Raw genomic sequence first — 55,738 nt, 5'->3', positions numbered from 1 at the left:
GAGGGCAGTCCCTTCACCGCGACCGGCGACCCATTGGCCCGCGACGTAGTTTTCCAGCAAGACAGGCGTACTCATGGCAAAGACTCGGTGAGCAAGCGCGCGTGCGCCGGGTGGCCGCGTTGTCACGCAGCCACCGCAGAATCGGGCGTCAGGCGCTGCGGGTAAATTCGATGGCCCCTTGGGGCAGGAGATACAGCACCAGCGCGCGACCCTGTGCCACGGTCGGGCGATGCGCCGTGCCGGGGCCGTAGACGCACCAGCCGGCCGGATGCCCGTCGAAGGTCGCGCCGGGCGTGAGCGGCATGATCAGATCGATTTCGCCATTCGGATGCGTATGGTGCGGACCGGCCAGATCGGCCATGTCGACCACATCGACGGAAAAACCATGGGTATCGGGGGTGGGCTTGATCACACGGCCATAACGGATGCCGCCGCCTTCGCGATTGCACAGCCAGCCGTCGGCAACGCCGGTCTGGCAGGCAGCGGTGAGGGCCGCGAAGCCTTCGGAATCGGCACCGTAATGGGTGTTGAGCCAGTCGGCGAGGCCGGCGTCGAGCGCACGGCCGTCGAGCTGTCGCGTAAGGTCGGCGATCAGCGCCTGAAATTGGGGCACATCCATCCATGTCTCCTGGGGATGACGCAATGGCAAGCTGACCGCTTTTTCGCTTCGGCGAACACCATCGGGCGATGGCATGGCGGCGGCTCGCACTGTCTTGTTCTGACGATCTTCCGTACACCGGGTTTGACGCCGATCAGGCCGGGCGACGGCCCGTGTTTGCTTTTTTATCGACGCATGGTGAAAATTAGAGCATGCAATTTTCGCTGTCAAGCAATATATTACATGTTACCTGTTCTGAGGATCTCGCCCAATGAATAAGAGTGCGCCTGCCGATGGGGTGTTGACGGCGCGTGCCGCCGTAGAGAAAGACCCGTTTCTGGTTGCGCTGGGCGAGCGCGTGCGCACGCTGCGCGCCCGTCGCGGCTTGACGCGTAAGGCGCTGGCGCTCGACGCCGATGTGTCCGAGCGCCATGTCGCCAATCTGGAGTCGGGCGTGGGCAACGCGTCCGTGCTGTTTCTGCGTCAGCTCGCACAGGCACTAAATTGCACATTGGCGGAAATCGTCGGCGATGAGACCACGTCTTCCGCCGAGTGGCTGCTGATTCGCGAAATCCTGCACGGTCGCGATGGCGAGGCGCTTACGCGGGCCCGTCAGGCACTCAGCGAGTTGTTTGCGGGCAGCGAGCGTGACCCGGACCGGCGCGGGCGTATTGCCCTCATCGGGCTGCGTGGCGCGGGCAAGTCCACGCTGGGCCGGATGCTGGCCGACGACATGCACGTGCCGTTTGTCGAACTCAACCGCGTGATCGAACAACTGGCCGGCTGCCCGCCGTCGGAAATATATTCGCTCTACGGCGCCACCGCCTACCGCCGCTATGAGCTGCGGGCGCTGGAAGCCGTAGTCGCCGAGCATCCGCGCGCAGTGATCGCGTCGCCGGGCGGCATCGTGAGCGACGCGTCCACCTTCAATTTCCTGCTCACCCATTGCTATGCCGTCTGGCTGCAAGCCTCACCGGAAGAGCACATGAAACGGGTGGTAGCGCAGGGCGACTTGCGGCCGATGTCGGGCAACGCGGAAGCGATGGACGACCTGAAGCGCATTCTCGCCGGCCGGCAGGACTTCTACGCCAAGGCGGACATGAGCTTCGATACCGGCGGGAAGGCGCTGGCAGACGCTTATCTGCAACTGCGAGGGCGCTTGGCAGTGCAGTTATCGTCCGACTGAACGTCTCGTATCTGCAAAATAATTCATTTTTATTCAAGTTAACCGTTGACGGTGGGTTTGTGCTGCACTATATTGCAATTCAACAAGATCATTATTCGAGTTGGAGGCAATCATGTTCGGCAAACCCCACGTCGACTACCGTACGGACCCTACGCAGTACAAGCACTGGAAGCTGAGTTTCGAAGGTCAGGTCGCCACGCTGACGATCGATATCGCAGAAGACGGCGGCATTCGCGAGGGCTACAAGCTCAAGCTCAATTCGTACGATCTGGGTGTGGATATCGAACTGCACGATGCCGTTCAGCGCATCCGCTTCGAGCACCCTGAAGTCAAGACCGTGGTGGTGACGAGCGCGAAGGACCGCGTGTTCTGCTCGGGTGCCAACATCTTCATGCTGGGCGTGTCCTCGCATGCGTGGAAGGTCAACTTCTGCAAATTCACCAACGAAACGCGCAACGGTCTGGAGGACTCCAGCCGCTACTCGGGTCTGAAATTCCTCGCTGCCGTGAACGGCGCCTGCGCAGGCGGCGGCTACGAGCTGGCACTGGCCTGCGACGAAATCTATCTGGTCGACGACCGCTCGTCGTCGGTGTCGCTGCCGGAAGTGCCGCTGCTTGGTGTGCTGCCGGGCACCGGCGGTCTCACCCGCCTGACCGACAAGCGCCACGTGCGCAACGACCGCGCCGATATTTTCTGCACCATCGTGGAAGGCATTCGCGGCGAGCGCGCCAAGCAATGGCGTCTGGTCGATGAAGTGGTCAAGCCCGCGCAGTTCGCGCAAACCATCTCGGCACGCGCGCTGGAACTGGCGCAACAAAGCGACCGCCCGGGCGGCAAGGGCGTGACGCTCACGCGCATCGAACGCACCGACGAACCCGATGCCATCCGTTACGAATTCGTCGACGTCGAAATCGACCGCACCAATCGCACGGCCAGCCTGACCGTCAAGGCACCGAAGTCGGCGCCGCCGCAGGACATCGCCGGCATCGAGGCCGCCGGCGTGCGCTGGTGGCCGTTGCAGATGGCGCGCGAACTCGACGACGCCATTCTCAATCTGCGCACCAACGAACTCGACATCGGCACGTGGCTGCTGCGTACCGAAGGCGAGGCCCAACACGTGCTGGCGGCCGACGCTTCGCTGATGGCGCATCAAAGCCACTGGCTCGTGCGCGAAACCATCGGCATGCTGCGCCGCACGCTGGCCCGCATCGACGTGTCGTCGCGCTCGCTGTTCGCGCTCATCGAGCCGGACTCGTGCTTCACGGGCACGCTCGCCGAATTCGCCTTCGCGGCCGACCGCACTTATATGGCCGCGCTGCCCGCCAGCGAGGAAGACGAGCCGGCGATCACGCTCTCGGAAGTGAACTTCGGCTTGCTGCCGATGGTGACCGACCAGTCGCGTCTGGCCCGCCGCTTTTACGAAGACAAAGCAGAACTCGACGCCGTGCGCGAGACCATCGGGCGCCGCGTGCGTCCGGACGAGGCCGAGCGTCTGGGGCTGGTTACCGCAGCGGTGGACGATCTGGATTGGCCGGACGAGATTCGCATCGCCATCGAAGAGCGCGCGGCCATGTCGCCCGATGCGCTCACCGGTCTGGAGGCCAACCTGCGCTTCAATGGCAAAGAGACGATGAACACGCGCATCTTCGGGCGTCTGTCGGCTTGGCAGAACTGGATCTTCACCCGCCCGAACGCCGTCGGCGAGAAGGGCGCGCTGAAGGTCTACGGCAAGGGCAACAAGGCGCAGTTCGACCTGACCCGCGTCTGATACCCCCCACGACGAGACGTTTCCACAGATACGCACGAGACACGAGGAACCCCACGATGGCTTCGATCAACTACAGCGAGAAGATCCCCAACAACGTCAACCTGTCCGACGACCGCACGCTGCAACGTGCGCTCGAACAATGGCAGCCGAACTTCCTGTCATGGTGGGGCGACATGGGCCCGGAAGGCTCGCACGGTTTCGACGTCTATCTGCGCACGGCCGTGAGCGTGGACCCGAGCGGCTGGGCGCACTTCGATCATGTGAAGATGCCGGACTATCGCTGGGGCATTTTCCTCACGCCGGGCGACACTGACCGCAAGATTCATTTCGGCGAACACAAGGGCGAAGCCGTGTGGCAGGACGTGCCGGGCGAGCATCGTGCCAACCTGCGCCGCATCATCGTCACGCAAGGCGATACGGAACCGGCGTCGGTGGAACAACAGCGCCATCTGGGCCTGACCGCGCCGTCGATGTACGACCTGCGCAACCTGTTTCAGGTGAACGTGGAAGAAGGGCGCCACCTGTGGGCGATGGTCTATCTGCTGCATCGCTACTTCGGCCGCGATGGCCGCGAAGAAGCCGAAGCGCTGCTCGGCCGCCGATCGGGTGACGAAGACAACCCCCGCATTCTCGGCGCGTTCAACGAGAAGACGCCGGACTGGCTGGCGTTCTACATGTTCACGTATTTCACCGACCGCGACGGCAAGTTCCAGCTCTCGGCACTGGCGGAATCGGGTTTCGATCCGCTCGCGCGCACCACCAAGTTCATGCTGACCGAAGAGGCGCACCACATGTTCGTGGGCGAGTCGGGCGTGTCGCGTGTGATCTCGCGCACAGCGCAGGTGATGAACGAACTGGGCACCGACGACGTCTCGAAGCTGCGGGCGGCAGGCGTGATCGATCTGCCGACGATTCAGCGCTACATCAACTTCCATTACTCGGTGACGATCGATCTGTTCGGTGCCGACCAGTCGTCGAATGCGGCCATCTTCTACAGCTCGGGTCTGAAGGGCCGCTATGAAGAGGGCAAGCGCGACGACGACCATCAACTCAATGGTCAGATGTATCGCCTGCTGGGCGTGGACAACGGCAAGCTCGTGGAGCGCGACGTGCCGATGCTCAACGCGATGAACGAAGTGCTGCGCGACGACTACATCAAGGATTCGGTGGCCGGTGTGAACCGCTGGAACAAGGTGCTGGAGAAGGCGGGTATCGACTTCCGCCTCACCGTGCCGCACAAAGCATTCAATCGCCAGATCGGCACCTTTGCGGGCGTGCGTGTATCGCCGGATGGCCGCGTCGTGAGCGAGACCGAATGGGCCGCACATGAACGTGAATGGCTGGCCACGGCGGAAGACCGTGCCTATGTCGCATCGCTCATGGGCCGTGTGATCGAGCCGGGCAAGTTTGCCAACTGGATTGCGCCGCCCCCGCTGGGCATCAACCGCCAGCCGATCGACTTCGAATACGTGCGGTTCAACTGAAGCTAAAGCTAAAGATAAAGCGGGCCAGTCGAGCCCGCAGCGCAACCCCACAAGGAGACAGCATCATGAACGGCCCCGTTCCGGTCGAAGTCCTGAAGCAGCATCTGATCGATCCGGAGATCTGCATTCGCTGCAATACCTGCGAGGAGACGTGTCCGATCGACGCGATCACGCATGACGAGAACAACTACGTCGTGCGCGCGGACACGTGCAACGGTTGCATGGCGTGTATTTCGCCGTGCCCGACGGGGGCCATCGACAACTGGCGCGATGTGCTCAAGGCCGAGTCGTACTCGGTCGACGCGCAGCTCACGTGGGACGAACTGCCGGTGCAGGACGACGCGCTGGCCGGTCAGGGCGCGATTGGCGAGGCAGCGGAAGGGGCTGCCGCCGGGACAACTGCGGGAGATGCCGAGTTCGCCGAGCCGGCGATTGGCGGCTCCGATCTCGTGCGCGGTTCGGTCGTGCCGCCGTGGTCCGCCGCCAAGCCGTACGTCAATCTGTATAACCACAAGGCGCCGGTGCAGGCTACCGTCGTCGGCAACTATCGCGTTACCGACGCGAGCACGGAAAGCGATATTCATCACATCGTGCTCGACTTCGGTAAGCAGCCGTTTCCGGTGCTCGAAGGCCAGTCGATCGGCATCATCCCGCCGGGCACGACGGCGGATGGACGCGCCCATCACGCGCGCCAATATTCGATTGCTTCGCCGCGCGACGGCGAGCGTGCCGGGTACAACAATCTGGCGCTGACCGTGAAGCGCGTGACGAAGGATCACCACGAGCAGGCGGTCGGCGGCGTTTGCTCGAACTATCTGTGCGATCTGAAGAAGGGCGATGTGGTGAACGTGATGGGCCCGTTCGGCAGCACGTTCCTGATGCCCAATCACGCCGACTCGCATCTGTTGATGATCTGCACGGGCACGGGGGCTGCGCCGATGCGCGCGATGACCGAGTACCGGCGTCGCCGCCGTCTAAAAGGGGCGACGGGCAAGCTCATGCTGTTCTTCGGCGCCCGCACGCAGGGCGAACTGCCGTACTTCGGCCCGCTGCTGAATCTGCCGAAGGATTTCATCGACACCAATCTGGCCTTCTCGCGCACGCCGGGGCAAGCCAAGCGCTATGTGCAGGACGCCATGCGCGAGCGCGCGGCCGACGTGGCGGCGCTACTGCGCCATGAGCACACCTACATCTATGTGTGCGGCCTGAAGGGGATGGAAGACGGCGTGTTGCAGGCACTGCAAGCGATTGCCGGTGAAGCGGGACTCGACTGGCAGGCGTTGTGGCAACGGATGAAGACGGAAGGGCGCCTGCATCTGGAAACGTATTGAATCGTCAGGCGTCTGTGCGGCTGCGCCAACGTGGCCGCACAGGCACTCACCATTGACCGACGGCGCCTTGCGCCGGCTTGACACCGCGTGCTTCGGCGCGCGGTTTTTTTTGTCCCGTCGATTGTCGACGTGGATGTGCCGCGATGGCGTCACTTGCCGGCGTTACTTGGCCGGCTTCGCGATGGGTGACAGCATCCGCAGGCACGCGTCCGAGAGGCTTTGCGCAAACTTGGCACTGTCTTGTGCACGCTTAGGTTTGGCCGCGATGAGGTCGTCTGTCGCACCGTGAACACCCGAGTAAATCAGCAGCGCTACGACGCGGGGTTCTTCCGGCGCCCACGCGCCCGCCGCTTTGCCGCGCACGATGATTTCCGTCAACTGGTCGAGGATGGCGTTCTTGTCCCGGTTGGTGCGGTCGTGATGGTGGTGATGGGTATAAACGATGTCGTGCGTGCGGTAAGTCTTCACATACGTTTCGACATTCGTCTGAATCCACACGCGAAGCCGTTGCACCCAGTCGTCTGCTGCGCAGGCATCGACGGCGTCCTGCAACGTCGCCATGAACTGCTCGGTATAGCGCTTGCCCAGCGCGTCGAGCATCTCGTTCTTGGAAGCGAAGTAGTGATAGAAGGTGCCCTTGGCCACCTGCGCCTTCTCGACGATTTCATTGATCGTGGTGGCTTCCACGCCCTGCGCCAGAAACAATGCCTCTGCCGCCCCCATCAATTCTTCAAGACGAACCTCCGCCGGTTTGGTGCGGGGGCGCGTGGGTGCGGTCTCCGGCAGCTTCGCTTTGAGGGGTCTCACAGGCATCGGGTCAATTCACGAGAGTCAGGAATAGGGCAGCGGCGTCAGTTTAAGGGAAGTCTGCAAGCGCTGTCCCCGGGGCGTCACCGGAATTGGGTAACATGGGCGTGCTGTTTCCTTCCATTTTTTCTCTGAACGGAGAGTCTCATGGGCAAGAAGCGGATTCTGGTACTGGCTGGCGACTACGTCGAAGACTACGAACTGATGGTGCCCGTGCAGGCACTGATGGCCGTGGGGCATCGCGTGGAAGTGGTGTGTCCGGGCAAGAAGGCGGGCGACAAGGTGCGCACGGCGATTCACGATTTCGAAGGCGATCAGACGTACAGCGAGAAGCGCGGTCACGACTTCACGCTCAACGCGACGTTCGATGGTCTGTCACCGGCCGATTTCGATGCGCTGGTCATTCCCGGCGGCCGCGCGCCGGAGTATCTGCGTCTGAACGAGCAGGTGCTCGCCGCCGTGCGGCATTTTGCCGAGAACGACAAGCCGATCGCGGCGATCTGTCACGGCGCGCAATTGCTGGCGGCTGCCGGTGTGATCGAAGGGCGCGAGTGTTCGGCGTATCCGGCGTGTGCGCCGGAAGTACGGCTCGCGGGCGGCAAATACATGGAGATCGAGATCGACGCGGCGCACACCGACGGCAAACTCGTCACGGCACCGGCATGGCCCGCGCATCCCGCATGGATTGCGCAGTTCCTCGCGGTACTGGGGACGAAGATCGAGCTTTGAGATTGGGTGGTGCGGTAAGCAGCGGGGGCCAGTGACGGCCCCCGTTTTTTATTGCCGTCACGGGCATTGCAGACCTTGGGACGCGTCAGACGTCCCGCTCGTCTAACGCACGCAAACGGGCGTCTGCGGCGGCGAGCGTGTGTTCGCTGAAGACTTCAATGCCGTGCTCGCGCAACAACGCAGCGGCCACGCCGCGCCCGGCGATCTTCGCGCCGGTAAATGTCCCGTCGTACACGAACGTGCTGCCGCACGACGGGCTCCCTTCCTTCAATACCGCAATCCGGATGCCGTGACGCTGGGCGATGGCCAGTGCGCGCTGGGCGCCGTCGATGAATTCGGCCGTGACATCGGCGCCGGTGTCGTCGATCACGCGCGCCACCTGTTGCCAGACGCGCTCGCCACCCGCCGCCGCGCTGATTTCGGCAGGCGGGCGCGGTGTAGGCAAACCGCCAGCAACCTCCGGACAGACGGCGGCAATGAGGCCCGCCTTGCGCCAACGTTCGAGGATGTCGGCGGCGGCGGCTTCGCAAGGCGCCGCGCGTCCGTGATAGCGAACCGGCTGACCGAGCAGGCAACTGCTGACAAGAATGCGAGGCGTGCGCGCGCCGGCTGTCGCGAGGGGAGAAGTGGGCTGCGTAGACATGCGCCGGAGCCTATCACGGGGTGCGCATATGTGTCAGGTTTGTCCGAATGCAGCGCGTTTTCGAAAGCCTTTCGCCGGGCGGCGCAGCAGAATCCGCCGATTCTGGCCTCGGCTGTTGGTGCGCAGAACGGCGCGCGGCGGTGGCCTCTTCAAACGATCACATGATGATGGAGGATCGCCATGCAGCGCGTTGACCTTGCCCGTCCCTACCGCATCCCGGAAAGCAATCACCTGTCGCCCGTGCCGGAAACGTTGCCGCAGCCGGATGCGGCTTGCCCAGCGCTGCCGGAGATGGGGCCGCACGGCATGTACGGCGCCGTCGTCGGACACGATGGCAGCACGGCGGCGCTGCCGGCGATCGGCCCCTACGATTTCTCGTCGGCAGAGCGCGTGCGCGACGCACTGCCGATGGGCGCGACAGGGGCCGCAGTGCGCATGACACTCGCGTCTCACGCGAATGCCACGCAGTACGTGGTCAAGCGCTGCCCCGACGCGTGGCACACGACGCAGGCATGGCTCACGTCGCGTCTTTTCGGCGCACTGGGGTTGCCGACCCCGACGACGTTTCTTGTGCGCGGGTGCGACGAGGCGTTCGATGGTACGCGGGAGTCCGGCAGGTTGCATCTCGCGAGTGTCTATCTGGCGTCGTATGAAGACTTCGGCCTCTGGCTGGTCGGCGAAGAAGCGCGGCGGGCAGTCGTGGGGCAGGCGCAAGACCGTGAGCGCACGACGATCTGCGATGGCGCACGCATCGGCGCCCACATGGCGGGCCGCGTCATGGAGAAGTTGTGCAAGCAGGAGCGGGTGGCGTTCTGGGAGCTCTCGCCGCAATGCGCGCGGATCTACGCGGGCGAGGTCAAGAGCCGCAACGCCATGCTCGGTCTGCTCTGCGAGATGTTGCCCGACGTCTACCAATGCGAGCTGGAGCGGCACTACATTGCCGCGCTCTGGCTGGGCAACTGGGACTTGTGCAATGTGTTCATGGAAAACGTGGGTGTGTGGCGTGACAAGGAGGATTTGCCGCGCATGATGACGGTGGACTTCGGTGCGTGTCTGGAGATGGGGTTTCAGGGCACCTGCAAAGACTCCGGTTATGCAGTCGCCGTAAATCAACGGGAAGGGTTGCCGGCACTGCCGCCACTGACCGAGACGTTCCGGCCCGATGCCGCCTGTTTCGCGTCGGCACTACCGGCCGATGCGCTGACCGATCTCTCGCAATTCCCCTATGGCGAACAGTACGCGCCGTTCGTGCGCCGATTGAAGGGGTTCACGCCGGACGCCAGCGAGGACGTTGTCGTCGAAGAACTGAAAGACCCGACCGGCACGCGCGCCGTGGCCGCCGAAATGGCGTACCGGCTCGGCAGAATTCATCAGGAAGCGCTCTTGCCATGGGCGAACACCGCCAACGAACTTGCCTGTGCAGAGATGGGCGGTGCGCCACCGCAGGGGCGATGCGATGCGCCGGCGCAAGTGCACCATCTGCTGTCCCGGCGCGACAGTCTCGTGCGGCTGCTGGGCGGCGAGTGGGGGGCGCAGGCATGGGCGCTCGCGCATCCGACGCGGGCTGCGGCGATCATGGCGCAGCAGTCACCTTTCATGAGTCTTTGAACTCGGGCATGAGCGCCGACATCAGCGCGTCGATGGCGGCGCGCAGCTTCGGCGACGGATGGCGCGTATCGGGCCAGACGAGATGCAGCGGGGTGCCGGCCGAGCGGGTGTCGGGCATCAGTCGAACCAAGGTGCCGTGGCTCAGGGGCACGGCGGCGAGCCAGTGTGGAATGCAGGCGACGCCCAGCCCTTGTTCCGCTGCCGTGACCAGCGCCACGAGGTCGTCGAGCACGAAACGCGCCGTGCGCCCCCGGCGAAAACCGGCGGACGCGCGGCTTGTGGGCGGCGGTGGATTCGCTTCGGCATCGGAACGCGTATCGGAATGTGTATCGGATGTATCGACGCGGCCATCGGGGCGTGAGGCGTCCGGCACCGCGCATGGCACGAACGTCGGCCATTCGTAGAGATTGCCGCCCCGGCCGTACATCAGGCGTTCATGATCGGCCAGCTCCGCGAAGGTGCGCGGGGTGCCGTATTCGGCCAGATACTCGGGCGACGCGCACAGAATCATCGTCTGCTCGCCGAGCGAGCGTGCCTTGAGGCCGGGCGTATCGTCGAGCCGCCCGCTGCGCACGGCCAAGTCGTAACCTTCCTCGATCAGGTCGACGCGCCGGTCGCTGAACGCCATTTCCAGACGCAGTTGCGGATGTGCCTTGGCCATCGCCAACAGCACCGGGGCAATGCACTGCCGCCCGATCTGTACCGGCATCGTCACGCGGAGCTTGCCCATGGGCGATTGTGTTCCTGCGCTCAGTTCGTCTTCCGCCTCCGACAACTCGGACAACACCTTGATACAGCGCTGATAGAACGTCTCGCCTTCGTCGGTCAGATGCTGGCTACGTGTCGTGCGGTGAAAGAGCCGCACGCCCAGCCGCGCTTCGAGCCGGGCGATGCGTTTGGCCACGGCCGAGCGCGTCAGATGCAGCCGCTCGGCGGCACCGGCAAAGCTGCCTGCGTCTACCGCCGCCACAAACGCGGAGATGCCCGAAAGCCGGTCGGGCGTATAGCCGTCAGTTAATCCCATTAATTGATTCCAATATGTCGCCAATAAGTGGATAAATTGCCATCACTGCTTCGAAGTATTCTCCAATAAGCTGATGCTTGTCTACCCAACGCGCTTTCGGTGCGGCGGGGCTCCCCAAGATAAGGATCTAGCGATGACGACGATGAATACGATGAAACAGTGGCAAATGGCGACGCTGGGCGAAACCGCACTGGAACTCGCCACGGTCGATATTCCGCAGCCCGGCCCGGGCGAAGTGCTGGTGAAGGTGAAGGCGGTGTCGCTCAACTTCCGCGATGCGTTGATGATCGATACCGGCATGGGCTTGCCGGTGACGTTCCCGTTCGTGCCGGGCTCGGACATGGCGGGTGAGGTCGTCGCCGTCGGCGAGGGCGTGACGCGTGTGGCGACGGGCGACCGGGTGATCAACACGTTCTGGGACCGCTGGCTCGACGGCGAAGCGGCGCCGGCCGGGCTCAAGGTCTTCGGCGGCACCTTGCAGGGCGTGCTGCGCGAATATGCCGTGTTTGCCGAAGACACGCTGCTGGCGGCACCGGCCACGCTCGACGACGTGGCCGCGTCGACGCTGACGTGCGCCGGGCTGACGGCATGGTTCGCGCTGTTCGAGGCAGGCCACAAGTTGCAGCCGGGCCAGACGGTGCTGTCGACCGGCACCGGCGGAGTTGCCTTGTTCGGCGCGCAGTTGGCGCTCGCCCACGGCGCGAAGGCGATTGTGACCAGCGGCAGCCCGGACAAGCTGGCGCGCGCGGCGGCGCTGGGGGTGACGCACGGGGTGCAGCGCCGCGAAGGCTGGGCCGACGAGGTGCTCGCGCTGACCGGCGGACGCGGTGTCGAACAGGTGCTGGAACTGGCCGGGGGCGACATGGCCGGGACGATGCGGGCGCTGGCGCCGAACGGGAAGGTCTCCGTCATCGGCATGCTCGACGGCGAGACCCTGCGCGCGCCGGTCTACGGCGTGCTGGGCAAGCGGGCCCAGATTCAGGGCATCGGCGTGGGCCATCGCCGGGCGCTGGCCGCGCTGGTCGCCGCCGTGGACCGCCATGAAATCGTGCCGGTGGTCGACGCCGTGTATGACTTCGCCGAGTTCGGTCAGGCCTTGGCACACCTGCGCCGGGGGGCGTTCGGCAAGGTTGTTGTGCGCGTGTAACGGGCGTGGAGGGGGCGTAGAGGGGCGTAAGAGGGGCGTGGGAGGGGCGCGCGCAGCGGGCGGCATGGGCGGTTGCCTAACGCCCAAAGCTCGCATACACTATCGACGCCACAAACCCCGCGTGACTGGCGATTAGGGCGCACAGCCTTGTGTGCCCGAGGTGGAGCAACCCACCGGGAAGCGCTGGGGTCTTATTTGCCGTTCGCCTGGGCAGCCGTGATGGTTGGTGCTGCCCTGTCTATCGTCTTCCAAAGCACAAAGGAAGATGCGCTGCGCCATCCCCTCCCGGAAAACCTGTTCAATTCAACGCAAACGCCATGTTCGATAAATCGAAATCCACTGTTGCCGCCGTCGATCCCGAAGTCTGGGCCGCGATTCAGAAGGAAGATCAGCGTCAGGAAGACCACATTGAGCTGATCGCGTCGGAAAACTACACCAGCCCGGCCGTGATGGAAGCGCAGGGCTCGCAACTGACCAACAAGTACGCGGAAGGCTATCCGGGCAAGCGCTATTACGGCGGTTGCGAATATGTCGACGTCGTCGAGCAACTGGCGATCGACCGTGTGAAGGCGCTGTTCGGGGCAGAAGCCGCGAACGTGCAGCCGAACTCGGGCTCGCAGGCTAACCAGGGCGTGTATTTCGCCATGCTCAAGCCGGGCGACACGATCATGGGCATGAGCCTCGCGCACGGCGGTCACCTGACGCACGGTTCGCCGGTGAACATGTCGGGCAAGTGGTTCAACGTGGTGAGCTACGGCCTGAACGAGAACGAAGACATCGATTACGACGCTGCCGAGAAGCTCGCGCAGCAACACAAGCCGAAGCTGATCGTGGCCGGCGCCTCGGCCTTCTCGCTGAAGATCGATTTCGAGCGTATGTCGCAGATCGCCAAGTCGGTCGGCGCGTACTTCATGGTCGACATGGCGCACTACGCCGGTCTGATCGCTGCCGGTGTGTACCCGAACCCGGTGCCGCACGCCGACTTCGTGACCACCACGACGCACAAGAGCCTGCGTGGCCCGCGCGGCGGCGTGATCCTGATGAAGGCCGAGTTCGAGAAGCCGATCAATTCGGCCATCTTCCCGGGTATTCAGGGTGGTCCGCTGATGCACGTGATCGCCGGTAAGGCCGTCGCGTTCAAGGAAGCCGCCACGCCGGAATTCAAGGCTTACCAAGCGCAAGTCGTGAAGAACGCACGCGTGCTGGCCGAGACGCTGGTCGCGCGCGGTCTGCGCATCGTGTCGGGCAAGACCGAATCGCACGTGATGCTGGTCGATCTGCGCGCCAAGAACATCACCGGCAAGGCTGCGGAAGCCGCGCTGGGTGCTGCGCACATCACCGTGAACAAGAACGCGATCCCGAACGATCCGGAAAAGCCGTTCGTCACGAGCGGTGTGCGTCTGGGTTCGCCGGCAATGACCACGCGCGGCTTCAAGGAAGACGAAGCCAAGCTGGTCGGCAACCTGATCGCCGACGTGCTCGACAACCCGGAAAACGAGGAAAACCTGGCCAAGGTGCGTGCACAAGTGGCCGAGTTGACCAAGCGTTTCCCGGTCTACGGCTAAGCGGACGGCCCCGCACGCATGCGTTGCCCGTTCTGCCGGCATGACGACACGCAAGTCATCGACTCGCGTGAAGCGGAAGACGGCGCTGCCATTCGGCGGCGCCGGCGCTGTCCGTCGTGCGACAAGCGATTCACCACCTATGAGCGCGTCGAGCTGACGATGCCGGCCGTCGTCAAGAAAGACGGCAGCCGCGCGGAGTACGACCGTGCGAAGGTGCGCGCCAGCATGCAGTTGGCGATTCGCAAGCGTCCTGTGAGTGCCGAAGCGATGGATGCCGCGATTGCGCGCATCGAGTACAAGCTGCTGGCCGGCGCGGAGCGCGAAGTGGTGAGCCAGCGCATCGGCGAACTGGTGATGCGCGAGCTCAAGCGTCTGGACAAGATTGCGTACATCCGGTTTGCGTCGGTGTATCGCAGCTTCGAAGACATTGCCGAATTCCGCGATGTGCTCGAAGAGATCGACACTCCCGACGTCAAGCCCAAGCGCAAACCTGTGGCCTGAGCGCGAACGCTGCGAATGCAAGACGGAAAACCCGTCGTGCCCGAAAGGGGACGGCGGTTTTTTTATTGGTTATTCATTTCGTGAATTTAATGTCGAACATTTACATTTTTGGGAAATTATTCAATTAAGGACTGGGTGATGTATTAAAAGAACGTAGCGGTGACCGGCTTTCCATAAGCCGCCTCATAGAATTCGCGAGCCTTGACGGATGGCGATCTGCCGTCGTCTGGCGCGTGATGAAGCCATTCATCATGTCTCGCGAATTCAATGAGAGGTTGTCAAATGAAAGCAGTGAGTTATCCATCGTTCGCGCTCCGCGTCACCGGAATGTTCACGGCGGCGGTTGTGCTTTTTTCGATGGCGGTGTCACCGGTGAAGGCTGACGAAGCGGCTGAAATGCGCAACACGCTCATCGTGCTGTCGGGCGCGGCGCTGTTGAACAACGCCGTCACGGCCCAATCGGCGGCCAGTGCCTTCCAGCGGGCCATGCAAACGCGCACGATGAGCGGCGGCGTAACGTTCGATGACACCACCGGCAAGGGCCTTGCACCCGGCAACGGCGATCTCGTCGGTTGGGCCTCGTTCACGGGCGAGCGCTCGCATCAGAACGGCGAAACGCGGTTGTTCGACGTGCGTGGCGTGAACGGTGCCATCGGTGTGGACTCGCGAATCGACGCGAACACCATCGTCGGTGGCTCACTGGGCGTCGGGAATCACAACTCCGAGATCGACGGGCATCTGGGCGAGGCCGGCGTCAACAGCGTCAGTCTGGGCGTGTACGCGTCGCATCTGAGCGACCAGCAATGGTTCGTCAACGGTGGCGCGACGTACACCAACCACAGCGTAAAGACCGATCGCAATGTCGACACGAGCGATGCTTCACCACGCGTTAAAGGTAATACGCGAGGCAACACCTTCGGTGCGTTCGGTGAAATGGGCCGGCGCAATGCACTCGGCGCCGTCCATCTGGATTCGACACTGGGCATGCGCTTTTTGTCCACGCGCCTGAACGCCTTCGACGAAGCCGGTGGCGGCGACGCCAGCGCACCGAATGCCCTAAAGGTCGGCTCGCAGTCGCGAACGTCGACCCGTGGCATTGTCGGCGTCCGCCTGTGGCACGAATTGGTCAACGTGGCAGGCGGCAAGGCGATTCCCTCGCTACGCGTGGCCTATGAGTACGAGTTCGGCGACAAGCGCAGCAGCCTGACCAATGCGTTCTACGGCGCCACGCGTTCGTTCACGGTGCAGGGCGCAAAACTCGGGGCCCATATCGTCACGGCCGAGCTTGGCGTTGACGTTCAGTTCGATAACCAGCTCGAAGTGCATGTCGGGGGCAATATGAGCGCACGCCGCGGCGAAACCACTGTGGGCGGTGGTATTGGGGCGAAGTACCGCTTCTAAGCCTCTTTTAAGCCGCTTTTAAGCCACCGCTCCTCCGGCATAGGTGAAGGCAGCGCGTCACGACGACCGCGTACACAAAGCAAAACCCGCCGCAGCCCAAAGGGCCCGGCGGGTTTTTTGTGACGTGACCGGTGTGCCGGTCGTGTGCGGCTATGTGACGGCAGCGGCTTCAGAAGGAGTGCGAGATCCCGATATACGCGCCGGTCTGGCCTTTTCCGGGCGGTGGGTTGTCGAGCGAATCACTCGGAATCGCGGCGACCGAGAAGCTCTGGTTGGCGCTGTTCAACACGTAGGCGACGGTGCCATACAGGAAGGTGCGCTTCGAGAGGTTGTACGTCGTGCCCAATTCGAACATGGTCGCGTGACCGAAGCTCGGCACGTTGACGTGATACACGGCGGCATTCGCGGCCCACACTTGCGTCGCCTGATACTTCACGCCGGCCCAGTAGTGGTCGGCACGCGTGGCGAAGTTCGGGGTCGGCGCGTCCGGTGCCGACATGTGGGTGTAGCCCAGCGACACGGTGAAGCGGTTCAGGAAGATGTTGGCACCGGCGAAGTACTCGCGCGACGATGCGAACACGTCGGTGAACCGCCCGTTGGAATCCCGAATTTCGTCGTACAACGCGCGCAACTGGAACCGGTCGTGCGTGTACGTCAACTGGGCGCCCAATCCCCGGCCGCTCGTGAACTGCCCGACGACGTTCGAGAAAGCGTACTGGCTGGCGATATCGAAGCCATACCAGTTCGGGCTCTGATAATTGACGGTGTTACTCGCTTGCGGCCAGTTACGTCCGCGTACCAGCGACGCCGACGAGAAGGCCTGCTGCTGGAACGGATCGAAGTCCCATACCCCGTTACTGATGAACAGGTTGCGCCCGATCGTGAACTGCCCCCAGCTCTGCGAGACGAAGCCCACCAACGCGCGACGGTCGAAGATCGAGCCCGAGCCGTTGTTGTTGTAGCCGTTCATCAACTGGAAGCCGCCTTCCAGATTGAATACCGCATGCAATCCCTGCCCGAGATCCTCGTACCCCCGCAGGCCGAACAGGCTCGTGCCGTAGTCACCGCCCTGCGCACTCCAGCGCGAGGTGGTGCCGCCGTTGCCGTCCTGCAAGTTGCTCATGTATTGAAAGCCGCCATCGAGACGGCCATACAGTTGCACGCTGGATTGCGCGTGCGCGATCGTTCCGATGCTGCAAAGCAGGCTAGCTGCGATGAGCTTCTTTTTCATGGTCTGCTCCCCAGGTTGCGTTTGCCCCGCACCTTCGACTTGCGTGGTTATGACCGTCGTCGCGCGTCGTCCATGCGGAGACAACGCATTACGCCTTCGGTAAAGCCTGAAAAATCGTCACGAGTGGTGAGACATCGGCATGCAGGAACGCCGGGGCAACGCGGGCCGCGTGAGGGGACGCGGGCGCTTGCGAGTGATGCCGTCACGCTCTGGTCGTCAGAGTTCGTAGTCATGGCAGTCCACTGGCGTTGGGGATGCAGCGGGCGCGGTATTAACGCGGGCCGTGCAACCGGGATCGGTGGCGAAGGCGGTGGGTGGCAACCGTTAGCGGTGCTGTCACGCAGAAGAGACTTTTGCTGTCACGCAAAGCGCACCTTCGCTCGAATGGCTCATTTATATCCGAATTCGATGCCCCGCAACATCGGGTAAAGGCTTAGTACCCCGACTGTTGCGCGGCTACAACCTGGTGGCGCTATTCCAAACTGCGGTATTGCCAACGGCGGGCAATGAAGTGGACAACAAACCAGACAACGACGCCGCCTGCGCGGGGATCAGTCCGGCGCGCCGAACGCCTCCATCTTGCTGGCCAGATGCGTGAGCAGCCGATTGGCCGCGCCGGAAAGCCGCCGCCCTGCGCGGGTAATGAGATGGGCTTCGGCGCTCGCCAGAATCGGATGGTCGACGGGCAGCGCGCTCAGCACGCCGGCCTCGATCTCCTGCGAGACGGCAAACGTCGGCAGGAAGGTCGCGCCGAGCCCCGCGCGGACGAAGTGCTTGAGCACCGAGATCGAGTTGGTCGTCACGGTCGCGTTCAGGCGGTGCTTCTCGGCTTGCTCGGCCAATTCCATCAGTTGGCGGGTGCCGTACGCGCCGTGCATGAGCGCGAGCGGGGTGTCGTAAAGGTCGTCGAGTTTGAGCGCCGAACCCGGCGGTTGCTGCGCGAGCCGGGCGCGCAACGGCGAGTCGGGCGCCACGATGGCGTGCACGGGCTGGCGCATCTGGGCGCGCGAGACGATCTTGGGCTCGGCGGGCGGGTTGTACACCAGCCCGATATCGGCGTCGTCCTCGGCCACGGCGCGCATGACCTCGTTCGTGCCCGCGAGATCCAGCGTGAGCGTGATGTCCGGGTAGCGCTTGCAGAAAAACCGCAACGGCGCGCCCATCAGGTCGCTCACGAAACCTTCTCCGACGGCGAGCCGGATGTGGCCGCGCCGCAGCCCTCTCACTTCTTGTAGCTTCGCCAGCAGGTCTTCCTGATGCGCGCGCTGCTCGCGGTAGTACTCCATGAGCAGGCGGCCGGCCTGCGTCAGGTGCACCCCGCGCTTGTGGCGCTCGATGAGCGGCAATGCCAGTTCTGCCTCCAGCAGCGCAATCTGACGGCTGACGGCGGAGGGAGCGATGTCGAGCCGGTCGGCAGCGGCGCGGATGGTGCCGCACTGCACGGCTTCGAACAGATAGGGCAGGCGGTTTTCGTTGATGGCGGGTGTCATGCCCTAAAGACTAATAATTAGAACAAAAATCTTCAAGCGTTGTCATTGAGCGTCGTTTTTTTTCACTCCACACTGCGAAGCATGCGGATCGGCCCCATCGACGGGCAACGAACCCAGGCGAGGCCTGACGACGGCGGCCCGATTCCGCGCCAGATTTCACGTGAGGTGCCGTAGATGATTCCTCCGGGCAATACCCGATTCGGTATCGATCATCCGCTGGTGACGGTGCATGACCATCCGCGGCGTCTTTCGCATTACCAGCGCATGGGCTTCACGCCGTCCCCGGTGTCGTATCACCCGTGGGGCACGGTGACCTCGCTGATGATGTTCGGCAACAACTTCATCGAGCTGATCGGTGTAGACGACGCCCGGAAGTTCGGCACGAACGCGCAGGGCGACTTCTGTTTTGGCCGGTTTCTTGGCCGCTTTCTGGCTCGCGAGGAAGGCGTATCGCTGGTCGCGCTGCATAGCAAGGACGCGCGCGCCGACCATAGCCGGCTGACGCAGGCGGGCATCGAAACACAGGGGTTCATCGATTTTCGACGGCCGATGACCAAACCCGACGGCACGCGCGACGAAGCCGTGGTCTCTCTCGGGTTGTTTATCGACGACCGGCTTGGCGATGCGTCGAATTTCATCTGTCACCAGCATCGGCCCGAGCTGATCTGGGTGCCGGCGTGGCAGCAGCATCCCAACGGGGTGACCGGCATCGTGGGCGTGACCTACGTGACCCCCGACCCGGAGGCGCTGCGCCAACTGGCCACGCGCTGGCAACGGATCTACGGCGCGCGCCATGTCGACCTGTATCAGGGCGGCGCGATGGCCGATACCGGATGCGGGCATTTGCGGGCGCTTTCGCCGCAACGCGCCGAGGCCCGCTTTGCCGCCGTGGGGTTGCCGATGGCACAGGCCACACGCACCCACGCCGTGGCGCTCACGCTGCACGCGCCGGACCTCGCGCACATCGAGGCGTTATGGCGCGAGAACGGCGTGCCGTACGGCTACAACGAGCATGGCCTCGTTGTCGAACCGGAGTTCGCGGGTAATGTGGTGCTGGAGTTCGTGAATCACCATCACTGATGTCTCCCTGAATATTCCGTAGTATTCCAAAATAATAGCGTGTTATGAATCAACAACCCGCCGGTGCAGACCGGGGGGCGGAACAACGCGGCATCGCCCGTGGGGGCGGCGCCATTCTCGCAGTGAAACTGGAGTCAACATGAAAATCATCGGAGTGGTCGGTCTGGGCAATATGGGGCGTGGCATGGCGCTGTCGTTACAGCGCGGCGGCTTCACGGTGCTCGGTTTCGATCCGTCGCCGGCCGCCGGGGCGGCGCTGGCGGAGGCGGGTATCGGCTTGCGCAATTCGGTCGCGGAACTGACCCGCGAAGCCGACGCGCTCGTGCTCTCGCTGCCGACCTCGCAGGTTGTCGAAGCCGTGGTGAACGGTGCCGACGGCATTGCCGCCAACGGCCGCGAAGGGCTGATCGTGATCGACACGTCCACGGCCGATCCGCAAAGCACGCGGGCGCTGGCGGTGACGCTGCGCGAGAAAGGTATCGCGCTGGTCGATGCACCGGTCTCGGGTGGCCCGAAGGGCGCGCTGAACGGCACGCTCACGATGGTGCTGGGCGGCTCGGTCGACGACATCGCCCGCATCGAGCCGGTGCTGGCAACGATGTCGGCCAAGCGCGTGCACATCGGCGATGTGGGTGCGGGCCATGTGACCAAGCTCATCAACAACCTGATGTGCGCCGCGCATCTGATCGTGGCGGGTGAAGCGATGCGTCTGGCCACGGCGGCGGGTGTGGAGCCCGCGCAGGTGCTCGAAGGCCTGAACGCCGGCTCGGGCCGCAGCGGCATTACGCAGACCAATTACCCGACGTGGATTCTGAACGACGCGTTCGACTCGGGCTTCACGATGAAGCTCATGCGCAAGGACGTGCGCTTGGCCATCGCGCTCGCCGAGCAGACCGGCACGCTGGATACCGGGCCGCTGTCGGCCGAAGTCGGCCGCTTGTGGGCCGCCAGCGCAGCCTCGGTCGGTGACGACGAAGACTTCAACCGCATCGTGCAGTTCATCGAAGCCGGTCGCGCGTAATTTCACCCATTCATTGACACTCCGAGGGGCTGTAACTGCCGCCTCGGGGTGTATCACGTATCACGTACCACGTATCGCACGGAGTTATTTTCATGGCAGACAACCAAGCCGCCGCTTTGCTTGGCGCATTCGCAAAGTTCTTCCCCAACGCCACGACCATCGGTTCGTACGTCAACGGTGAGCTGGTCACGGGCACCGGCGAGAGCACGATCGACATCGTGAACCCGGCTACCGGTCAGACGGTACTGGCTTACCGCGACGCGGGCGCCGACGTGGTGGCGCAGGCCGCCGAGGCGGCGCAAGCCGCACAAAAGACCTGGTGGGCCCTGACGCACGCCGCACGCGGCCGTGTCATGCAAGCCATTGGCGCGAAGGTTCGTGAGAACGCCGAAGCGCTGGCGCAGCTCGAGTCGATCGGCGCGGGCAAGCCGATTCGCGATTGCCGTGGCGAAGTCGGCAAGGTCGCCGAAATGTTCGAGTACTACGCCGGCTGGACCGACAAGTTCTTCGGCGACGTGATTCCCGTGCCGAGCACGCACCTGAACTACACGCGCCGCGAAGCGATGGGCGTGGTGTTGCAGATCACGCCGTGGAATGCGCCGGTGTTTACCTGCGGCTGGCAACTCGCCCCGGCAATCGCCATGGGCAACGGCGTGCTGCTCAAGCCGTCGGAACTGACCCCGGCCAGCTCGCTGGCGGTGGCAGCACTGGCCGAACAAGCCGGCCTGCCGCGCGGCCTGATCAACGTGCTCGCGGGCTTCGGTCACACGACCGGGCAAGCCGCGATCTCGCATCCGGTCATCAAGAAAGTGGTGTTCGTGGGTTCGCCCGCAACCGGCAGCAAGATCGCTACGGCAGCGGCGCAGCGCCTGTTGCCGAGCGTGCTGGAACTGGGCGGCAAGTCGGCCAATATCGTGTTTAACGATGCCGACCTCAAGCGTGCTTGCCTTGGCGCGCAGGCGGCCATCTTCTCGAGCGCCGGCCAGAGCTGCGTGGCGGGTTCGCGCCTGCTGGTGCAGCGCGGCGTGTATGACGAGATGATCGAGATGCTGGCGCGCGGTGCTGAAAAGATTCGTGTGGGCGAGCCGTTGGACGACGCGACCGAAGTCGGCCCGATCTGCAACCGCAACCAGTATCAGCATGTGATGAACATGATCGACGCTGGGGTGGCGGGCGGGGCGCGTCTCGCGGCCGGTTCGCAGCAGCGCAGCGACGGCGGCTTCTTCGTGCGCCCGACGGTGCTGGCCGACGCGAACAATCAGATGGGCGTGGCGCGCACCGAAATCTTCGGGCCGGTGGTGGTCGCCATTCCGTTCGACACGGAAGAAGAGGCGCTGGCGATCGCCAACGACAGCGAGTTCGGTCTGGCCGGTGCCGTCTGGACGCAGGACGTCGCCCGCGCGCATCGCGTGGCCGCGCAGGTCAACGCCGGTACGTTCTGGATCAACGGCTACAAGACGATCAACGTGGCGTCGCCGTTTGGTGGCTACGGCCACAGTGGCTACGGCCGCTCCAGCGGCGTGGAAGCGCTGTACGAATACACGCAGACCAAGAGCGTGTGGGTCGAGACGGCCGCCAACCCGGCCACGCCGTTCGGTTACGTCTGATCGTTTGATGGTCTGATGGCTTGACGCGCAGGGCGTGCGGCTTCCGGCCGCGCGCCCGCTGGTTTCCCGCCGCTTTCCCGTTGTACGGGAGCCGCGCCCAAGCCATGAGAATGTGCTGTCTTCTTGTCGGTAGTTGTTTGGAAAGTGAGGTTAACGTGTCAGGCGCCGGCCGTGAGGCCCCGTTTGTCGCGTCGCCGTTTCAGCCTGCGAGATTCGTGGCCTGAAGGGGTTTTTTACCCGCGTATAATGCCGCCCTTCGGGTGGTTCTGCGCGGGGCGCTGTTACTGTCACCGAGGCGTGCCAACATGTCGCTGCGAGGCGCTGTGGGGGAAGTCCGCAGCAGTCGGGCGGACGGCGCGTCGAATTACCTCGACCACCGGTTGATCCAGCATTGACCAGCGGTTACTTACAACGTTAATCACCGAATTGTTCGTACCCCGTCCGGTCGACCGGATGGCACCGGACCGGTTCAACAGCAAGTGCAGTGGAGACCCAGATGGCAGTCATGGAACAAAACGCGGCCAAGCCGCAAGGGGGCGCCTTCAGTGATGGCGTGCGCCTGTACGTATGGGCGATCGTGATTCTCGTGATCGCAGAGCTGATTGGCGCAATCAGTATCAAGGCCGGTCACGGCAAGATCGTGCTGTTGCCGATGGTCTGGGCGTTGTTGCTCGGCGCCGCGCTCGGTTTGTCGTCGGCACGTCTGCCGCGCTTCGCGCAGATCGATCTGCCGATGCAACATAAGGCTGCCGCCATTCTGCAACCGGCGCTGCTGCTCTTCGTCGCCAAGCTCGGCCTGCTCGTGGGCGGCTCGCTGCCCAAGCTCGTGGCCGCCGGTTGGGCACTGGTGTTCCAGGAGTTCGGCCACTTCGTCGGCACGATCATCCTCGGCCTGCCGGTCGCCCTGATGCTCGGCATCAAGCGCGAAGCCATCGGCGCGACCTTCTCGGTCGGCCGTGAGCCGAGCCTCGCGATCATCGGCGAAAAGTACGGCTTCGATTCGCCGGAAGGCCGTGGCGTGCTGGCCGAGTACCTGACCGGTACGATCTTCGGTGCCGTGTTCATCTCGCTGTTCGCCGGCTTTATCGCCAGCCTGAACATCTTCAATCCGCACGCGCTCGCGATGGGTGCCGGTGTGGGTTCGGGCTCGATGATGGCCGCTGCTGCCGGCGCCATCGCGGCACAGCAGACGCCGGAAGTCGCCAAGGAAGTCGCCACGTTTGCCGCGGCGTCGAACCTGATCACGACGACCATCGGTACGTACTTCACGCTGTTCATCTCGCTGCCGCTCGCCGTCTGGGGCTATCGCGTGATGGAGCCGGTGCTGGGCCGCATGACCAAGCGTGGCCGTGCCAACGCCGAAGCCGCTGCCGTGGCCGACGCCGAAGCCGCACAGGAACTCAAGCAAGCCAGCAAGGCGCACACCGTCGACATGAACTTCGGCGCGCGTCTGTTCGCCTGGGTGTTCTCGGGCGCGCTGGCGCTGCTGGGTAACAGCATGGCCTTCAAGACGTCGTTCATCGACGGTGTGCCGGGCATGCTCGTCATCATCGGCGCCGTGCTCGTGGGCGAAGCGCTGTACTACATCACGCGCCGCAAGGTGCCGGCCGTGTGCTGGGTGTCGTTGGTCGCCATGTTCCTGACGTCGCCGGCCTTCCCGTACGCGCCGATCGTCGAGCAGTTCACCGGCAAGATCAACTTCCTGTCGCTGGTGACGCCGATGCTGACCTTCGCCGGTCTGTCGGTTGCCAAGGATGTGCCTGCTTTCCGCAAGCTGGGCTGGCGCATCGTGGTCGTGTCGTTCCTCGCGAACGCCGGCACCTTTATGGGTGCAGCGGTGATCGCGCAGTTCTTCACGCATCCGTAATGTGTGTCATGGGGTGTGTCATGGGCGCTTGAAACGAGCGCCCGTGATGTGAAGCCTCCGGTGGTCGACCGCCGGGGGCCGAAGTCTGAATAGAAAACGCCACGGCAATCGGTTGCCGTGGCGTTTTTTTATTCACCGGAGCGAGGCGGTTTGTACTTGCCGCCTGACCCGGTTCAGGGCTTCGTTGTGGCTGCGTCGGCCTGAGAGCGCTCGTGATAGTAGCGGCGGAAGTAGGCGCGAATCTCGGCGGGTGAGAGTTTGCCGTCGTGATTGACGTCGATCTCGTCGAAATGCTGGTACAGGAATGGCTCGGTGGCGGCGACCTCGTCACGGCTCAGATAGCCGTCGCCATCCTTGTCGGCCGCCTTGAAGTAGCGCTCGAAGGTGGCGCGCCGGGCTTCCAGTTGACTGCGTTGATAGGCCGCCCATTCATTGCGGTCGATCTTGCCGTCGTGATTGGTATCGATAGCGTCGAACGAGCGCTGCAAATACAGGCCGAGCGCGGCGTTCTGGTCGGCGGCATCGCCGAAGTCGGGGCCGGCGGCGGGCGGCGGCGGTGCCGTCGGTGTTGTCGGCACCACGCCGTTGATCGGTGCGCGCGTCTGCGCGTAGCTCGGCAGCGCGGCCAGCGAGAGCGCCGCGGCACCGGCACAGAGCGTGATCGCGGCTAACGTCGCGCGGCCGATACGGCGCGTGCGCAGGGTTTCAATCGTTCTCAGCGAACGTTGGCGTTTGGTTTCGGAAGTGGTCATGTCGCACTTTCTCCTGAATGTCATGAGGTAGGGCGGGGCGCAACGTCGGGCGCCGATCAGCGGCGGCGGTCGCCCGTCACGACGTTACCGATCACGCCACCGACCACGGCACCCCCGACGGTCGTGCCGAGGTCGCCGCCGGAGATCAGTGCGCCGCCAAGCGCGCCGACACCGGCACCCACGGCGGTGTTACGTGACTCACGCGGCGTCATGCCGCCGCATCCTGCCAGCGAGCCGATCAGCGCAGCCCCGAGAAGCAGGGTGCCGGCAGTGCGCGAGATCCGTTGTTGAGTCGTTTTCATGAAGCATGGCTCCTTCAAAGGGGCACGGTGCCCCGGGTCTTGCAGGCCACACCCGATTCGATCGTGCGGGCCTGCTGTTCGTGGAATGCATCAGTGGGCCGTGTCAGACCCGTTCTCCGGTGCGCCCATACCATTGGCCGGGTTGCTCTCCTGATACGCAGGAGGCGGGGGCGGCGGCGGATACGGACGCCCTTGAGCATCGGACGGATACGGTCGGCCATAGCCATCGGTCGGCGGGTACGGACGCCCGTAAGCGTCGGTCGCCGGTGCCACTGGTACCGGCGGTGCAGCGTACGGGCTGCACGGTGACCCGGCCGGATAAGGCGGCGGCCCACAGTTCGGCTGATACGCCGGGTTGGTCGACTCGTTGCCGCGATACGGCAGACGAGGTTGCGGCGGCGCTTGGTACGCGCAGCCCGCGATGGTGAGCAGCACCGCGGCGAAACCCGTCGCGGTCACCGCGGAAGCCACGCGTCGCGTAGATGGACGCAGCGGACGCGGCGCACTCGATGCGCGTGTTGCGCCCTGTTGCGTATTGGTAGCGACGCCGGAATTAGCGTCAGTTCGGTTAGTTCGCATCATGACCTCCTTGCGAGGGTAGTGTTCATCCCACCCGTCGTCATCATGGATAGACAAGGGTTCGACGCTCGATGCGTGAATTAGATCGCGCGATCTTGTAAGTCTTTGTAATGGCCCCGCGGGGGCCACTTCGCGAACGCAATCGTCTCGAACTACGCAAGCAGCGTTAGTTAACTTTAGTACATGGGTTTGCGTATGTGATGCACTCCGAACTATGTAGGAAGGCGCTGACACGCGCTGAAGGACGGCGATGTAGGACACGCGGACGAGGCCGCGTGAAAAGCGATTGCATGCCGCTTTAGTGCCGCTTCAGTGCCGCTCTTGGCGCATCACAAGAAGCGTGCGCTGCGCGTCCCTGAAGCATGCACGGCGCAGGCGAGCAGGGCGGCCACCAGCCCGAATGCACAGACGCCGTCCCAGCCCCACGCACTCCATGCCATCACGCCCAGTGCGGAGCCCAGCGCACCCATCAGAAAATACACACTCATGTAGAGCGTATTCAGGCGGCTGGTGGCTTCGGCATCGAGCGCGTAGATACGCGTCTGGTTGGCGATCTGCCCGGTCTGCACGCCGAGGTCGAGCACGATCACGCCGAGCGCGAGGCCCGCGAGACTCGCCTGCCCGATCCAGAGCGCGGCGAACGAAAGCACCACGGCGCCGATACCCACCCACAGCACGCGCCGCGGTCCGCCGCGATCGGTGAGGCGTCCGGCAAGCGGGGCCGCAAGCGCGCCCACGATACCGATGACACCGAAGGTGCCCGCCACGCCGGCATGCTGCCCATGCACCGGACTCGCGAGCCAGAGCGTGAGCGTCGACCAGAACGCGCTGAACGCCGCAAACAGCAGGCCGCCGATGAGCGCCGACTGCCGGAGCGCACGGTGCCGCCGAAAGAGCGTGATCATCGAGCGGAGCAACGCGGGGTACGTCATCGACGTAGTTGGTGGTGCGTAGGGCAAGCGTCGGCCGAGCAGGGCCGCGAGGCACAGCATGGCAAGGGCGGCCATGCCGAACATGGCGCGCCAGTGCCACCACGTTGCCACCCAGCCCGCGAGCGTGCGCGCACCGAGAATGCCGATGAGCAGACCGCTGACGACTGTGCCCACCACGGCACCGCGCCGCTCGGGCGGGGCCAGTTGCGCGGCGAGGGGCAGGATGTGCTGCGCGACGGTTCCCGTTACGCCGATTGCAAAGCTCGCAATGACGAGTACCGCGAAGTGGGGGGCCGACGCGGCGAGCAGCAGCGACGCACACAGGCCGAGCATCTGCCACACGATCAAACGCCGGCGGTCGGCGACACGGTCGCCCAGCGGGGTGAGCAGCAGCAGACCCGCTGCGTAGCCCAGTTGCGCGGCGGCGGGCACCAGCGAGAGTTGCCAGCCCGATGTGTCGAAGCGCGTGCCGATGTGGCCGAGCATCGGGTGACAGTAGTTGAGATTGGCGACCGCCAGCCCGCAGGCCATGGCCATTAGCCAGATATCGGCGCGGCGTAATGGGGCAGCGTGCGGTGCCGGGGAAGGAGATGCGTTGGAACGGAACATGATGAGCGGCGCGCGGGCTCATCCGGGGACTTGGCTTCGTGTCAGACGGAAAAATGCGATGCGCCATGATCCGGCGTGGTGCATGGCATCGCGTATCACGTCGTATATGACGATGACTGTTTCCCGTCAGTTAACTGACAGCCTATCGACAGCAGGCGGTCAGTCATTTGTCGGCGAGCGATCGCTGGGTACGCCGCGAAGCCAAAGTCTCGCTCACAGCTCCCTGATTCACGCTCGGAAAATGCCGATTGAAAAATGAGAATGCCGAACTGGTGACGGCTGACACGAAGGGTTCCCGGAGGCACGGCGGCAAGCGGAAAGTCCTCATGCTAAGGACGATGCCGCGGGCTGCGGGCATGCACGCTAAAACATCAGATAAGTCCCACGGCAACATCGCCGCCGTGGCTTGCAGATAAAGGCGTGCTGCCGTTGATGCCACACGCGGCGCAGCGCTTTTTTCGTCGGAAATGAGGCGAGCCGGCCATCGCATAGCGGCCCGTTTTCTGTCGATTTTCGAGGGGATGGGGTATGCGCGTAATACGCGGTAATCCGGCGCATAACGCGATGTCTGTCATCGCAAACCGCGTTGTATGCGTTGGAATACCGGGAAAGTCCGGGGGAGTGTTTGCGCTTAGTTTTCGCCGCAAGCTGCGTTGGCGCTGGCATACTACCCCCGCTGACGTTCGGTATTGACCTCAGCGTGAGGTTGAGAAATTTCGATTGAGGTGCGTGGCCTACCCGCGCAGGCTTACTCATGCCACAAGTCAAGAAAGAAGACATTCGTCTGGCCATCCTCGAAGCGTCGCACGCCCTTTTTCTCGAGAAGGGGTACGTCGAAACGACGATGGTGCAGATCGCCAAGCGCGCGGGTATTTCGCACGCGAACATTTACAGCTACTTCACCGCGAAGCTGCAAGTGTTCTTCTGCGTCTACGAGCGCTGGTTCAAGGCACGCATTGCCACGCTCGAAGCCGAAGTGCTTGCCGCCCACGGCGCCCACGCGCGCATGCGCAGCCTGCTCAGCGGCCTGCTGGTGGAGACGCCGCGGCTCGACAACGGTTTCTCGCACAACCTGGTGCAGGCACTGGCCACGGTGACGCCGGGCGACCCGTACGACCCGACACTGTTGCAGTGGTTTCGCGAGCGGCTCTCGGCCATGCTCGCTGCCAGTGCGCCGAGTCTCGCGCGCGACAGCGTACGGCGTGCGCGTCTGGTCGACATGCTGGTGCTGATGTTCGACGGCTGTCTCGTGAATCATCACGTCAACCCGTCATCCCTGCCGGATGTGGCGATGCTCGAAGAGTTCGTCACCGCCTTCCTGTCGGCCGAGCCTGCCGACCCGACGCCTGTGCCGCAGGGGGCCGGGCCGGGTTCGCCGCCCTCCGCGGCAGCGGCCTGAACAGGATCCCGATGCGTTCATTGCCCTGGACTGCCCTCAACCTCGGGCGCAAGCTCAAGTTCCATCAACTTCAGGTATTCGATCGTGTGCTCGAGACGGGCTCGCTGGTGCGCGCTGCCAACGAGACGGGGCTTACGCAACCTGCGGTGAGCAAGATCGTGCATGAGCTGGAGGCTTGTTTCGAAGGGCCCCTGTTCGTGCGCAGCAACCGGGGCATGCAGCCGACCGAGCTGGGCGAACTGCTCGGCCACCGCGTCAAGTCGCTGATGGCCGAGTTGCGCTACCTGACCGATGAGGTCAACGCGTTCAGTGCGGGCACCAGCGGGCATGTGATCGTCGGCACGCTGATTTCGGCATCGGCCGACTTGCTGCCGCGCACGATCGCCATGCTCAAGTCGCGGGCGCCCGGCGTGCTGGTGACGGTGCGTGAGGCCACCACGGCACAGTTGTTCCCGGCGTTGGCCAGCGGCGATCTCGACATCGTCGTCGGCCGCTTGCCCGAGCGCGCGCTGCCGGTCGCCAATGCCTTTGCGTTGACCCACGAAATTCTCTTCAACGAATCGCTCTGCGTGGTCGGAGGCATTCGTCACTGGGCCGATTCGGCGGCGCGAGTGCCGCTGGCGCAATTGCGCGAAGGGTCATGGATTCTGCCGGTGCCCGAGTCGCCGTCGCGACTGGCTGCCGAGCGCCTCTTTCACGATGCGGGGCTGTTGCTGCCCGAGGATGTCGTGGAGTCGCTGTCGATCCTGACCAATATCGGTTTGATGCTCGAATCGCCCCGCGTGGCGCTCATGCCGCGTGCGGCCGCCAAGCCGTTTGTCGACTCGGGTCTGTTGCGGGTATTGGCCGATACGGTATCGGGCAGCTTTGGCGACGTGGGCTACTCGCTGCGCTCGGACAAACAGCCGAGCCCGGCCTGCGAGCGCTTTGTGGCGTGTCTGCGCGAGGCGTGCGGTCTGAAGCCCTGAGCATGCGAGGGAAGGGTGAGGAAGGCGGCGGAGGGGAAAGAGACAGCGGGCGGCGCATCGACGGTCGCTGACCGCTGACCGCCGCCCCCGGCATCTGCATGGACGCAGACGCTACACATCCACTACACAGCCACTACAGCGAAGCTACCCGCCCTCAGAGGCCGGCGAGCGCCGAGACGAGTCCCGGATTCTGTTGCACGAGCCGGATCAGGCACGCCGCCTGAGCATTCGGCCGCGCACGGCCTTGTTCCCAGTTTTCCAGCGTACGCGGGTTGGTCCGCAGGTAATGCGCAAAGACATTGCGCGACATGCCCAGATGCTTGCGCAAGGCGAGCAATTCTTCGGGAAACACTTCCAGCTTAGGTAGCGGGGTACGCGGTAATTCCTTGATGTTGAGCGGCAAGTCCGCAGGGAGTCCGCTATTGACGTGCGCCGGCTCGGTGGGCGGTGGCGCACCGGTGTCCTGCGTGAGCAGCCAGCGGAACGGATTGGAAGGCGTATTCGAGTAAGCCATAGTCCTGCCCGGTGTCAGTGGGTGAAAGTTAAGGGGAGCGCGTGCGCGGATGAGGTGAGTCGCGTCAGGCTTGTGAAGTCAATCAAGCGGGACTGATTGCAACACAACGTCTGCCCGGGCGCTTTCACAAAACTCTCGTGGTTTTCGCGTCTGACACCTATCGAGTACTACGCACTCAGGTGATGCCTGAGTGCCGCAGAGTGGGTGTGCGGGTGCAGCGCGAGGCTGCGGCCCGCCACTTCCGGCCCGGTTCACACGCCGAGATAGGCCTGCAATTGCGCCATATCGCGGCGCAGTCCGGCGGAGTCTCCCTGCCACGCCACACGGCCCTTGTCGACGATGTAGTGACGGTCGCCCAGCTCCAGCATCGGCGCCAGATTCTTATCGATACAGAGAATCGACAGGCCGCTGCCTTTGAGTTGCTTGAGGCATTGCCAGATTTCACCGCGAATGAGCGGCGCGAGGCCTTCCGTCGCTTCGTCGAGAATGAGCAATTTCGGATTCGTCATCAGCGCGCGCCCAATCGCGAGCATCTGTTGCTCGCCGCCCGAGAGATTGCTGCCGAGATTTTTCTCACGCTCGCGCAGGCGAGGGAACAGTTCGTAGATGCGCGCGAGCGTCCACGGCGAACCGGCCCCGTGACGATTGCCTGCCGTCGCTACGAGATTCTCGCGCACGGTCAACGTCGGGAAGATCTGGCGGCCTTCGGGCACCAGCCCTATACCGGCGCGGGCAATGCGATGCGAGGGGCTGGCGTGAATCGGCTGACCGTCGAAGACGATCTCGCCACGCGCCGGGCGCATGAGTCCGGTGATCGACTTCACCGTGGTCGACTTGCCCATGCCGTTGCGCCCGAGCAGCGTGACGAACGCGCCGCGCTCGATCTCGAGCTGCATGCCGAACAGCGCCTGACTCGCCCCGTAATACGACTCGACGCCGGCCAAAGACAACAGAGTGCTCATGCCGTCGCTCCCAGCATTTCGTTGCGGGTTTCGTCCCCGAGATAGGCTTCGCGCACGCCCGCATCGTTGCGGATCGTGTCGGCGTCGCCGCAGGCAATTGCGCGGCCGTAGACTAGCACCGTGATGCGGTCAGCCAGTGCGAAGACAGCGTCCATATCGTGTTCGACGAGCACGATGCCGTAGTCGCCCTTGAGTTCGGCGAGCAAGTGCGTCATCTGCTCCGATTCGGCTTGCGACATCCCCGCCATCGGTTCGTCCAGCAGCAGCAATCGCGGCTGCCCGGCCAGCGCCATGGCGAGTTCGAGTTGCCGATGCTCGCCGTGGGCGAGGGCGGACGCGGGAACGTTCATGCGTGCCGCCAGCCCGGTGCGCGCCAGAATCTCGCGCGCCGGTTCGACGAGCGACGCCTGACGAATGGCCGGCCGCCAGAACCCGAAGCTGTGCCCCTGCATCGCCTGCACGGCGACCAGCACGTTCTCGAGCGCAGTGAATTCGCGAAACACCGAGGTGATCTGATACGAGCGGGCGAGGCCGGCGCGCGCGCGTTGCTCGATCGGCATGCCGGTGATGTCGCGTCCGTCGAAATGGATCGATCCTTCGTCGGAGCGCAACTCTCCGGCCAACTGGCCGATGAGCGTGCTTTTGCCGGCACCGTTCGGTCCGATGATGGCGTGCAGCTCGCCCGGGGCAACGTCCAGACAGAAATGATCGGTGGCGGTGAGTCCGCCGTAGCGTTTGACCAGTTGGTCGACTTTGAGCAGGCTCATGCTTTGCCCTCCACCGCGCGCGTGCGGCGTGCGAGGCGCACTTGCAGGTCGCCGAGCAGGCCGTACAGGCCGCGTCGCGAGACCAGCACCGAGATCACGATCAGCGGGCCGAAGATGATCATCCAGTGCTCGGTCAGTCCTTTCAGGCCTTCTTCGATGAGCAGCATCGCGGTGCTGCCGAGCACCGGGCCGAAGAACGAGCCGAGTCCGCCCAGCACGACCATCACGATCAGTTCGCCCGACGCCGTCCACGCCATGTAGGCGGGCGAGACGAAGTGGGTGAGGTTGGCGTAAAGCATGCCGGCCACGCCGCACACCATGGCGCTGATGACGTAAGCCACGAGCTTGTAGCGCAGCGTCGGGTAGCCCAGCGCGCGCATGCGGCGGTCGTTCTGGCGGCTGCCGCGAATCACCATGCCGAAGCGCGCGTCGACCAGCCGGCGGCCTGCCCATACGCACAGGCAGAGCACGGCAAAGGCCACGTAATAGAGCACGGTCGGGTTATCGAGCGACACATTGCCGAAGCGGCTGGCTGCGGCCACCGGCAGGCCGTCGTCGCCGCCGTACTGCTTCAGGCCTACGGCCAAGAAGTAGAACATCTGCGCGAAGGCGAGCGTGATCATGATGAACGCGATACCGGTCGTGCGCAGCGAGAGCAGGCCGGTGAGGGCGCCGACGAGGGCGCACACCAGCAGCGTCACGCCCAGATGCACGAAGCCGTTATCGATGCCGTGAAAGCTCAGAATGCCGACCACATAAGCGCCCAGCCCCAGATAGAGCGCATGGCCGAAGCTGACCATGCCGCCGTAGCCAAGAATCAGATCGAGCGAGACGGCGGCGATGGCGAACACCACGATGCGGCCGAAGAGGGTGAGATAGAACGGCTGTTGCACGGCCGTCGCGTAAATGGGCACCAGTGCCAGAAAGGCCAGCAACAGCAGCGGCACGGCGGTGCGAAGATTCAGTTTCATTTCCATCGTCAACCGTGTTTGACCGGGAACAGGCCTTGCGGACGAACCGCGAGTACCGCGGCCATGACAAGGTAGATGAGCATCGAAGCGAGCGCGGGGCCGGCGGTGTCCGCCGTGCTGCGCTCCATCAGACTGCGAAGCAGCGTGGGCAATGCCGTGCGGCCGACCGTATCGACCACCCCGACGATGAGCGCCGCGAGAAACGCGCCGCGCACCGACCCGATGCCGCCGATCACGATCACCACCATCGTGAGAATCAGGATGGGTTCGCCCATGCCCGGCTGCACCGAGAGAATCGGGCCCGCCATCAGGCCGGCAATCCCCGCGAGAATCGCCCCCAGCCCGAACAGCAGCGAGTTGAGCAGCACGATATTCACGCCGAGCGCGCCGACCATCTGACGGTGCGTCGCGCCGGCACGAATCAGCATGCCGATGCGCGTGCGGTGAATCAGCAGATAGCAGCCGAGGGCAACGGCCAGCCCCACGAGAATGATGAGGAAGCGATACGCCGGGTATTGCAGGCCGAACAGATCGACGGTGCCGCCCAGCCACTCGGGCACTTCCATGTAGTAGGGCGACGGGCCCCAGATCATACGCGCCAGTTCGTTGAAGAACAGGATGAGGCCGAACGTGGCGAGCACCTGATCGAGGTGATCGCGGTCATACAGCGTTTTGAGCGCCACGAATTCGACGATCAGGCCGATGATCAGCATGGCCGGAATGATCGCGATGGCAGCCAGCGCGAACGACCCCGTATGGTTGTAGACGGTGGCCGCGATAAACGCGCCCATCATGTACAGCGAGCCGTGCGCGAGGTTCACGAAGTTCATGATGCCGAACACGAGCGTGAGCCCGGCCGCCATCAGGAACAGCAGCACCCCGAGTTGCAGCCCGTTCAGGCACTGCATGATGAAGAGGGTGAGGCTCATTTGGCCTCCTCGCGGTTCGCGGCAGCGGCCGTGCCGGCAAGCAACCCCATCTGACGGAAGATGGCCTGCGTGAGCGGGCTGGCCGGGTCGTTCAGCGTCAGCACGATATCGAAGTGATTGGTGCCGGGCATCGGTACGTACTCGCCGGTGAAGCCGCGCTCACGCCATGCCGCGAGGTAGTCCACGCTCTGGCGTTTGAACTCGGCCGTCTCGGTCTCGCCGTACGACACGACGATCGGGCAGCCGTGGGCGGGCAAGTGAAACTGCGGGCTGTTGCGCGTGGCATCGTCCGCGCTGAGCTTCATCCATTCGTTGATATGCGTGAACGGAATCGGCGTGAGATCGAACAGGCCCGAGAGCGGTGCGGCACCGGCAATCACATCTTCCGGCACGCCGTATTTGGCATGCCAGCCCTGCGCGAGCAACATGCCGGCGAGATGTCCGCCAGCGGAGCTGCCGCACACGTGAATGCGTTTCGGGTCGCCGTGATGCGCCCCGATATGGCGATGCACCCACGCGAGCGCGCGGCGGGTCTGGTCGACGATAGTGTCGAGCGACGCGCCGGGGGCCAGCGTGTAGTTGATGGTGACGACAGTCGCCCCGGCCTGCGTGAACGCGGGCGCCATGTTGCTGGAGTCGCTCTTGTTCAGGGCGCGCCAGTAGCCGCCATGGACGAAGAAGAACACGGGCGCACCGGGCGTGGGGGCGGGAAAAATGTCGAGCGTCTCGTCGGGATGATCGCCGTAGGCGACGTCGAGGACGCAGGGAACCGTGGCGCGTGCGTGCGCGCTATCGGCGGCGTATTGCTTCAGGATGTCGAGGACGTTGGGCGTGGTGGCGCGGGCGTTGTACTCAACGTCCAGCTCGGCCTCGTCGAAATTGCGGTAGCGCTTCATAAACCCTCGTAGTGCTCAGGTAATGCTCAGCTGGTCCAGCGGATACGGATCGTTCAGATGTGCGGGTCGTGCAGGAACAGTGCCGCCGGTGCAACGGCACCGGGGCACTTGCGGCCGCCCGTCATCGACACGGGCGGTGCGCGGCTTACGAAAAAGACGGATGCAGACTTACGACTTGATCTTGCACTGCGCGGCCAGGTCGGCACGCGTCTGGATCTTGATCTGGCCCTTGGTCGCGAAGGCGGCACCTGCGCTGTCTTTGACGACATCTACGCGATAGAACTGCGCGATCGGGAACTGGTTGCTGGCAAACTTGAACGGGCCACGCACGGACGAGAAGTCGGCTTGCTTGAGTGCCGCGCGCAGCGCTTCGCGATCGGCCACGCTGCCCTTGGTCTTGGTGAGCGCCGAGTCGATCAGGTTGGCTGCGTCATACGACTGCGCGGCGTACATCGACGGCACGCGGTTGTATTTCTTCTGGAAGGCCGTGACGAACTGCTTGTTCTGCGCGTTGTCGAGGTCGGGCGAGTAGGGCGCGCTGGTGATGGCGCCTACGGCGAGTTCTTTCAGTGCGGGCAGGGTCGAGCCATCGATGGTCGACACGGAGATCAGCGGAATCTTGCCGAGCAGCCCGGCCTGACGGTATTGCTTGACGAAGTTCACGCCCATGCCGCCCGGGTAGAAGACATAGACGGCATCGGGTTTGGCCGCCTGCAACTGGGCGATTTCTGCCGAGTAGTCAGGCTGGTTGACCTGCGTGTACACCTCGTCGACGATCTGGCCCTTGTAGTCGCGCTTGAAGCCGTTCACCGCGTCGCGTCCGGCCTGATAGTTCGGCGCCATGACGTACATCTTCTTGTAGCCCAGATCGCTCGAGAGCTGGCCGCCGGCCTCATGCAACTCGTCGTTGTCCCACGAGGTGGAGAAGAAGTTCGGCGAGCATTGCGCGCCGGCAATCGGGGTCGGGCCGGCGTTCGAGCCGACCATGACCACACCCGCGTTGGTCACGTTCTTGTGGATGGCCATCATCACGTTCGAGAACGTCACGCCGGTGATGATCGACACTTTGTCGCGCTCTACGAGCTTCTGCGCGGCCTGCACGCCCACGTCGGGCTTGAGCTGGTCGTCTTCCTTGATCACCTGCACCGGCACGCCGCCCAGCTTGCCGCCCTTTTGCTCGACGGCGAGCATGAAGGCGTCGTACTGGTCCTGACCGAGCGCACCGCCCGGGCCGGAGAGCGTGCCGATGAAGCCGATCTTGACCTCGGCATGCGCACCGCCGGCGGTGAGCAGTGCTGCGGCGGCGGCAATAGCGCCCAGGACTGCGATCGTTTTGCGTTGCGTGGTCTTCGTTCCCGTCATCATGGTCTCCAAACTAAGTTCCGGAACTGGCAAACACTGTGAGCAGAGGGTTCGTGCCGGGCAGCCTGAGCGCTTCTTTATGGCGGTCATCGTCAGCCGGGCACGTCGGTCATACGTAGGCGTTATTTCGATGGCTTAATTTAAATTGTTTAAGCATCAAATATTTCAGTGCCCAGCCTAAACGACGCCTATTACGTAGGCAAGCAATTTCAAAAACACCTCGGGAAAGCACCAGTTACAGCCCGAAGAACTCCCGGGCGTTGCCGGCCAGAATGCGCTCGCGGGCGTGGGCGTCCAGACCCGGCTGATCGGCCACCAGCTTGCCGATCTCCTGTTCGCCGAGCGGGAACGGGTGGTCCGAGCCGAGCATGATGCGATCGACGCCCATCGTGTCGACCAGCAGGCGCAGGGCGCGCGGGTCGAACACCGCGCTGTCGACGTAAAAACGGTCCAGATAATGAGACGGCGGGTGCGGGCTGTCGGCGCGCACGATGTCGCGGCAATGCCACGCATTCTCGGCGCGGCCCAGCAGGTAAGGGAAGCCGCCGCCGCCGTGGGCGAAGCACAGCTTGAGCGAGCGCGGCAGGCGCTCGAAGGCCCCTGAGAGAATCAGCGACAGGATGGAGAGTTGCGTCTCGGCCGGCATCGCCACCAGCCACGGCATCATCCACTTCTTCATGCGGCCGTCGGTCATCATGTCCCACGGGTGCACCAGCACGGGGATGTGTTCGTTGCCGCAGTGCCGCAAAAACGCCACCAGATGCTCGTCGTCGAGATCTTTCGGTCCGAGGTGATTGCCGATCTGCACGCCGACGTGGCCGGTGGCTTTGGCGCGCGACGCTTCGGCGCAGGCGAGATCGAGGTCTTGCAAGGGCACCTGCGCCATCGCCTTCAGGCGCGTGGGTGCGTACGCGCAGTGCTCCAGCGCGAGATCGTTCATGCGCTGCACCCAGTCCATCACGGCATGGCCGTCGTAGCGATAGCCGAACATGATCGGCGTCGCGCAGACCACTTGCAGGTCGATCCCGTGACGGTCGAGTTCTTCGATGCGCAGCGCGGGGTCCCACAGCGCGCGATAGACGGGGCGGAAGGCCTTGTCGGCGAGCATGATGTTGCCGGTCTCGCCATTCTCGTCAATGCGCAGCCACGGCGCGGTGGCGGCGTCCAGTCGTGCCGCTTCTTCCTGCGTGATACGCGGGAAGAAGTGGGCGTGCATGTCGATTTTCTTCATGAAGTGACTTGTTCTGTCGGGTAGTGGGCTGGGGCCGAGGGCCGAGGGCAAATTGCGCCGCGTCAGGCAGCCGCCGGGGCCGATGCAGCGCGCCCCGGGTGGATCTCGCCGCAGCTCGGGCAACGGCGCAACGTTTCGCTGCCGTAGAACGCGTCGAACAGCGGCGGCAGGTCGGTCACGATGCTTTTCAACTGCACTTCGACGCGATGCACCTGCGTGCCGCACTTCAGGCAATACCACTCGAAACCGTCGAGCAGACCCGCCGGACGCTGGCGCTCGATGACCAGACACAGGCTGTCGGCCTCGGGGCGTTGCGGCGAATGACGCACGTGCGGCGGCAGCAGGAAGATGTCGCCTTCCTTGAGATCGACGCGTTCTTCACGGCCATCGATCCAGAGCTTCAGCCACGCGTTGCCCTTGAACTGATAAAAGAATTCTTCGAGCGGATCGTCGTGATAGTCGGTGCGGTGGTTGGGGCCACCGACCACGGTCACGATGAAATCGCTGTCCTGCCAGACTTGCTGGTTGCCGACCGGTGGCTTGAGCAGATGGGCATGCTCGTCGATCCAGCGCTGGAAATTGAAGGGTTTGCCGTACGTCAACATGCTGTCTCCCGAATCATGTCGCGTTGAATTTATTTTGCGTCTGGCTCAGCGGGCGCGCGGCGAGTACGCCACGCACTTGATCTCGATGAGCAGCAGCGGGTGCGGCAATTGGTGCACGGCCACGGTGGTGCGCGTGGGGCCGTTTTCATCGAAGTATTCGCCGTACACCTCGTTATAGCCGCCGAAGTCGTTCATGTTCACGAGAAACGAGCCCACTTCCACCACATCGGCCAGCGTCGCGCCTTCGCTCGCGAGGATGTCGCGAATGTTCTCGATGACGGCGCGGGTCTGTTCGCGAATGTCGAGCTGGGTCACGCCCAGCGCATCGACCTGCGCACCGGCGTAGCTGTTGTCGGGGCGGCGCGAACTGGTGCCCGAGACGAACAAGAAGTCGCCCGCACGCTTGATGTGCGGGAATTTACCGCGCGGCTTGGCCTTGCCGGCGACGACGCGGGCTTGCGTGTCTTGCGATTGCGTTGCGCTCATGAGTGACGCGTCTCCGTAATTTTTCGTGTGCTTCTGTTGGCTTGTCAGCGTGCGGCGCACGGGCGCGGGGGTATCGACCCCCATCGATAGCCCCCGCGCCGTCGCCTCACATTGTCAGGTCAGAGTTTGATGCAGATGTTGGTGATTTCGGAATAGAAGTCGAGCGAGTGACGCCCGCCTTCGCGTCCGAGGCCCGACAGCTTCACGCCGCCGAACGGCGTGCGCAGGTCGCGCAGGAACCACGTGTTCACCCACACGAGACCGGTCTGGAACTGACGCGCCACACGGTGAGCGCGCGACAAGTTGGTCGTCCACACGCAGCCGGCCAGACCATAGTCGCTGTCGTTCACGCGGCGGATGACTTCGTCTTCGCTGTCGAACGGCGCGACGTGACACACCGGGCCGAAGATTTCTTCGCGCACGCAGCGTGCCGTATCGGGCAGGCCGGTCCAGACAGTCGGCTGCACGAAGGCGCCTTCGTCGCGGGCGTCGCCGAACACGGGCACACCGCCGCCGGTGACGACGGTCGCGCCTTCTTCGACGGCCAGCTTGTAATAGGACAGCACTTTTTCACGATGCTTACGCGAGACGAGCGGGCCCATCTGCAGGCCTTGCGCGTCCGGGGCGTCGATGCGCAGGGCGGCGGCGCGCTCGGCCAGCGCGGCAACGAAGCGCTCGTAGATCGGGCGCTCGACATACACGCGCTCGGAGCACAGACAGACTTGGCCTGCGTTGGTGAACGACGAGCGCACCACGCCGTCGACGGCGGCGTCGAAGTCGGCGTCGGCGAAGACGACGGCGGCGTTCTTGCCACCGAGTTCGAACGAGATTTCCTTCACACCATCGGCCACGGCTTTCATGATGGCGCTGCCCGTGCGCGACTCACCGGTGAAGGTGATGGCGGCGACGTCGGGGTGCTTGGTCAGGAATTCGCCCGCCGAGTTGGGGCCGAAGCCGTGCACGAGGTTGAACACGCCCGGCGGCACGCCGGCGGCGTCCATGACTTCGGCGAGCAGCGTCGCCGACGAAGGCGTTTCTTCCGACGGCTTGGTCACCACGCAATTGCCCATGGCAAGCGCTGGTGCAACTTTCCACGTGAAAAGCAGAAGCGGCAGGTTCCACGGCGAGATGATGCCGATGACGCCGAGCGGCTTGCGGGTGACGTAGTTCATCACGTCGCCGCCGTCGGCTGCGCGCATCTCGTACATCTCGGTGCCGGCGGTCTTGATCAGATCGGCAAACATGCGGAAGTTGGCGATGCCGCGTGCGATGTCGAGCGTGCGGGCCTGTTCGACCGGACGGCCGGTATCGGCGACTTCGGCGGCGACGAAATCGTCGAAGCGCGCCTGAATGCCGTCGGCGATGCGATGCAGTACGGCGGCGCGTTCGGCCGGGGTGGTCTTGCCCCACGGGCCTTCGTGCAGGGCGCGGCGGGCAGCGACGACGGCGCGGTCGACGATGGCGGCATCGGCTTCGCAAACCTTTGCGATGAGCCGGCCATCGACCGGGCTCACGTTATCGAACTGACGATCGGTGGCGATGAACGCACCGTCCACGTAGTGCCGCAGCAGCGGCGGGGTCGCAAGGCTCACGAGGTCTCCCAATACATTAGTGTTTTGCGGGACGGTGGCGCTTGGGTGGCGTGCCGCCAGTAGCGTCACGCGGGAGAAGGCGATAGGCCACCGCCAGATGCCCTCAAGTCTAGGCATCCAGCGATATAAAAAATAATGAAATCTATCGTGGTGTCTATTCCTTTGTGGAATATCGGCATCCATTGCAAGGCGGCCCGGTCCGAAAGCCATCCGGCGAATGCCGACAGCGCTTGCAGGGGGCCGCACTGAGAATTGGCGCTCCTTTCGTCCGGGCGGCCTAATGAAACCTACCTCCTCTGCGGCACCCGGTGTCGATCGCTTTTCTCCCTATCCCCGTCAATCGGATCGCCTTCGCCCCGGCATCGCCACCGCATCTTCGCAACCCCCGGGTCTCTCACCCATGCCTCGCGTTCCGGCTTCGACGGCCGTTCACGGCCTCACCAGACCGCCCAGTGATGCAACGATCCATCAGCTCTTTGCCGAAGGGCTCGCGAGCGTGCTGCAATCGCACGTCGATATCGTCAGCCCCCGCTACCCGACGATTCGCGTCGCCCCGTGGGACCACGATGCCGGCGTCTGGGTGATTCGCTTCTCTACGCCCGAGGCGGCTTCCACGGCGCAGGCGGGCGAGGTGGGTGAGGTGGGCGCGAGTCTCGCCCCAAACCGCAGGTTGCATCTCACGCTCAGTCATTTCGATTTCGCGCAATGCGAAGTCAGGCAGCGCAGCGGCACCGTGCCCGAAGATCGGGCGCTCGCGTGGGCAGGGGCAGCGGCCCGCCAGTGCCAGCGCGCGCAAGCAGCGCTGGGTCGGGGTGCGGCGTTACCTGACGAGGCCCCCTCGCGCTGGCATTGGCAAGTGGGTGAACTGCCACGACTGCGCAATGAAGACGTCGACGCGTTTGAACTCGACCTGTCCGGCTATCTGCAACGTCTGGTGCGTGCTCAAACGCCACCGGCGGTGCCGTTCTCGGCACGGGCGCACACGACAGGTTCTACGTACTCGGCGGTTTCGGCGGCATCAGAACTGGACCCCGTCACCTCTGCGCCTCCCGACGTTGCGTCGCTGGCGTGGTGTCCGGAGGGTATTCCGGCGTTTCACGCTTCGTCGCCAACGCTGATGCGAACCCGGGACGTTGCGCGTTACCTGTTTGCCCGACGCCGCTTTGCTCCCGCCCGCGATCTCTGGCGTGAACTCAAAACGTGGGGCGTTCCTAAAACGGCGCTCGCAACGTTCCTGAACAACGATATGGGCACGCGCACGTGTTTCGATGAAGGGCTTCGCGAACCCTGGAACGGGCGGTTGGTCTGTCTCGACGATCTCGTGGCGTGGGAAGCCACCGCAGCGCATTACGAAGTGCGGGACACCCGGACGGTCGCGGCGTCCACTTTTGCGCAGTCGCGTCATATCGACTCGCGACAGTTTGACGACATGACGTCGATGACGTCCCTGCACGAGGTGATCGTCTGGCACGCGCAGGGCAGGTCGCTCGAAAGTCTTGATCGGGAATGCACCGGTCTGGACATCTCGGTGATTCAGCGAGAAACATGTGCGCCGATCACCTATTTGTTGAGAATGCGCAGAACGCGCTTTGCGATGTCTGAACCGAGCCGACGTTCAAATTCGACACAATGAAAACGGCGCTCACCGCTTTCACCACTTCGCTCCGTGCCTACCGCTTCAGACCTTACGCGAAGGCTGAAACGGCACCGTGCCCCAGCCCGCCCATCAAGCCGGATCGAACCCTCGGCGACAGCACGTCCCGCGACGGCACTGCCAGCCATCGTCGATTGGCTGACGCGTTGGCGAGCGTGCTTCAGAGTCGCGTCGATATCGCTCACCCGCGGCATGCGACGGTCCGGATCTGGCGGGGCTTGCCCGAAGGCAGCCTATGGGTGATTCATCTGACGTCGCTGCATGCGCTGCGCGATCACGACGAGGCAGATCAGCGGCTACACCTCACCCTCGGCTATTACGACTTACGCGGAGACAACGCAGCGCAATACGGCGGCGTCGTGCCCGGGCATCGGGCGATGGCATGGGCCGGGGCGGTGATCCGGCGATGTCAGCGCGCAGCGGCCGCGACCCCGGGGTCGGATGCGCGTGACGAACGGGGGGGCAACGCGTCCGATGTGCCCGATGTGCCCGCTGGCTGGCGTCTGGTGTTCCGGGCGATGCCTGATGTGACGCCGGCAGACGTCGACGCCTTCGAACTCGATATGCAGAGCTACTTGAACCGCGCTGCCAATGTCGACGCGTCCCCGTCACCGGCGTCTTCGCTGCCCTCGTCATCCCCGTCCCAGTCGTCGGTATTCCAGTCGTCCGCGGCATCCCCGGCATCCCCGGCATCCCCCGTATCTCCTGACGTGCCGCTGATGGGCGTGATGCGTGGCGGTCTGCCGGCGTTCCACGATGCCTCGCCGACCATCGTACGGAGCAAAGATCTCGCTCGCTACCTGATGGCACTGAACCGGACGCACGACGCGCCCTTTGTGGTGTGGGACATCGCCAAGTCTTGGGGGCTGGAACCCAACCAACTGGCCAGCTTCATGAACAGATACTTTGATCCACGGTCGTGCTACGACACACTCCTGAGCGAGCCTTGGCGAGGGCGGCTGGTCTGTATCGAAGATTTTTTGGCGTGGGAGCGCCACGTGGCGAAGTGGGCACAGCGACAGTGGAATGCCGCGATGTGGCCTAAGACGTTTTCAGATGAGCACGGCATCGACACCCTTCAATTCGCCGACATCATCAGGTCGAAGGCGTGTGGCGTCATCACCTCATGGGTCCGGCAGGGGCGTTCGCTTATCGATGCCAATGACGTACCCGGCGTACTGAATGTCACACCGCTCGAGCGGATGGCGCCACCGGGGGTGTACTGGATCAAACGGACCACCCGTCAGCCCCGCCCATCATGACTGGCCCGGGCGCGGGCCGCACGAAGGTCGCGCGGGGTGCGGTCTTCGCCAATGGCGGCGGGCGGCAGGTCCGTATCGAGGCATTCCACCAGATGGGCATTGAGTACGGCGGCGAGCCCTTCGCCGCCACGGCGCATGACGTAATTGTGGTTCCAGCGGAACAGCGGCTGGGCAAGCGGCGCCAGTTTGCTCATCCACGCCCGGTTCGTGCGCACATCCCAGCCGTACCGCACGACGGTAATCGACCCCTCGGTGTCGAATCGCCATAGGCCGGTGCCTTCCGCGTCGCCGCTGGCTTCCACCCGGATTTCGCGCATCGGCTCGACGTGCGTGACCCGCGTCTCGAACGTAAGCGAGTAGGGCAGCGCACCGTGCCACGTCAGACGCCGCACGGCACCGACGCCATCGGCGCCGCCCGCATCGAGCGTTTGCACCTCGCGTACGCAGGGCCACCAGCGGGCCCAATGGTCGACGTCGCGAATGGTGTCCCAGACTTCTTCGAGCGGCGCAGTGAGCCGCCACAAGGTGAGGAAGTGATATTCGTTCATGGCCGATCCCGGTCGTAGTGGGTGGGGGTGCCGTCACGCCCGATGCATGGGGAATTTCAGTATAGGTCGCATCCCCGGGCTTCGACGCCCGCCGCAACGGGCGGCCGGCTGTCATCAATTCATCACATTGTCTCCATAGAATCCCGGAGTGAAAACGTTTTCGTAAACGTTTACATTTACGCAAAAGCCGCTAACGGTCGTGATTGCCCCAACGGGTCGATCCGCCGCACGGCACCACAAGAGGAGACTGGGTTTGGCAGATATCCGGGATGTCGCGCAACGCGCGGGCTGTTCGATCGCCACCGTGTCACGTGCGCTCAATTCGCCGCAACTGGTGCGTCCGGAGACGCTCGCCCGTGTGCAGGCGGCTGCCGCCGAGTTGAAATTCCGCCCCAATGCGCTGGGCCGCCAACTGCGCGGCGAGCGCACCGGCCTCATCGGGGTGATGCTGCCGACGCTGGGCAACCCGGTGTTTGCCGATTGTCTGGAAGGCATCGAAGCCGCCATCGACGGCACGGGCCGCCGCCTGTTGCTGGTGACCACCCAATACGACCCCGAGCGCGAGCGCAATGCCATCGAGACGCTGCTGCAACAGCGCGTGGACGGCCTGCTGCTCACCCTGGCCGACGCCGAACACAGCGCCCTCGTCGACGACCTCGCCGCCGAAGGCGTGGCGTGCCAACTGGTCTACAACGACGCCCCGAACCGGCCGTGTGTCTCGGTCGACAATCGCGCCGCCGCCGCGCAGGGCGTGGCCATGCTGATCGAGGCGGGCCATCGCGACATCGTCATGGTGACCGGGGCGCTGCATGCCTCGGACCGCGCCAAGCGCCGCTTTCTCGGCTATGGCGACGCGATGCAAGCCGCCGGGCTCACGCCGCTGCCGGCCTTCGAAATCGATTTCAACAGTGGTGCCCGTGGCGAACGGGTGCGCGAGTGGCTGGCGCAGCGCGAGCGCGACGGCGCCCGCCCCACGGCGTTGTTCTGCTCGAACGATCTGCTGGCGCTCGGCGTGATGCGCGCGCTGCGTGAAGCCGGTCTGCGCGTGCCCGACGATATCTCCGTGCTCGGCTTCGACGGGCTGGCCGTGGGCGAACTGCTTTCGCCGACGCTCGCCACCGTGGTGCAGCCCAGCGTGGAGATTGGCCGGCATGCGGCACAACGGCTGCTCGCCCAGATCGAGGGCCGGTCGCCCGGGGGCACTTCACCCGCGCCAGCGACGGCCGAGATGAGCCACGCGCTGATTCTGCCCCACACGATTCGCCGTGGCGGCACGGTGGCGCCGCCGCCGCACAAGTGACAACAGGTTTCAAGCATCAGGTTTCAAGCAGTACAGCAACACAAGGTATCGACAAGGAAATTGGCCGGCGACTCGCTCCATCACGTTGTGGCAGAGAGCGCAGCGACGGCCGAGGCAATCAGGCATCAGGCCGCAAGGCCCGAATCGTCAACATCGACAGCAACGCAGTACCGACCGCACCTACCCGGCAGCACGCGAGTGCCGCCAATGGTCAAGACGCTCAGGAGCCCACAGAAATGAAGCTTTGGATCACCCGCGCCGCCCGCACGCTGGCGCTTTTCACCCTGCTCGGCGCTGGCGCCGCGCACGCCCAGCAGACGGCAATCTGCTACAACTGCCCGCCGGAATGGGCGGACTGGGCCGGTCAGGTCAAGGCCATTGCGCAAGACACCGGCATTCGCGTGCCGCTCGATAACAAGAACTCGGGCCAAGCCGTTGCGCAGATGATCGCGGAACAGAAGGCACCGGTGGCCGACGTCGTCTACCTCGGCATCACCTCGGCGATCGAAGCCGGCAAGAAGGGCCTGCTCGCCCCGTACAAGCCGGCCCATTGGGATCAGGTGCCGGCAAACCTGAAGGACCCGAACGGCCTGTGGACGACGATCCACTCGGGCACGGTCGGCTTCTTCGTGAACCGCGATGCGCTGGAAGGCAAGCCGGTGCCGCGTTCGTGGGCCGACCTGCTCAAGCCGGAATATCGCGGCATGGTGGGCTATCTGGACCCGAGCAGCGCTTTCGCCGGCTACGCCGCAGCGATTGCCGCCAATCAGGCACTGGGCGGCTCGATGGACAACTTCGCCCCGGCCATCAGCTTCTTCCAGAAGCTCAAGGCCAACTCCCCGATCGTGCCGAAGCAAACGGCCTACGCGCGCGTGCTCTCGGGTGAGATCCCCATCCTGATCGACTTCGACTTCAACGCCTATCGCGCCATCTACAAGGACCGCGCCAACGTGCAGTTCGTGATTCCGATGGAAGGCACCGTGTCGCTGCCGTACGTGATCGCGCTCGTGAAGAACGCCCCGCATGCGGACAACGGCAAGAAGGTCATCGACTACACGCTCTCGGACAAGGGCCAGGCCCATTGGTCGCAGGCGTTCCTGCGTCCGGTGCGTGCCAGCACGATGCCGGCCGACGTGGCTGCCAAGTTCCTGCCGGCCACCGACTACGCCCGTGTGAAACCGGTTGACCTTCAGAAGCTTGCCGACCAGCAGGATGCATTCGGTCAGCAATATCTGAAGAACGTGCGCTAAGCACGACCTACGGGACTGAGGAAGAGGAACGAGACGATGCGTGACCTGACCCTGCCGCGCGGTTGGCGCGTGGCACTCCTGCTGCCTGCGCTGGCGGTGTTTCTGGCCTTCTGGCTGTTGCCGATGGCCGCGCTCGTGCAGGTCAGCGGCGACGGTCACGCGTTCGAGACCTATCGCGCCATTCTTACCAACGCGCGATATCTCGACAGCCTGTGGCAGACGGTCGTGCTCTCGGCACTGGTCACGCTCGCCACGCTGGCGCTATCGCTCGTCGCGGGCCTCTTTCTCACCCGGCATGACTTCGCGGGCAAATCGATCCTCGTGTCGATGCTCACGTTGCCGCTGGCATTCCCCGGTGTGGTGGTCGGTTTCATGGTCATCATGCTGGCGGGACGTCAGGGGCTGATCGGCGATCTGACGCTCAAGCTCGTCGGTCACAAGCTGGTGTTTGCGTATTCGCTGGCCGGGCTGTTCCTCGGCTATCTCTATTTCTCGATTCCGCGCGTGATCCTCGCCGTGATGGCCGCTGCGGAGTCGCTCGATCATTCCCTCTCGGAAGCCGCATCGTCGCTCGGCGCCGGGCCGTTTGCGATTCTGCGCGACGTCACGTTGCCGGCGCTCGCGCCTGCGCTGATCGCTTCGGGCGCGATGTGTTTCGCGACCTCGGTCGGTGCGTTCGGTACCGCGTTCACGCTCGCGACCGACATCGACGTGTTGCCGATGACCATCTACACCGAGTTCACGCTCAACGCGAATGTGGCGACGGCGGCAGCGCTCTCGGTGATTCTCGGCATCGTCACGTGGGCCGTGCTGATGCTCGCGCGTAATTTCGCCGGGCAGACGGTTGCCGCCGGAGGCTGATCCCCATGCTCAAGAAAACCCTTTTCACGCTGCAACTGCTGCTCACGCTGCTGATGTGCGCGTTCTTGCTGGTGCCGGTCGGCATGTCGGTGCTCGCCGGCTTGTCGGTCAATTACTTCAAGGGGCCGTCGGCCGGTCTCACGTTCAAGTGGGTGATTCAGGTCTGGCAGGACTATCACGACGCCATTCTCAACTCGCTGTACGTGGGTGCCGCCACGCTCATTCTCGTGACGCTGCTCGGTGTGCCGGCGGGCTACGTGCTGGCACGCTGGAATAGCCGCATGGCCCGCTGGATCGAAGAACTGCTGACGCTGCCGATCGCCCTGCCGGGGCTGGCCAGTGCGCTGGCGTTGATCAGTGTGTATGGCGGCATGCGCGACTTCCGCCAGAGCCTCGCGTTCATCGTGGTGGGCCATGTGATCTTCACGCTGCCGTTCATGGTGCGTGCCGTGGCGGCCGCGTGTGCCGATTCGCGAATCAAGCTGATGGAAGAGGGCGCCGCAAGTCTCGGCGCGACGTTCCTGCGACGCTTTATGACGGTGGTGCTGCCCAATATCCGCAGCGAGATCGTGGCGGCGGCGCTCATCGTGGTGACGCTCTCGCTCGGCGAATTCAACCTGACGTGGATGCTGCACACGCCCGACACCAAGACGCTGCCCGTGGGGCTGGCCGACGCGTATGCGTCGCTGCGTCTGGAGATCGGCAGCGCCTATACGGCGGTGTTTTTCGTGCTGATCGTGCCGCTGCTCATCGTCATGCAGATGACGGCGCAGCGCGCCAAGGTTCGCAATGCGCGCGGCCGCACCTGATACGCACAAACATACGCACGCGCCATTGCACACAAAGCATGCCAAGGAAATTGCGATGAAACTGACTTCGATTCCGATCCATCTCGAACGCTGTGCCAAGACGTTCAACGGCAACACGGTGTTGCAGCCGCTCGATCTGACGATCGGTGCCGGCGAGACGCTGGTGCTGCTCGGCCCGTCGGGCTGCGGCAAGACCACTACCCTGCGCATGATCGCAGGCCTTGAGCGCCCCGATGCAGGCGGGCGCGTGCGCTTCGGCGATGAGGACGTCACCCGTCTGCCGATCGAAAAGCGCCGCGTGGGCATGGTCTTCCAGAACTACGCGTTGTTCCCCAACTTCACGGTGCGCGGCAATGTGGCCTATGGGCTGAAGCTGCGCGGGCTGCCGTCGGCGCAGGTCGACAAGCGCGTGGACGAATTGCTCGACCTCGTGCATCTGACGCCCTATGCCGACCGTGCCATTGCGCAACTCTCTGGCGGTCAGAAGCAACGTGTGGCACTGGCCCGTGCGCTCGCGCCGGAACCGCGCGTGCTGCTGCTCGACGAACCGCTCACCGCGTTGGACGCGAAGCTGCGCGAGACCGTGCGCGCCGATATGGACCGGCTGCTGCGCGGTCTGGGCGTGACGACGGTGTATGTCACGCACGATCAAGACGAAGCGATGGCGCTGGGCGATCGCATCGTGGTGATGAGTGCCGGGCGTATCGAACAGATTGGCGCACCGCGCGACATCTACTACCAGCCGGCGTCGCGCCACGTGGCGAACTTCGTCGGCACGCTCAATCGCATTGCCGGGGTGTGGCGCGAGGGGCACTTCCATACGGAAGGCGGACGGCTGGCTTGTCCGGACGTGCGCGCCGATGCGCAGGAACTGTATTTCCGTCCGGAAGACGCCATCGTGGTGCCGCCGGTCGATGCGCCGCTCGTCGGCAAAATCGAAGCCGTGCAATTCCTCGGCGACCGCACGCGCCTGACCGTCGGTGGCGTGTCACCGGCCGGTGCGGTGCTGGTCGAAGTTTCGAGCCGTCGCGAATGCCGCGTCGGCGACCCGGTGGGCCTGTCGTTGCCCGCCGCTCATGTCTTTACGCTTCACGGATAACCCGCTCATGCTGTTCGCGCAAATCAGCGACCTTCACATCAAACGGCCCGGCAAACTGGCCTATCGGCGTGTGGATACCGCCGCCTATCTCGAGCGCTGTGTGGCGCGCCTGAACACCCTCGTGCCGCGCCCCGACTTCGTGGTGCTCACGGGCGATCTGGTCGACTTCGGTGCTCGCGAAGAATACGAACACCTGCGCCGCCTGCTCACGCCGCTGCAAATGCCGTACTACCTTGTCATCGGCAATCACGACGGCCGTGACGCGCTGCGTGAAGTGTTTCCGGAGCACACGTATCTCGGCAAGCCGGGCGCGTTCGTGCAGTACACGGCGATGTTCGGGCCGCTGCGGCTGGTGGCGCTCGATACGCAAGACCCGCCCAATGGCGGCGGCCGTCTGTGCGACGAGCGGCTCGACTGGCTCGAAGCGACGCTGGCCGCCGATACCGAGACGCCGACGGTGATCGCCATGCATCACCCGCCGTTCGCCTGCGGCATCGAGCATATGGACGTGCAGGCGCTGGACGCGGGCGATGCTGCCAAGCTGGCCGCCGTCGTGCGCCGCTTCGATAACGTGGAGCGACTGATCTGCGGCCACGTGCATCGTCCGATTCACACGCGCTTCGCCGGCACCATCGCCAGCGTGTGCCCGTCGCCCGCGCATCAGGTCGCCCTCGACTTGCGCGAGGGCGGGCCGTCCGCGTGGGTGCTCGACCCGCCTGCGTTCCAGTTGCATCGGTACACGCCGCAAAGCGGACTCGTGTCGCACCTTGGCTTCGTCGACGATGCCGGTGGCACGCACCCGTTTTACGACGCGGCGGGCAAACTGATCGACTGAGATCAGCCCAGATCGAGCGCTTCCGGACCGAACACTTCGCGATGGATGCGCTCGGCAGGCACGCCCTGATCGCGCAGCGCACGCCATTGCGTCTGCATGAACGGCGTCGGTCCGCACAACAGGTAGTCGGCGCCCTCGGGCAACGGCAAGCGGGTGACGTCCATGCGCCCGGCGAAGGTGTAGTCAGTGCCTTCCCGCTCACTCGCCAGCGGCGTCTCGAAGAACGTGGCGACGCGCAGATGCGGCAATTGCGTGCCGGCGTGCAGCCATTGACGGCGCAGTGCCACGTGGGCGGCGTTACGCGCCGCGTGAGCAAACACGATCTCGCGGCGTGAGCCGTTGGCCGTCAGCGTAGCGAGCATCGACATCATCGGCGTGATCCCTACGCCAGCACTCAACAGCACCAGCGGATGGGCGGCGTCGAGCGTCGTCGTAAATTCGCCATACGCCGGGCTCACCTGAATACGATCACCCGCCTTCAGATTGGCGTGTAGCCAGTTCGAAACTTGTCCGGCCGGTTTGCCGTTCGACGCATCTTCGCGCTTGACGGTAATGCGCCAGTGCGGCGCCGTGGGCGCATCCGACAGGCTGTACTGGCGGCGCTGACGCAGGCCGTCCGGCAGCGTGACGGCTACGCTCACATATTGTCCCGGCACGAATTCGCCCGGCGACGTGCCTTCCGGTGTTTGCAGATAGTACGAAACGATGTGCTCGGTCTCGCGGTCGACGTCGGTCACGACCAGTTCGCGCAGCGCGCCCAGCGGTGCCTGCGTGCGCTCCGAGAGACGCGCTTCGGCCGCGATCAATTCGCCCGCCAGCAGCCAGTACGCTTCGTCCCATGCGGCAATCAATTCAGGCGTCGCGGCGTCGCCCAGCACGTCTTTGATGGCGGCCAGCAGATAACGGCCGACGATGGGGTAATGCGCGGGCGTGATACCGACCGAGACGTGCTTGTGAACGATGCGCTCCATCACGGGCGCCAGCGCAGCGGCATTGTCGATGTTCGCCGCGTAGGCAAACACCGCAGACGCGAGCGATTGCTGTTGCGCACCGCTGGCCTGATTCCCCATGTTGAAAAGATCGCGCAGTTCGGGATGTGCCTCGAACATGCTGGCGTAGAAGTGTCGCGTGATGGCGAGTCCGTGGTCGCGCAACACGGGGACGCTGGCGTCGATATACGGGCGGGAAGCAGCGGAAAGCATGGGGCACACTCCGAGTGTTATGAGTTCTGTTTCGGGCACGACGCTGAAGGCTTCAGACGTCGCGCACCACGGAGTGATTATAAGATGTAAATAAAATGCATCTTTAAGGGTGCGCCCAAATGCCGCATCTCAGCGGCGGGGGATTCGGTGCGCTTTCCCTTGGCAGATGCGATGTATCAGGCGAGCGCCGACGCGGTGGACGGTGCCTGTGTGCGGTGGGCGATACGTCCGCGTGCGAACTGAAGTGCCGTCTGCGCAACGCGCCAGCCGAGATGACGCGCCGTATCGAGGTCCGCTTCGGGCGGCGCCAAATCGGGGCCCTGATCGGTGTTCGATTGGGCTGCCGCGCCCAGCCAGAAGCCGAGGCGATTGAGATCGTTCGCCGAGCCCTGTGTGGAATTGTTCGCGGGCGGTAAGCCGAGGTTCACCCAATGCATGCCGTGCTGTGCGGCAAAGAGCGCCATCTGGATGAGGGTGGCGAGTTTGTCGCCGGCGTGCGCACCGGAGTTGGTAAAGCCCGCCGCAATCTTGTCCTGCCACACGTAGCCCTTCGTCATGACGATGTTCGACGTGGCTTCGGCAAACACTCTGAATTCCGCCGACGTGCCGCCCATGAAGGTCGGCGCGCCGAAGATGATGGCGTCGGCCTGTTCCAGATCGTCCCAGCGCGATGGCGCGGTTTCGCAGGGAATCAGGAGCGCGCTTGCACCGTCGGCGCGTTCGACACCTTCCTTGACGGCGGCGGCTTGTCGCGCCGTGTGGCCATAGCGACTGTGAAACACGATCGCGACGTTTGTACTCAACATGCTTAACTCCATTCGATCAGGGGATGAGAGGGGGATGGGGTATAGGTCGTATCTCAAGGGGGCTTGCTCACAACTCGACCAGCACCACACCTTTGAGCTTGCCCGCGCAGGCTTCCTGCAAGGCGAGCGGTGCGTTTTCCAGACCGTGGAACATCGTGCACGGCAGGTGAAAGCTGCCGTCGAGCCGCCACGCGTTCTGACGTGTGATCCATTCGTCGAACACGCTCTCGTCGTCGTCCGCGCTGTAGCCGCGCAGCGTGATGCCTTTGATGGGCAGTTGGAAGGCATCGATTTCGGTCGGTGCCACCGAGGTGGAGTGATTCGCGTGCAACTCCGCGCCGAGTGCGCCGAGAATCGCGAAGCGAGCCCCTTCGCGGGCTTGCGCAACGGCGGCGGTCAGTTGCTCGCCGCCGACCATATCGACGAAGACGTCGATGCCGTCGGGCGCGGCTTCGGCCAGTTGCGTCGCGAAGGGTTTGCCGTTGCGCACGATCACGGCGTCGTAGCCGAGGGCCTGCGTCATCCAGCCGGCTTTGTCGGCACTGCCGGTGCTGCCGATGACGCGTGCCGCGCCGAGACGGCGGGCGATCTGACCGGCCATCGAGCCGATGGCGCCGGCGCCGCTGGAGACCAGCGCGGTGTCGCCACGCTTCACCGTGATGCCGCGTGTAAGCGCGGCGTAGGCCGTCCAGCCATGGCCGAGATAGGCGGCGGGATCGAGTGGCCCGCTGGGCAGCCGTTTGCAGTGCCGCGCGTCCACCACGGCGTGCTCACGCCAGCCGAGCCGATGCGAGACGATCATGCCCGGCGCCAAGCCGGATTCGGGCGTGGCGGCGATCACTTCGCCGATGGCGCCGTCGGCGAGTGAGTCGCCGGGCGTGAGTGTGGGAAACGGGATGCCCTTGATGGCGGTGGCCTCGCGGCTGGCCATCAGCCGGGTGGAGATCGAGACGCGAAACCATCGATTGCGCACCAGCACCTCGTGCGGTGACAACGGGGGCAGGGGCACGTCGGTGAGTGCGAAGGATGACGAGGTCAGCGTGCCCTCGGGGTGGGCAGTGAGCGTGACGTGCCGGGTGATGCGAGGCAGGGCTGGCATAGCAAAATCCGTAGCGAAAGCAGGGGCACCGTGCGCTCGGGAATCGACGCAGGTATATTGCAATTTTTGCGTGGAACCCCCGCCATGCCTACTCGCCTTTCCTCAGGGCCGGTCGCGGCCCGCAGAGTCCCGCGGCAGCAGCGTTCGCGGGCGACGGTCGACGCGATTATCGAAGCCGCGGCTCGCGTTCTCGGTGCGCGCGGCTGGGCCAAATTCAATACCAACGAAGTCGCCAGTGTCGCCGGTGCGAGCATCGGCTCGTTGTATCAATACTTCCCCGACAAGCTGGCGCTGGCCGAGGCAATTCGCGAGCGCCATCTCGACGCGGTACTCGCGGTTCTGCCCGATCCGGATTCGCCACATGTGCCGGTGCGACTCGACACGCGTGTGGCCGATCTGATCGACGGCGTCATCCGCATTCACGCAGGCGACCAGCGTATGCATCACGTGTTGCTCGAGGAGGTGCCGCTCTCGACCCGTACTCAGGCCTTCGATGCGGAATATCTGCGCCGCTATCAGGCGCTGATCGTGCCGGACGGGCAGGCCGCGTGTGAACCGCGCGACGCCATTGCGGCGAAGGTGCTGGCGTCGGCGGTGGAAGGCGTTGTGCATGCCGCAGTGTCGCGCGGTGAGCTCGATTCGCCAGACGTGCGCTGGGAGCTCAATGGCTTTGTGTGCGCTTATCTGCGCGAGCGCCACGGCGGGTTGGCGCTCGGCGGCTGACGCGGACGACGCGGACGACGCAGCGCCGGGGGCCTCATGGCGTATTCAGACCCGGATGGCCGCTGGCGTGCATCCAGCGGGCATAGTGTGAAGCCAGAAAGATGAAATGTTTGCGCTGAAACGGGGGCAACAGATCGATGGCCGTTTCCCCGCTGGCATTGAGCGCGTTGGCATCGCCCCCTGCGGCCAGTGCGGAAACGATCGCGACGATCGCTGCGCTGTATTGCGAGGACGCCGACTGTAAGGTCCGGGCGAGATGATGCAAGACGGAATTCATTTCACGATCGGTTGCCGCGGGGCAGGCCCCGAACTGGAGAACGACGCGCGCGGCATCGATATAGCCGTCGAGTACCAGACGTGCGGTGAGCGGCATGCCTGCGAGGTCCGACACCGAGAGCTGGGCACCATGGTTGACCAGCAGGGCAACGCGATCCTGAATGGCATGGTTTAACGCCTGCGGCGACAGGTTGGCGCGCCGCGAGGCGAGCGTCACGGAAGTGAGCGCCGTATAGACCAAGGGATAGCCATGCATGTCGCGCTGATTGGCGCACGGCGTGATGTCCAGCAGGAACGCCAGCCAGTCGGGGGCGTGCGTGGCGCACAGGTGCGAGAGCGGCGGCAGGCAGCGTCCCACGTTGTACGGATCGGGAACGTCGATGACCCTGTCGCGCCCGACGGCGACCAATACCCGCAGCGCAGGGCCGAGGTCTGGAGAATGGGGCTCCGGTGTGATTTGCGAATGCAATCGCTGGCTCACGTGATCGACGAACAGACGGTGGTAGCCATCTGGGGTCGCGCCGTATCTGAGCCAGAGCAGCAGCCCCTCGTCGGAGGACAGCAGGTCGAGGTCGTCGCGGCTGGCCCCGTCATGCAGGGTCGCCGCGCCGAACATGCCGGTGTCGCGCAGTTGGTCGAAAGTGCGGCCCGTCACGGGTGTCGTGAGCAACGAGATCACGGTGTTGCGCAGTCTCGCGGTGTCGTCGCAATGGGCCTGTCCTTCGCGGCTTGCGAAGGCGCAGAGCGCGAGAAGTTCATCGGCGGCGGTGCACCCGGCACACCAGAGAATGCTGGCGAGCAATGTCGCGCGGATGCGGCCTTCCCGGAACTCGGTCAGCACGTGCACTAAGGGCTGTCTCGCCAGCGCCGTGAGGCAGGCGGCGGGCGCTGTGGTGGACGAGACCTCCGGGGTGGCGGTGGGCATATGGGCAGGCATGCGGACGGGCATACGGACAGGGGCGGGAATCGCAGGCGTGAGTGGACTCGGACGTGGCATGGTGAGGTGAGGCATGAGCGCTGTAGAGGAGAGCGGCATCATGCGGGGGCACCGGCGTTGCGGCCGTCGTGTCCCGCGGCGCCATTGCGGACTCTGTGAGGCCCGCCGCGCGTTTACAATGTCGGCTTACTGCGTCGCTGCCACGCGTCGCGCCAAAGCTTTTCTTTCCGTAGTTTTGCCCATGTCCGATTCGAACGACCTCGGTGCCACGTCGCCCGAGACAGAACCCCAAACCGAAGCGACCGCGGCGGTGATTGCGGCCACGCGTCACTGGCTCACGCGCGCCGTGATCGGCCTGAATCTTTGCCCGTTTGCCAAGGCCGTGCATGTGAAGCGCCAGATCCGCTATGTCGTGAGCGATGCGCACGACATGGAGGGCGCGCTGCTCGACCTTGAGCGCGAATTGCAGTGGTTGGCCGAAGCCGATCCGGAAGCGGTCGATACCACGTTGCTGATCCTGCCCGACGCGTTGCTCGATTTCCACGAGTACAACGACGCGTTGTTTTTCGCGGAGCGCATGCTCAAGCAACTGCGCTATGAAGGCGAGTTGCAAGTGGCGAGCTTTCATCCGGACTATCAGTTCGAAGGCACCGATCCGGACGACGCAGAGAACTACACCAACCGCTCGCCGTACCCGATTCTGCATCTGCTTCGCGAGGCGAGTATTGATCGCGCGGTCGAGGCGTTTCCGGATGCCGAAGAAATCTTCGGGCGCAACGAATCGCTCCTGCGCAAGATGGGCGTAGCGGGTTACCACGCGTGGATGGCAGAGCCTGCGGAAGACGAAGACGGGGCGAATGACAACGCGATCGGCGATGCCGAGGCGGCGGTGAACAAACCGGCGGGGGAAGGGAAGTAAATCAGGCAGGAACCCCACCATGACGGATGGGGTTTCGTCGCACGCCAAAAACAAAAAAGCCGCGCGACTGAATCGAGCGGCTTTCTTGTTGACTACGTACTACCTTCTGCTTGCATGACCAGGGACTGAAGAAGTCGCTGGTGCCGGAGAGAGGAACGGGAAAATGCCGTGTGAGCCTCTTCTGGCGGTGATCTGTCAGTTTTCCTGCGTTCCG

Annotated in this window: 54 protein-coding genes and 1 riboswitch (1 of these 55 cut by a window edge); of the genes, 26 read left to right on the top strand and 28 right to left on the bottom strand. The window is 64.2% G+C overall.

What is annotated here, in order from left to right:
- On the bottom strand, window positions 1-75 hold the 5' portion of the coding sequence (locus tag PIN31009_RS21285) for a 3,4-dehydroadipyl-CoA semialdehyde dehydrogenase (protein WP_150791509.1). The gene continues 1,503 nt to the left of window position 1, outside the view; the window shows 75 of its 1,578 coding nt (coding positions 1-75); the start codon lies at window positions 73-75; its stop codon lies off the left edge, out of view.
- Window positions 76-148: 73 nt separating this feature from the next.
- Complete coding sequence (locus PIN31009_RS21280) at window positions 149-619, bottom strand: DUF4863 family protein (protein WP_150791508.1); 471 nt, start codon at window positions 617-619, stop codon at window positions 149-151.
- Between the two features lie 250 nt (window positions 620-869).
- On the opposite strand from PIN31009_RS21280, the gene PIN31009_RS21275 reads away from it, so the two are divergent.
- The 4 genes from PIN31009_RS21275 to boxA all read left to right on the top strand — a co-directional run bounded on the left by PIN31009_RS21275 (window position 870) and on the right by boxA (window position 6,367).
- Window positions 870-1,784, top strand: a complete 915-nt coding sequence (locus PIN31009_RS21275; RefSeq protein ID WP_058377772.1) for a helix-turn-helix transcriptional regulator — start codon at window positions 870-872, stop codon at window positions 1,782-1,784.
- Between the two features lie 112 nt (window positions 1,785-1,896).
- Window positions 1,897-3,552 (top strand): 2,3-epoxybenzoyl-CoA dihydrolase, encoded by a 1,656-nt coding sequence (boxC, locus tag PIN31009_RS21270; protein ID WP_150791507.1) that lies wholly within the window; start codon window positions 1,897-1,899, stop codon window positions 3,550-3,552.
- A gap of 56 nt (window positions 3,553-3,608) precedes the next feature.
- Window positions 3,609-5,036, top strand: coding sequence for a benzoyl-CoA 2,3-epoxidase subunit BoxB (gene boxB, locus PIN31009_RS21265; protein WP_150791506.1), 1,428 nt, complete (start codon window positions 3,609-3,611; stop codon window positions 5,034-5,036).
- 65 nt (window positions 5,037-5,101) lie between these two features.
- Window positions 5,102-6,367 (top strand): benzoyl-CoA 2,3-epoxidase subunit BoxA, encoded by a 1,266-nt coding sequence (gene boxA, locus PIN31009_RS21260; protein ID WP_150791505.1) that lies wholly within the window; start codon window positions 5,102-5,104, stop codon window positions 6,365-6,367.
- A 162-nt stretch (window positions 6,368-6,529) separates the two neighbouring features.
- On the opposite strand, the gene PIN31009_RS21255 is transcribed toward boxA, so the two are convergent.
- Entirely contained in the window at window positions 6,530-7,180 is a 651-nt protein-coding gene (locus PIN31009_RS21255; protein WP_150791504.1) for a TetR/AcrR family transcriptional regulator, read from the bottom strand.
- A 141-nt stretch (window positions 7,181-7,321) separates the two neighbouring features.
- Here PIN31009_RS21255 and PIN31009_RS21250 point away from each other — a divergent pair, with 141 nt between their 5' ends.
- The gene (locus PIN31009_RS21250; protein WP_058377777.1) at window positions 7,322-7,903 is read left to right on the top strand and encodes a DJ-1/PfpI family protein; all 582 of its coding nucleotides are present in this window, start codon (window positions 7,322-7,324) and stop codon (window positions 7,901-7,903) included.
- Window positions 7,904-7,988: 85 nt separating this feature from the next.
- On the opposite strand, the gene PIN31009_RS21245 is transcribed toward PIN31009_RS21250, so the two are convergent.
- Window positions 7,989-8,546 carry a 2-thiouracil desulfurase family protein gene (locus PIN31009_RS21245; RefSeq protein ID WP_150791503.1) on the bottom strand — a complete coding sequence of 186 codons (558 nt, stop codon included), beginning with the start codon at window positions 8,544-8,546 and terminating at the stop codon, window positions 7,989-7,991.
- A gap of 180 nt (window positions 8,547-8,726) precedes the next feature.
- On the opposite strand from PIN31009_RS21245, the gene PIN31009_RS21240 reads away from it, so the two are divergent.
- Window positions 8,727-10,154 carry a hypothetical protein gene (locus PIN31009_RS21240; RefSeq protein WP_150791502.1) on the top strand — a complete coding sequence of 476 codons (1,428 nt, stop codon included), beginning with the start codon at window positions 8,727-8,729 and terminating at the stop codon, window positions 10,152-10,154.
- Here PIN31009_RS21240 and PIN31009_RS21235 read toward each other — a convergent pair.
- A complete protein-coding gene (locus PIN31009_RS21235; RefSeq protein WP_150791501.1) occupies window positions 10,141-11,178 on the bottom strand; it encodes a LysR family transcriptional regulator in 1,038 nt (345 codons plus the stop codon). The genes PIN31009_RS21240 and PIN31009_RS21235 overlap by 14 nt on opposite strands.
- 151 nt (window positions 11,179-11,329) lie before the next feature.
- Between PIN31009_RS21235 and PIN31009_RS21230 the strand changes: the two genes are divergently transcribed.
- The 4 genes from PIN31009_RS21230 to PIN31009_RS21215 all read left to right on the top strand — a co-directional run bounded on the left by PIN31009_RS21230 (window position 11,330) and on the right by PIN31009_RS21215 (window position 15,792).
- Window positions 11,330-12,325 carry a zinc-dependent alcohol dehydrogenase family protein gene (locus tag PIN31009_RS21230; RefSeq protein ID WP_150791500.1) on the top strand — a complete coding sequence of 332 codons (996 nt, stop codon included), beginning with the start codon at window positions 11,330-11,332 and terminating at the stop codon, window positions 12,323-12,325.
- 111 nt (window positions 12,326-12,436) lie between these two features.
- A riboswitch (ZMP/ZTP riboswitch) is annotated at window positions 12,437-12,544 on the top strand.
- A gap of 98 nt (window positions 12,545-12,642) precedes the next feature.
- Window positions 12,643-13,890 (top strand): serine hydroxymethyltransferase, encoded by a 1,248-nt coding sequence (gene glyA / locus PIN31009_RS21225; protein ID WP_058377781.1) that lies wholly within the window; start codon window positions 12,643-12,645, stop codon window positions 13,888-13,890.
- An 18-nt stretch (window positions 13,891-13,908) separates the two neighbouring features.
- Entirely contained in the window at window positions 13,909-14,391 is a 483-nt protein-coding gene (gene nrdR / locus PIN31009_RS21220; RefSeq protein ID WP_150684874.1) for a transcriptional regulator NrdR, read from the top strand.
- Window positions 14,392-14,673: 282 nt separating this feature from the next.
- Window positions 14,674-15,792 (top strand): autotransporter outer membrane beta-barrel domain-containing protein, encoded by a 1,119-nt coding sequence (locus tag PIN31009_RS21215; protein ID WP_174997320.1) that lies wholly within the window; start codon window positions 14,674-14,676, stop codon window positions 15,790-15,792.
- A gap of 169 nt (window positions 15,793-15,961) precedes the next feature.
- On the opposite strand, the gene PIN31009_RS21210 is transcribed toward PIN31009_RS21215, so the two are convergent.
- Window positions 15,962-17,023 carry a porin gene (locus PIN31009_RS21210; RefSeq protein WP_150684872.1) on the bottom strand — a complete coding sequence of 354 codons (1,062 nt, stop codon included), beginning with the start codon at window positions 17,021-17,023 and terminating at the stop codon, window positions 15,962-15,964.
- 551 nt (window positions 17,024-17,574) lie between these two features.
- A complete protein-coding gene (locus PIN31009_RS21205) occupies window positions 17,575-18,513 on the bottom strand; it encodes a LysR family transcriptional regulator (RefSeq protein WP_150684871.1) in 939 nt (312 codons plus the stop codon).
- A 174-nt stretch (window positions 18,514-18,687) separates the two neighbouring features.
- Between PIN31009_RS21205 and PIN31009_RS21200 the strand changes: the two genes are divergently transcribed.
- The 4 genes from PIN31009_RS21200 to PIN31009_RS21185 all read left to right on the top strand — a co-directional run bounded on the left by PIN31009_RS21200 (window position 18,688) and on the right by PIN31009_RS21185 (window position 24,088).
- The gene (locus PIN31009_RS21200; RefSeq protein ID WP_150791498.1) at window positions 18,688-19,593 is read left to right on the top strand and encodes a VOC family protein; all 906 of its coding nucleotides are present in this window, start codon (window positions 18,688-18,690) and stop codon (window positions 19,591-19,593) included.
- A 31-nt stretch (window positions 19,594-19,624) separates the two neighbouring features.
- The gene (locus PIN31009_RS21195) at window positions 19,625-20,614 is read left to right on the top strand and encodes an NAD(P)-dependent oxidoreductase (protein WP_343039044.1); all 990 of its coding nucleotides are present in this window, start codon (window positions 19,625-19,627) and stop codon (window positions 20,612-20,614) included.
- Window positions 20,615-20,706: 92 nt separating this feature from the next.
- Window positions 20,707-22,221 (top strand): aldehyde dehydrogenase family protein, encoded by a 1,515-nt coding sequence (locus PIN31009_RS21190; protein ID WP_150684868.1) that lies wholly within the window; start codon window positions 20,707-20,709, stop codon window positions 22,219-22,221.
- Window positions 22,222-22,717: 496 nt separating this feature from the next.
- Entirely contained in the window at window positions 22,718-24,088 is a 1,371-nt protein-coding gene (locus tag PIN31009_RS21185) for a DUF3100 domain-containing protein (RefSeq protein ID WP_150684867.1), read from the top strand.
- A 173-nt stretch (window positions 24,089-24,261) separates the two neighbouring features.
- Here the strand turns inward: PIN31009_RS21185 and PIN31009_RS21180 are convergent, their stop codons facing one another.
- The 4 genes from PIN31009_RS21180 to PIN31009_RS21165 all read right to left on the bottom strand — a co-directional run bounded on the left by PIN31009_RS21180 (window position 24,262) and on the right by PIN31009_RS21165 (window position 27,262).
- Window positions 24,262-24,840 (bottom strand): EF-hand domain-containing protein, encoded by a 579-nt coding sequence (locus tag PIN31009_RS21180; protein ID WP_174997318.1) that lies wholly within the window; start codon window positions 24,838-24,840, stop codon window positions 24,262-24,264.
- A 56-nt stretch (window positions 24,841-24,896) separates the two neighbouring features.
- Window positions 24,897-25,142 (bottom strand): hypothetical protein, encoded by a 246-nt coding sequence (locus PIN31009_RS21175; RefSeq protein WP_058377790.1) that lies wholly within the window; start codon window positions 25,140-25,142, stop codon window positions 24,897-24,899.
- Window positions 25,143-25,232: 90 nt separating this feature from the next.
- Window positions 25,233-25,721 carry a hypothetical protein gene (locus tag PIN31009_RS21170; protein ID WP_217426823.1) on the bottom strand — a complete coding sequence of 163 codons (489 nt, stop codon included), beginning with the start codon at window positions 25,719-25,721 and terminating at the stop codon, window positions 25,233-25,235.
- A 329-nt stretch (window positions 25,722-26,050) separates the two neighbouring features.
- Window positions 26,051-27,262, bottom strand: a complete 1,212-nt coding sequence (locus PIN31009_RS21165) for an MFS transporter (protein ID WP_150791494.1) — start codon at window positions 27,260-27,262, stop codon at window positions 26,051-26,053.
- Between the two features lie 754 nt (window positions 27,263-28,016).
- Between PIN31009_RS21165 and PIN31009_RS21160 the strand changes: the two genes are divergently transcribed.
- Together PIN31009_RS21160 and PIN31009_RS21155 are read left to right on the top strand one after the other, a co-directional pair.
- Entirely contained in the window at window positions 28,017-28,661 is a 645-nt protein-coding gene (locus tag PIN31009_RS21160) for a TetR/AcrR family transcriptional regulator (protein WP_150684863.1), read from the top strand.
- Window positions 28,662-28,672: 11 nt separating this feature from the next.
- Window positions 28,673-29,629 carry a LysR substrate-binding domain-containing protein gene (locus tag PIN31009_RS21155; RefSeq protein WP_150684862.1) on the top strand — a complete coding sequence of 319 codons (957 nt, stop codon included), beginning with the start codon at window positions 28,673-28,675 and terminating at the stop codon, window positions 29,627-29,629.
- Window positions 29,630-29,783: 154 nt separating this feature from the next.
- Here the strand turns inward: PIN31009_RS21155 and PIN31009_RS28220 are convergent, their stop codons facing one another.
- The 11 genes from PIN31009_RS28220 to PIN31009_RS21100 form a co-directional block, all read right to left on the bottom strand.
- On the bottom strand, window positions 29,784-30,143 hold the full coding sequence (locus tag PIN31009_RS28220) for a helix-turn-helix domain-containing protein (RefSeq protein WP_246185792.1): 360 nt from the start codon (window positions 30,141-30,143) through the stop codon (window positions 29,784-29,786).
- Window positions 30,144-30,394: 251 nt separating this feature from the next.
- Window positions 30,395-31,105, bottom strand: a complete 711-nt coding sequence (locus tag PIN31009_RS21145) for an ABC transporter ATP-binding protein (protein ID WP_150791493.1) — start codon at window positions 31,103-31,105, stop codon at window positions 30,395-30,397.
- Complete coding sequence (locus PIN31009_RS21140; protein ID WP_087686666.1) at window positions 31,102-31,872, bottom strand: ABC transporter ATP-binding protein; 771 nt, start codon at window positions 31,870-31,872, stop codon at window positions 31,102-31,104. Before PIN31009_RS21140 ends, PIN31009_RS21145 begins: the two co-directional genes overlap by 4 nt.
- Entirely contained in the window at window positions 31,869-32,843 is a 975-nt protein-coding gene (locus tag PIN31009_RS21135; RefSeq protein WP_150791492.1) for a branched-chain amino acid ABC transporter permease, read from the bottom strand. Before PIN31009_RS21135 ends, PIN31009_RS21140 begins: the two co-directional genes overlap by 4 nt.
- A gap of 8 nt (window positions 32,844-32,851) precedes the next feature.
- Window positions 32,852-33,772, bottom strand: a complete 921-nt coding sequence (locus tag PIN31009_RS21130; protein WP_058377798.1) for a branched-chain amino acid ABC transporter permease — start codon at window positions 33,770-33,772, stop codon at window positions 32,852-32,854.
- A complete protein-coding gene (locus PIN31009_RS21125) occupies window positions 33,769-34,668 on the bottom strand; it encodes an alpha/beta hydrolase (RefSeq protein ID WP_150791491.1) in 900 nt (299 codons plus the stop codon). The genes PIN31009_RS21130 and PIN31009_RS21125 overlap by 4 nt, the downstream gene beginning before the upstream one ends.
- Window positions 34,669-34,836: 168 nt before the next feature.
- Window positions 34,837-36,030 carry an ABC transporter substrate-binding protein gene (locus tag PIN31009_RS21120; RefSeq protein WP_087686668.1) on the bottom strand — a complete coding sequence of 398 codons (1,194 nt, stop codon included), beginning with the start codon at window positions 36,028-36,030 and terminating at the stop codon, window positions 34,837-34,839.
- 235 nt (window positions 36,031-36,265) lie between these two features.
- Window positions 36,266-37,261, bottom strand: a complete 996-nt coding sequence (locus PIN31009_RS21115; protein ID WP_150684858.1) for an amidohydrolase family protein — start codon at window positions 37,259-37,261, stop codon at window positions 36,266-36,268.
- 62 nt (window positions 37,262-37,323) lie between these two features.
- A complete protein-coding gene (locus PIN31009_RS21110) occupies window positions 37,324-37,866 on the bottom strand; it encodes a 3-hydroxyanthranilate 3,4-dioxygenase (protein ID WP_087722227.1) in 543 nt (180 codons plus the stop codon).
- A gap of 45 nt (window positions 37,867-37,911) precedes the next feature.
- Window positions 37,912-38,352: a RidA family protein gene (locus tag PIN31009_RS21105; RefSeq protein WP_058377803.1), complete on the bottom strand. Its 441-nt coding sequence runs from the start codon at window positions 38,350-38,352 to the stop codon at window positions 37,912-37,914.
- 119 nt (window positions 38,353-38,471) lie between these two features.
- A complete protein-coding gene (locus PIN31009_RS21100) occupies window positions 38,472-39,944 on the bottom strand; it encodes a 2-hydroxymuconic semialdehyde dehydrogenase (RefSeq protein WP_150791490.1) in 1,473 nt (490 codons plus the stop codon).
- 400 nt (window positions 39,945-40,344) lie between these two features.
- Here PIN31009_RS21100 and PIN31009_RS21095 point away from each other — a divergent pair, with 400 nt between their 5' ends.
- Together PIN31009_RS21095 and PIN31009_RS21090 are read left to right on the top strand one after the other, a co-directional pair.
- Window positions 40,345-41,577: a hypothetical protein gene (locus tag PIN31009_RS21095; protein ID WP_150791489.1), complete on the top strand. Its 1,233-nt coding sequence runs from the start codon at window positions 40,345-40,347 to the stop codon at window positions 41,575-41,577.
- A 176-nt stretch (window positions 41,578-41,753) separates the two neighbouring features.
- Window positions 41,754-42,860: a hypothetical protein gene (locus PIN31009_RS21090; RefSeq protein ID WP_150791488.1), complete on the top strand. Its 1,107-nt coding sequence runs from the start codon at window positions 41,754-41,756 to the stop codon at window positions 42,858-42,860.
- On the opposite strand, the gene PIN31009_RS21085 is transcribed toward PIN31009_RS21090, so the two are convergent.
- Window positions 42,842-43,408, bottom strand: a complete 567-nt coding sequence (locus PIN31009_RS21085) for an SRPBCC family protein (protein ID WP_150684854.1) — start codon at window positions 43,406-43,408, stop codon at window positions 42,842-42,844. The two genes, PIN31009_RS21090 and PIN31009_RS21085, sit on opposite strands and share 19 nt — an antisense overlap.
- A gap of 253 nt (window positions 43,409-43,661) precedes the next feature.
- Here PIN31009_RS21085 and PIN31009_RS21080 point away from each other — a divergent pair, with 253 nt between their 5' ends.
- The 6 genes from PIN31009_RS21080 (at window position 43,662) to PIN31009_RS21055 (ending at window position 49,562) form a co-directional block, all read left to right on the top strand.
- Window positions 43,662-44,708, top strand: a complete 1,047-nt coding sequence (locus tag PIN31009_RS21080; protein WP_150791487.1) for a LacI family DNA-binding transcriptional regulator — start codon at window positions 43,662-43,664, stop codon at window positions 44,706-44,708.
- A 236-nt stretch (window positions 44,709-44,944) separates the two neighbouring features.
- Window positions 44,945-45,958: an extracellular solute-binding protein gene (locus PIN31009_RS21075; protein ID WP_150791486.1), complete on the top strand. Its 1,014-nt coding sequence runs from the start codon at window positions 44,945-44,947 to the stop codon at window positions 45,956-45,958.
- Window positions 45,959-45,994: 36 nt separating this feature from the next.
- A complete protein-coding gene (locus tag PIN31009_RS21070; RefSeq protein WP_087686674.1) occupies window positions 45,995-46,819 on the top strand; it encodes an ABC transporter permease in 825 nt (274 codons plus the stop codon).
- A 5-nt stretch (window positions 46,820-46,824) separates the two neighbouring features.
- Window positions 46,825-47,628 carry an ABC transporter permease gene (locus tag PIN31009_RS21065; RefSeq protein WP_150684851.1) on the top strand — a complete coding sequence of 268 codons (804 nt, stop codon included), beginning with the start codon at window positions 46,825-46,827 and terminating at the stop codon, window positions 47,626-47,628.
- 55 nt (window positions 47,629-47,683) lie between these two features.
- Window positions 47,684-48,727 carry an ABC transporter ATP-binding protein gene (locus PIN31009_RS21060; RefSeq protein WP_058380163.1) on the top strand — a complete coding sequence of 348 codons (1,044 nt, stop codon included), beginning with the start codon at window positions 47,684-47,686 and terminating at the stop codon, window positions 48,725-48,727.
- A 7-nt stretch (window positions 48,728-48,734) separates the two neighbouring features.
- Entirely contained in the window at window positions 48,735-49,562 is an 828-nt protein-coding gene (locus PIN31009_RS21055; protein WP_150684850.1) for a phosphodiesterase, read from the top strand.
- A gap of 2 nt (window positions 49,563-49,564) precedes the next feature.
- Here the strand turns inward: PIN31009_RS21055 and PIN31009_RS21050 are convergent, their stop codons facing one another.
- The 3 genes from PIN31009_RS21050 to PIN31009_RS21040 all read right to left on the bottom strand — a co-directional run bounded on the left by PIN31009_RS21050 (window position 49,565) and on the right by PIN31009_RS21040 (window position 52,669).
- Window positions 49,565-50,764 (bottom strand): globin domain-containing protein, encoded by a 1,200-nt coding sequence (locus tag PIN31009_RS21050; protein ID WP_150791485.1) that lies wholly within the window; start codon window positions 50,762-50,764, stop codon window positions 49,565-49,567.
- Window positions 50,765-50,940: 176 nt separating this feature from the next.
- A complete protein-coding gene (locus PIN31009_RS21045; RefSeq protein ID WP_150791484.1) occupies window positions 50,941-51,570 on the bottom strand; it encodes a flavodoxin family protein in 630 nt (209 codons plus the stop codon).
- Window positions 51,571-51,637: 67 nt separating this feature from the next.
- A complete protein-coding gene (locus PIN31009_RS21040; protein WP_150791483.1) occupies window positions 51,638-52,669 on the bottom strand; it encodes an MDR family NADP-dependent oxidoreductase in 1,032 nt (343 codons plus the stop codon).
- Between the two features lie 84 nt (window positions 52,670-52,753).
- Here PIN31009_RS21040 and PIN31009_RS21035 point away from each other — a divergent pair, with 84 nt between their 5' ends.
- On the top strand, window positions 52,754-53,392 hold the full coding sequence (locus PIN31009_RS21035; RefSeq protein ID WP_150791482.1) for a TetR/AcrR family transcriptional regulator: 639 nt from the start codon (window positions 52,754-52,756) through the stop codon (window positions 53,390-53,392).
- A gap of 34 nt (window positions 53,393-53,426) precedes the next feature.
- Here PIN31009_RS21035 and PIN31009_RS21030 read toward each other — a convergent pair whose 3' ends face one another.
- Window positions 53,427-54,593 carry an ankyrin repeat domain-containing protein gene (locus PIN31009_RS21030; protein ID WP_150791481.1) on the bottom strand — a complete coding sequence of 389 codons (1,167 nt, stop codon included), beginning with the start codon at window positions 54,591-54,593 and terminating at the stop codon, window positions 53,427-53,429.
- 253 nt (window positions 54,594-54,846) lie between these two features.
- On the opposite strand from PIN31009_RS21030, the gene PIN31009_RS21025 reads away from it, so the two are divergent.
- Window positions 54,847-55,524 carry a DUF1415 domain-containing protein gene (locus PIN31009_RS21025; protein ID WP_150684845.1) on the top strand — a complete coding sequence of 226 codons (678 nt, stop codon included), beginning with the start codon at window positions 54,847-54,849 and terminating at the stop codon, window positions 55,522-55,524.
- A 1-nt stretch (window position 55,525) separates the two neighbouring features.
- Here PIN31009_RS21025 and PIN31009_RS28100 read toward each other — a convergent pair.
- On the bottom strand, window positions 55,526-55,738 hold a 213-nt coding region (locus tag PIN31009_RS28100), incomplete at its 5' end, for a hypothetical protein (protein WP_217426821.1).

The sequence above is a fragment of the Pandoraea iniqua genome (assembly GCF_902459685.1).
GTDB lineage: Bacteria > Pseudomonadota > Gammaproteobacteria > Burkholderiales > Burkholderiaceae > Pandoraea > Pandoraea iniqua.
This window is presented reverse-complemented; position numbering and strand designations above follow the sequence as displayed.

Coding starts and splice junctions, on each gene's coding strand:
- nrdR (WP_150684874.1), top strand. CDS start 13,909: ATGCGTTGCCCGTTCTGCCGGCATGACGACACGCAAGTCATCGACTCG.
- PIN31009_RS21240 (WP_150791502.1), top strand. CDS start 8,727: ATGCAGCGCGTTGACCTTGCCCGTCCCTACCGCATCCCGGAAAGCAAT.
- PIN31009_RS21200 (WP_150791498.1), top strand. CDS start 18,688: ATGATTCCTCCGGGCAATACCCGATTCGGTATCGATCATCCGCTGGTG.
- boxA (WP_150791505.1), top strand. CDS start 5,102: ATGAACGGCCCCGTTCCGGTCGAAGTCCTGAAGCAGCATCTGATCGAT.
- PIN31009_RS21160 (WP_150684863.1), top strand. CDS start 28,017: ATGCCACAAGTCAAGAAAGAAGACATTCGTCTGGCCATCCTCGAAGCG.
- boxC (WP_150791507.1), top strand. CDS start 1,897: ATGTTCGGCAAACCCCACGTCGACTACCGTACGGACCCTACGCAGTAC.
- PIN31009_RS21255 (WP_150791504.1), bottom strand. CDS start 7,180: ATGCCTGTGAGACCCCTCAAAGCGAAGCTGCCGGAGACCGCACCCACG.
- PIN31009_RS21030 (WP_150791481.1), bottom strand. CDS start 54,593: ATGCCCACCGCCACCCCGGAGGTCTCGTCCACCACAGCGCCCGCCGCC.
- PIN31009_RS21130 (WP_058377798.1), bottom strand. CDS start 33,772: ATGAGCCTCACCCTCTTCATCATGCAGTGCCTGAACGGGCTGCAACTC.
- PIN31009_RS21050 (WP_150791485.1), bottom strand. CDS start 50,764: ATGCTTTCCGCTGCTTCCCGCCCGTATATCGACGCCAGCGTCCCCGTG.
- PIN31009_RS21185 (WP_150684867.1), top strand. CDS start 22,718: ATGGCAGTCATGGAACAAAACGCGGCCAAGCCGCAAGGGGGCGCCTTC.
- PIN31009_RS21155 (WP_150684862.1), top strand. CDS start 28,673: ATGCGTTCATTGCCCTGGACTGCCCTCAACCTCGGGCGCAAGCTCAAG.
- PIN31009_RS21145 (WP_150791493.1), bottom strand. CDS start 31,105: ATGAGCACTCTGTTGTCTTTGGCCGGCGTCGAGTCGTATTACGGGGCG.
- PIN31009_RS21055 (WP_150684850.1), top strand. CDS start 48,735: ATGCTGTTCGCGCAAATCAGCGACCTTCACATCAAACGGCCCGGCAAA.
- PIN31009_RS21065 (WP_150684851.1), top strand. CDS start 46,825: ATGCTCAAGAAAACCCTTTTCACGCTGCAACTGCTGCTCACGCTGCTG.
- PIN31009_RS21095 (WP_150791489.1), top strand. CDS start 40,345: ATGCCTCGCGTTCCGGCTTCGACGGCCGTTCACGGCCTCACCAGACCG.
- PIN31009_RS21180 (WP_174997318.1), bottom strand. CDS start 24,840: ATGACCACTTCCGAAACCAAACGCCAACGTTCGCTGAGAACGATTGAA.
- PIN31009_RS21060 (WP_058380163.1), top strand. CDS start 47,684: ATGAAACTGACTTCGATTCCGATCCATCTCGAACGCTGTGCCAAGACG.
- PIN31009_RS21085 (WP_150684854.1), bottom strand. CDS start 43,408: ATGAACGAATATCACTTCCTCACCTTGTGGCGGCTCACTGCGCCGCTC.
- PIN31009_RS21135 (WP_150791492.1), bottom strand. CDS start 32,843: ATGAAACTGAATCTTCGCACCGCCGTGCCGCTGCTGTTGCTGGCCTTT.
- PIN31009_RS21275 (WP_058377772.1), top strand. CDS start 870: ATGAATAAGAGTGCGCCTGCCGATGGGGTGTTGACGGCGCGTGCCGCC.
- PIN31009_RS21110 (WP_087722227.1), bottom strand. CDS start 37,866: ATGTTGACGTACGGCAAACCCTTCAATTTCCAGCGCTGGATCGACGAG.
- PIN31009_RS21170 (WP_217426823.1), bottom strand. CDS start 25,721: ATGCGAACTAACCGAACTGACGCTAATTCCGGCGTCGCTACCAATACG.
- PIN31009_RS21115 (WP_150684858.1), bottom strand. CDS start 37,261: ATGAAGAAAATCGACATGCACGCCCACTTCTTCCCGCGTATCACGCAG.
- PIN31009_RS21250 (WP_058377777.1), top strand. CDS start 7,322: ATGGGCAAGAAGCGGATTCTGGTACTGGCTGGCGACTACGTCGAAGAC.
- PIN31009_RS21035 (WP_150791482.1), top strand. CDS start 52,754: ATGCCTACTCGCCTTTCCTCAGGGCCGGTCGCGGCCCGCAGAGTCCCG.
- PIN31009_RS21125 (WP_150791491.1), bottom strand. CDS start 34,668: ATGAAGCGCTACCGCAATTTCGACGAGGCCGAGCTGGACGTTGAGTAC.
- PIN31009_RS21165 (WP_150791494.1), bottom strand. CDS start 27,262: ATGTTCCGTTCCAACGCATCTCCTTCCCCGGCACCGCACGCTGCCCCA.
- PIN31009_RS21190 (WP_150684868.1), top strand. CDS start 20,707: ATGGCAGACAACCAAGCCGCCGCTTTGCTTGGCGCATTCGCAAAGTTC.
- PIN31009_RS21230 (WP_150791500.1), top strand. CDS start 11,330: ATGAAACAGTGGCAAATGGCGACGCTGGGCGAAACCGCACTGGAACTC.
- PIN31009_RS21210 (WP_150684872.1), bottom strand. CDS start 17,023: ATGAAAAAGAAGCTCATCGCAGCTAGCCTGCTTTGCAGCATCGGAACG.
- PIN31009_RS21075 (WP_150791486.1), top strand. CDS start 44,945: ATGAAGCTTTGGATCACCCGCGCCGCCCGCACGCTGGCGCTTTTCACC.
- boxB (WP_150791506.1), top strand. CDS start 3,609: ATGGCTTCGATCAACTACAGCGAGAAGATCCCCAACAACGTCAACCTG.
- PIN31009_RS21105 (WP_058377803.1), bottom strand. CDS start 38,352: ATGAGCGCAACGCAATCGCAAGACACGCAAGCCCGCGTCGTCGCCGGC.
- PIN31009_RS21040 (WP_150791483.1), bottom strand. CDS start 52,669: ATGCCAGCCCTGCCTCGCATCACCCGGCACGTCACGCTCACTGCCCAC.
- PIN31009_RS21175 (WP_058377790.1), bottom strand. CDS start 25,142: ATGAAAACGACTCAACAACGGATCTCGCGCACTGCCGGCACCCTGCTT.
- PIN31009_RS21245 (WP_150791503.1), bottom strand. CDS start 8,546: ATGTCTACGCAGCCCACTTCTCCCCTCGCGACAGCCGGCGCGCGCACG.
- PIN31009_RS21070 (WP_087686674.1), top strand. CDS start 45,995: ATGCGTGACCTGACCCTGCCGCGCGGTTGGCGCGTGGCACTCCTGCTG.
- PIN31009_RS21205 (WP_150684871.1), bottom strand. CDS start 18,513: ATGACACCCGCCATCAACGAAAACCGCCTGCCCTATCTGTTCGAAGCC.
- PIN31009_RS21120 (WP_087686668.1), bottom strand. CDS start 36,030: ATGACGGGAACGAAGACCACGCAACGCAAAACGATCGCAGTCCTGGGC.
- glyA (WP_058377781.1), top strand. CDS start 12,643: ATGTTCGATAAATCGAAATCCACTGTTGCCGCCGTCGATCCCGAAGTC.
- PIN31009_RS21045 (WP_150791484.1), bottom strand. CDS start 51,570: ATGTTGAGTACAAACGTCGCGATCGTGTTTCACAGTCGCTATGGCCAC.
- PIN31009_RS21280 (WP_150791508.1), bottom strand. CDS start 619: ATGGATGTGCCCCAATTTCAGGCGCTGATCGCCGACCTTACGCGACAG.
- PIN31009_RS21235 (WP_150791501.1), bottom strand. CDS start 11,178: ATGGGATTAACTGACGGCTATACGCCCGACCGGCTTTCGGGCATCTCC.
- PIN31009_RS21025 (WP_150684845.1), top strand. CDS start 54,847: ATGTCCGATTCGAACGACCTCGGTGCCACGTCGCCCGAGACAGAACCC.
- PIN31009_RS28220 (WP_246185792.1), bottom strand. CDS start 30,143: ATGGCTTACTCGAATACGCCTTCCAATCCGTTCCGCTGGCTGCTCACG.
- PIN31009_RS21140 (WP_087686666.1), bottom strand. CDS start 31,872: ATGAGCCTGCTCAAAGTCGACCAACTGGTCAAACGCTACGGCGGACTC.
- PIN31009_RS21215 (WP_174997320.1), top strand. CDS start 14,674: ATGAAAGCAGTGAGTTATCCATCGTTCGCGCTCCGCGTCACCGGAATG.